Raw genomic sequence first — 57,671 nt, 5'->3', positions numbered from 1 at the left:
GGTGCAGGAGGACGTGTGCCAGTGCGTGGTGGTGCAACGGCTCAACGAGAATCGCGACGTCAGCCATCCCACCTGGTATTCCGCGCCCGGCAGCGACACCGAGTCGCTGCTGGTCGGCCGGACCAGCGCCCTCGACCGGACCACTGCCACCCTCCAGGACATCCGGCCCGACGGGGTGGACCCGCGGGACCTGGGTGTGTCGGTGCTGCGCGAGGACCCGGGGGCACTCGACGACTCCATGCTGCTCTGGGAGCCGGTGGACGGTGATCCGTGGTTCGAGCGGCAGGCGTACTCGCCGGACGGGCGACAGATCGCGGTCACCCGGTTCGAGACGGTCGACGGCGTACGGACCGAACGGTTGTGGATCGTGGACGCCGACGGGGGTCGGCCCCGGCTGCTGCCGATCGCCGGGCGGGGCAGCGGCGACCGGGAGACCGACCCGGCGTGGTCGCCCGACGGCACCCGGCTGGCCCTGGTCCGCAACTCGCCGGGCGACGGGCCGGGAGGGCGCACCCCGTCCCGGATCGAGGTGGTCGACGCCGTCGACGGGGAGCTCCTACTGGACCTGCCGGTCCCGGCCCCGCTGGCCGGACTCGACGACACCCAGCCGGCCTGGTCGCCCGACGGCACCCAGCTCGCCTTCACCCGGGGCACCTACCGGGGTGAGGTGTCGACCCACATCTGGACCGCCAACGCCGGCAACGGCCTGGAGCAGACCGACCTGACCGAGACGATCTGCGGCATCGGCTGCCCGGTCGTCGACGACAGCGCCGCGTTCTCCCCGGACGGCACCCAACTGGCCTTCAACCGGGAGGCCGACGGCGTGGTCCTGCTCGACCTCGACGACGGCGACTGCCGCCTGCTGCTGCCCGCCGGTGGCGGGTCGTGCGCCCTGCCGGTGCCCGATCGCGAGGACGCCCCGCACCAGCCCCGCGACGTGGCCTGGTCGCCGGACGGCCAGCGGCTCGCCTTCTCGGCCCGCCGCGCCGAGGGCAACAACTCGCCCGAGGCACTGTGGAGCTACGACCTCGCCGCCGGCACCGTCGGCCCGCTGACCGGGCACCTGCCCGGACGGCAGAAGGAGCCGAGCTGGCAGCGCCGCGTGGACGTCGCCACCAGCGTGTCGGCGCCCGCGCCCACCACCACGGTCGGCGGGCGGACCTCGCTGCGGTTCGCCGTCACCGACCAGGGGCCGACCGCCGCCGACGACGTCCAGGGCACCCTCCGCGTACCGGCCGGGCTGTCGGTGACCGGCCTCGACACGTCGGCCGGTGAATGCGTGCTCGCCACCCTGCGCTGCGCGCTGGGCCGCCTGGAGGTGGGACGTACCGTCGAGGTCCGGGTCGACCTGGTGGGCGACGCTGCCGGCAGCTTCGAGGTGGGCTGGTCGGTCGAGACCAGCCCGACCGACGCGGACCCGTCGGACAACGCCACGGTGACTACCGTCCGGGTCGTACCCGCACCGCCGGACAGCCCGGCCGACCCGACGATCACCGTCTCGGTCGACCCGCAGCCGGGCTACGTCGGCGGCGTCGTCACCGTCCGATACACGGTGCGCAACGCGGGCGGGACCACCGCGACCGGCCTGCGGGTCCGCGCCGGCCTGCCCGACGGGGTACCGGCCGGCGGGCTCCTGCCCGACTGCCGCGACGACGGCTGCCCGGTGCCGGACCTCGCCCCCGGCGCCGCCGCCACGGTGGGCGGCACGCTCGCCCCCGGCGCGGCCCTCGACACGACCGTCCGGGGCACCGTCTCCACCACCGGCGGCAACGCCGACCCGGACAACGACACCGCCACCGCGCGGTTGCGGGTGCTCCAGCCGCGTATCGAGGCGGTGCCGGGGATCGGACCGCCCGGCTTCGTCGCCACGATCCGGGGCTTCGACTTCCCACCTCGCCAACCGGTGCGCCTGGCCTGGGACGTCGGCATCACCGCGACCGCCGCACCGGTACGTCCGGCCGCCGACGGCACCTTCACCGGCCAGGTGCTGGTGCTGCCGAAGGACCGGCTGGGCGAACGCCGGGCGGTGGCCACCGGCACCGGGTTCCGCCCGGTGAACACCCCGTTCCTGGTGGTGCTGCCGGCCCAGCAACCGCCCGGACTGCTGCGCCGCAGTTGGTGACGACGATGGGAGCGGGCGCGTGATACACGAGATCGACGAGGCCCTGCGCGGGCTGGTCGCCACCGAGGCGCTGACGGGTACCGGGGTGGAGGTGTCGTTCGACGCACCCACCCGGGACTGGGCGACCCGCCGCAACGCACCGACGGTGAACCTGTTCCTCTACGACATCCGCGAGGACCGGTCCCGGTACTTCCAGGGGCGGGTCGCCGAGCGGGACGACACCGGCCAGACGGTGGCCTGGCACGACTCCCCGCACTTCTTCGCGCTCTCCTATCTGGTCACCGCGTGGACCAACCGACCCACCGACGAGCACCGCCTGCTCGCCACCCTGTTGGCCGGTCTGATCCGCTACGACGAGGTGCCGACCGAGCGGCTGACCGGATCGCTGGCCGCGCTCGGCCTGGCCGTACCGCTGTCGGTCGCCGCGCCGCCCGGCGAGGGACGTGCCCTGGCCGACGTCTGGACCGCGCTCGGGGGCGAGCTCAAACCATCGCTGGACCTGGTGGTCACCGCCCCGGTCTCGACCCGCCGGTCGCCGGCCGCCCCGCCGGTGCGGGAGCGGACCGTCCAGGTCGGCGACGTCGCCGGGGCGCGGGTGAGTCGGCGTACGCACACGATGGCGAACCCCCGCCGGGACGGCGACGGTCGGTTCCCCGGGCCGGGCGGTCTGCGGTGAGCGAGGCGGACGACACGGCGTACCTGTCGGAGCGGCTCGGGCTGCTCGCCGCGCGGGTAGGCCGCGCGGTGACCGAGCGCCGCCGGGACGACCCCGACCCGGACGACGCCTTCCGTGGGCTGTACGTGTCGGCCGACCACGCCGAACGCCTGGCTGTCGCCCCTACCCGAGCTGCCGCAACCGTCGGGGTGCCGAGTAAGGAGGGGTCCCCTGCTATACACGAGGCGTTAGCAGGGGACCCCTCCTTACATCCCGACGGACACGAGCCGCGACTGCTCCGGTTGGCCCGCCGGTTCGGACTCAGCGCGCTGGACGTGGACTTCCTGCTGGTCGCGTTGCTGCCCGACGTCGAGGCCCGGTACGAGAAGCTCTACGGCTACCTCAACGACGACGTCAGCCGGCGTCGCGCCACCATCGGGTTGGCCCTGGAGCTGTGCGGGTTGCCCGCCTCGGCGGTCGCCGGCCGGTCCCGGTTCGCCGCCTCCGCACCCCTGGTCGGCGGCGGGCTGCTGCTGGTCGAGCAGCCGGACCAGCCGTACCTGTCCCGGTCGCTGCGGGTGCCCGACCGGGTGGCCGGGTACCTGCTCGGCGACGACACCGTCGACGCCCGGCTCACCGAGCTGGCCTGGCCCGTCGGGGACGACACGGCCCCGCCGCCGGACACCGCGTACCGCCTCGGCGCGGCGGTACGCGCCGGAGTGCGCCGGGCCTACCTGCGGGAACAGCCCGGCGCCGTCGCCGACGACCTGGGGGTCGCGGCGCTGCTCTCGGCCGGTTGGGCGGTGCTCCGGCTCGACCTGGACGCGTTGGCCGCCGAGCCGGCCCCGGCCGACGTGCTGGCCGTGGTGGTGCGGGAGGCTCGGCTGCGCGGTGCCGGCCTGGTCGCCGGTCCGGTCCAGGCACTCGACCCGATCGGCGTGCCGGCACATGCCCGGCTGCTGCGTCGGGTCACCGACCAGCCGGTGCCGGTGCTGCTCACCGGGACGGTCGAGTGGGATCCGCACTGGAGTCGGCAGGCGCCGCTGCTGGTCACCGCCACGCCGCTGGACGAGCAGGGCCGGGCCCGGCTGTGGCGCACGGCGGGCGCGGCGCGGGCCTCCGACCGGCCCGAGGGCTGGACCGACGGCGTGGACCCGGCGCGGGAGCTGGCGGCGTACCTGCTCGGCCCGGACCAGATCCGGCGGGCCGCGCAGGCCGCCGACCAACTCGCGCTCTTCGCGGGCGCGGACCGGGTGGACGCCAACCACCTGCGCGCGGGGGTACGCGGACAGAACGCCGGTGGCCTGGCCCGGCTGTCCCGGCGGATCGAACCCGGCGTCGGCTGGGCTGATCTGGTGCTCCCCGACCAGGTGCACGACCAGTTGCGGGAGCTGGCCCTGCGGGTGCGGTACCGGGACCGGGTACTCGGCCGGTGGCGGATGCGTCCCGGTGGCGGGCGGGGGCGCGGGGTGCTGGCGCTGTTCGCCGGTGACTCGGGCACCGGCAAGACCATGTCGGCGGAGGTGGTCGCCGCCGACCTCGGTCTGGACCTGTACGTCGTGGACCTGTCCACGGTGGTGGACAAGTACGTCGGTCAGACGGAGAAGAACCTGGAACGGATCTTCACCGAGGCGGCTGGTGTCAACGGGCTGCTGCTGTTCGACGAGGCGGACGCCATCTTCGGCAAGCGGTCGGAGGTCAAGGACGCCCGCGACCGGTACGCCAACCTGGAGAGCGCCTACCTGCTGCAACGGATGGAGTCCTTCGACGGCGTCGCGGTGCTCACCACGAACCTGCGCGCCAACCTGGACGAGGCGTTCACCCGGCGGCTCGACCTGATCGTCGACTTCGCCATGCCGGACGTGGCGCAGCGGCGGGCGCTCTGGGACCGCTGCCTCGGCACCGAACTGCCCCGCGACCCCGACCTGGACCTGGACTTCTGCGCCCGCAGCTTCGAGCTGGCCGGCGGCAGCATCCGGGCCTGCGTGGTGACCGCCGCCTACCTGGCGGCGCAGGCCGGCCGGCCGGTACGGATGGCGGACCTGGTCGGTGCGGTGCAGCGGGAGTACCGCAAGCTCGGCCGGCTGCTGCTGGAGAGCGAGTTCGGCGTGCACCAACCACGCGGGGATCCCGCGCGGGTCCACTGACGAGAGGGCAGCGATGCGAGCACACGATCCAGCCGGCCGCGACGTCTCGGCCCGCCCCGTCACGCCGGCCCGACCGGAGACCACCGGTGCCGAGCAGGCCCGATCGGAGACGGGTGCGGTGCCCGTCGGGGCAACCGGAGTCGGGCCGACCGGTGCGGCGGCCACCATCCTGGACCTGCAACACCGGGCCGGCAACGCCGCCGCCACCCGGGCGGTGCAGCGGATGCGCTGCGCCGACCCGGACCACGGCCACGAGTCCGAACCGATCCAACGGTCGGCGGTGAACGAGGTGCTGCGTTCCTCAGGCAGCCCGCTGGCCGGGCCGGTACGGCAGGACATGGAGGCTCGGCTGGGCGCCGACTTCTCCGACGTACGCCTGCACACCGGCGCGCTCGCCGAGCGTTCGACGGCGGAGGTGGACGCCCGCGCCTTCACGTCGGGATCGCACGTGGTGATCGGCCGGGGCGGGAGCGACCGGCACACCCTGGCCCACGAACTCACCCACGTCATCCAGCAGCGCTCCGGTCCGGTCGCCGGCACCGACAACGGTCACGGCCAGCGGGTCTCCGACCCGGGCGACGCCTTCGAGCGGGCGGCGGAGGCGAACGCCAATCGCGTGATGGGAGCCCCGTCACGCGAGCAACCCCTGGCAGCAGCGCGAGCCGGTGAACGACGCCACCCGCAGAATCCCGCACGGCCCCACGTCGGCGGTGGATCCATCGCCGGGAAGGAGCAGCCGGCCGTGCAGCGGATGACGAATGACGAGTATGCGGCCAAAGTCAAGGAGAAGTCGAACCAGGAGCACATTTCCTGGTCTGACGACGAATGGCGCTCCCGCTTCACGCGGTGGCTCATCGACGAGCGCGGCTTGTCGACAGAGAATATGCAAGAACATGTCCAGAAAGTGACTCCCGAGGCACTGGACACCCTGCTCGACGATTTCGGGTCGAAGGCCCTGGAGTTCCAAAAGGCGGAATCCAGCCACGCGGACAAGATGATCGAACTCGAAGGAGAGCTGAAGTGGGACGGGGCCAGCTTCCCGGAGGAGGCGATCAAGAAGTTGAGGCTACCGCGCGCGATGAGCAGAAGAAAGGACTTCGCCCGATTCCTGCGCGGCGAATTACCGAACCCGCAGAAGATGAACTGCTGGGAAGCGGTTCTATTTGCCGCACATCAGCAGAACCTCGTCGACGCAGGCTACATCAATGACGCCATCTATCGCGACGACGCCGAGGCCGCCCCTGTCTTTGCGCAGAAAATCCTGAACTCACCCGCCGGGAGGCTGGTGGCAGAAGACGGCGAACTCGCGGTCAACATCGATCTAGGAATGAAAATTCCCAAGGGGTATGTGGTCATCTTCGGGGCCGCCGCACACGTGGCACTCTCGACCGGCAACACCCGAAAGAACAAGGAGAATGCAGCCCAAACCCGATATGGGGATGATGGACACGAGATCTATGAGCTGGACAAGGGAACGAAGGGGGTCGAGGCGACCACTATCGAAGACGTGCTCACCAACAGCGCGTACTCGAAGTCGCTGACCTGGGGACCGCTGCCGAGTCTAGATAAGCAATCCGGGCAACCCGCCCCGGATGAGGGGCAGTAGGGGCATCGGCAGTCGCCCGGCGCGCAGATGAGGAATGAACATCCACATGCGCGGTGTGGGCCGATAGTGGCGGGCCGTCGATGGTGGCCCCGAGTGGTGTCTCTCGGTGGATGACCGAAGCTGGCTTCACCTCGGGGCGGGTCCGATCCGGTCCGGGGCGTCGGGCTCGGGCGCGGCGGCGGCTGGCTCGTCGGCGACGAGCTGTGCGTAGTCGTCGCCGGTGCCGACCAGCGCGGAGAAGATCTCCCGCAGCCTGCTCTCGTCCCGGTCCGCCCGGCCGATCTGCTCGGTCAACTTGGCGTCCTCCGCCTTGAGCTTGCTCAGCCAGTCGCCGCCGAGCGTGACCCGCATGGTGTCCAGCTTGCCCACCCCGATCTTGTCCTGCTTGAGCCCGCCGACGCTGGACGCCGGGTTGGCGGTCGCCTCGGTGGACTTGGCGGTGTGGCGGTATCCGACCGGATTCCTCGGGGCGTTCGGATCCGGCTTGGACAGCCCGACCGCGTGCAGCAACGTATCCGCCACCGATTCGGGGGCGGTGGTCTCCAGGCCGATCTGGAGCCAGCCGATGTCGCTGCTGGTGGGCGGTTTGTAGACGAGCAGGATGTGGCCGTGCACGCCGTTGGGGAGCACCACGTCACCGTTGAAGTCACGGCTGCCGATCCCGCCGGCCGCGATGTCCGCGCCACGCTCGTCACGACGGGGGTACTTGAAGAGTTTGCCGGCCGTCGCCTTCACAGCGCCGACCTCGCGCAGCGTCTCCTCGCTGCCGCCGGTCATGTCGTGCGTGCTGAACGCCCGCTTCGGCAGGTTCCGCATCCCCAACCACTCCGGCAGCGACCTGCCACCGATCGGTTCCGCCGTCTCCTCCCGGGGGATCTCCACCCGGACGTTGACCCGTCCGCCGTGCGCGAGGGCCCGCGCCACGGCGCCGGTGTGGCGGCGCCACTGCCGGTCCGCCGAGTTCTTGCCCTCGGCCCCGGCCACCTCCAGACCCTGCTGGATGATCACGAACAGCCGCCGGAGCAGCGTGTTGGCCTGCTGGTTCTTTCGGTTGAACTCATCGATCTGCTGCGCGCTGAGTCCCTCGGTGTTCTCCTGGCCGGCCTGGAGATCCTGGGCGGCGAGGGTGGCGGCGAACGTGTCGCGCACGTCGCTGGTCAGTTCCGCCTCCAGTTCCTCGCGCAGCGGGTCGCCCTCGGGTGCGGAGCGCATCATGATGCCCCGGGCCAGCACGTACGCGGGGGTGTCGCGGATCCCTGCGGTATCCGCCCGCTGCTCCCAGGCCAGGGTCGCGACGAACAGCCGTCTCCCCGGCGGCAGTTGCAGCCAGTCGTAGTACTTGCTGGCGTCCAGGTACGCCTGTGCCTCCTCGCGCGACCCGGTCTCGCTGTCCGGACCCGCCTCCCGCTCGGCGGCGCTGAGCAGCGGTCCCCGGGACAGCCGCGCGGTGTAGTCCGGTGCCGCCTGCTCGGTCGAGGCCGACTGGGCACCGCCGGGTGCCCGCTGCACCGGCAGGGCGGGTGCGCTGCCGTGGTCACCGGAGATCGCCGCGGCGACGGCCGCGTTCCCGGCGGCGTGTTGAAGCGCCATGATCGGATGTTCCGGCCGGGCACCGGACGTGGTGCCACCGCGACGGACCGACCCTGCTGTATCGCGCTCGCCCTGGTCCTGGCGCCACTCTCCGGCCCGCATCGTGCTCCTTCCGGCCCGCTGGATCTTCCTGCCGTCCGGCAAGTCTGCGCGGCCGGGTGGGCAGTCGACGGTGACCGCGAGGGCACATTTCCGGGTAAGGCACGCGGGGCGGATCGGGAAGTGCCGGCGACGCGGGCGGGCATCGGCGGCGCACCGCTCAGGCCAGCCGCAGGGTCCGCTTGAGGAAGGTGACCGCCTGGTTGATGGCCGCCTCGGCCGCCTCGGTGCCGCGCAGCGCGTCGAGCATCACGAAGTCGTGGACGATCCCCTGGTAGCGGGTCGCCGAGACCTGCACACCGGCCGACCGCAGCAGGTGGGCGTACGCCTCACCCTCGTCCCGCAGCACGTCGGCCTCGGCGGTGATGACCAGCGCGGGTGGCAGTCCGGCGAGGGTTTCCGGGGCCGCCCGCAGCGGTGAGGCCGCCACCTCGGCCCGCACCGCCTCGTCCGGCGCGTACTGGTCCCAGAACCAGCGCATGGTGTCCCGGCGCAGGTGGAAGCCCTCGGCGAACATCCGGTACGACGCGGTGTCGAAGCGGGCGTCGGTGACCGGATAGAAGAGCACCTGACCGACCGGTCTCGGCGTACCGCGCCGCTTCGCCAGCAGCGTCACCGCCGTCGCGAGCGTGCCGCCCACCGAGTCACCGGCCACCGCGATCCGCTCCCCGTCCAGGTCGGCCGCGCCCGCACCAGTGAGCCAGCGCAGCACCGCGTGGCACTCCTCGACCGCCACCGGATAGCACGCCTCGGGCGCGAGGCTGTAGTACGGGAAGACCACCGCGGCCCCGGTGCCGACGGCCAACTCCCGGACCAGCCGGTCGTGGGTGCGGCAGTTCCCGAGGACCCAGCCGGTCCCGTGCAGATAGAGGATCACCGGCAACCGGCCGATGGCACCGGCCGGCCGGACCACCCGGACCACGATCTCGCCGCCGGGCCCGCCGGGCACCACCCGCTCGTCCAGGTCGGCGTCGGGCCTGGCCAGGTTCCCGGACTGGAGGTCGTCCAGGACCCGCCGGCTCCGCTCCGGCCCCAGCTCGTGCGGGTACGGCGGGCGCGCGGTCGCCTCGGCGAACTGTCGGGCGGCGGGTTCCAGCACGATCCCGGCGGGAACGTCTCGCCTGAGGATGGGCATCGACCACTCCCGGGATCCGGGCCGCGAACGCGGCGGAGACTCCGAGGTGTCCCCCGGGTACGCGGAGCCTCTCCGGCCTCCGTCCGGAAAGACATCCGCCATCTGACGGCACTCCCGGTGGACTGCCCCTTCGGGTAGCGGCCGCTTCCCCGCCGCCCGCCCGTCGAGTCATGGTTGCCGGCACCGGGCGTGACCAGACTTCTCCTCACGGATCGCCGTCGTGCCCGAGGGAGCGTGTCATGCCGTCGTACCTGTCACCCGGGGTGTACGTGGAGGAGGTGCCGAGCGGTTCACGCCCGATCGAGGGTGTGGGCACCGCCGTCGCCGCCTTCGTGGGCTTCGCCGCCAGGGGGCCGTTGCACACCGCGACCCTGGTGACCAACTGGAGCCAGTTCGTCCAGACGTTCGGGGAGGCGCTCGACGACGCCTACCTCGCGCACGCGGTGTACGGCTACTTCGCCAACGGCGGCGGCATCTGTTACGTGGTGCGGGTCGGTGCGTCGGAGACTGCGACCGAGGCGACCGGGACGACCAGGGCGGGCCGCACGGTCACCGGGCCGTCGGTGGCGCTCGGCACCTACACCGTCACCGCCCTGCCCGGCTCCGGTGACGGCGGTGAGCTCACCGTCGAGGTGGCCGACGTCGAGGGCGAGTCCGTGCCGGAGGACCGCTTCCGGCTGGTGGTCCGGCAGGGCGGCACGGAACGGGAGGCGTTCGACGTCTCCGCGAAGCGCAACACCAAGGCGTACGTCGTCAACCAGGTGCGGGAACGGTCGAAGCTGATCGCGGTCGAGGAGGCGGCACCGGCCGGCTCGCTGGCGCGGCCCTCGAAGCAGTCGGTGAGCGTACCGCCGGTGCCGACCGAGGACGCCGGGCTGCCCGCCCGGATCTCCGCCGACGACTACGTCGGTGACGCGGACGCGAGGACCGGCTTCGGTGGGCTGGAGGCGGTCGACGAGATCACCATGGTCGCGGTGCCCGACCTGATGAGCGCTTACCAGCAGGGCCGGATCAGCCTGGAGGACGTCAAGGCGGTCCAACTGGCGGTCATCTCGCACTGCGAGCAGATGGGCGACCGGATGGCGCTGCTCGACCCGCCGCCGGAGCTGACCGCCCGGCAGGTGTTGACCTGGCGACAGGAGGAGGCCGGGTACGACTCCCGGTTCGCCGCCCTCTACTACCCCTGGATCAAGGTGTTCGACCCGGCCAGCGGGCAGCACCGGTTCCTGCCGCCGAGCGGGCACGTGGCCGGCCTGTGGTCGCGTACGGACGCGGAGCGCGGGGTCCACAAGGCACCCGCGAACGACGTGCTCCGGGGCGTGATCGAGGTGCAGAACTCGGTGACGAAGGGCGAACAGGACCTGCTCAACCCGATCGGGGTGAACTGCATCCGCACCTTCCCCGGTCGCGGGATCCGGGTGTGGGGCGCCCGGACCCTCTCCTCGGACCCCGCCTGGCGCTACATCAACGTGCGCCGGCTGTTCAACTACATCGAGGAGTCGATCCTGCTCGGCACCCAGTGGGCGGTCTTCGAGCCCAACGACGAGCGGCTCTGGGGGACGATCCGGCGCAACATCGCCGCGTTCCTCACCGAGGAGTGGCGCAGCGGGGCGCTGTTCGGCAGCACGGCCGCCGAGGCGTTCTATGTCAAGTGCGACCGGGAGACCAACCCGCCGGAGTCGGTCAACCTCGGCCGGGTGGTCTGCGAGGTCGGCGTCTCCCCGGTACGCCCCGCCGAGTTCGTCGTCTTCCGGATGTCGCAGTACTCCGACAGCACCAGCCTCGTCTCCGAGTGACCCGACGCGTACGCACCACAGACCTGTGACGGCTAGGAAAGGACGGTAGCCAGCGATGGCGGAGACGGGCGATACCTTCGTTACCCACCGGTTCCAGGTGGAACTCGGCAAGGCACGGGTCGAATCGGTCCAGGAGGTCAGCGGCCTCACCGTGGAACTCGACGCGATCGAGGTCACCCAGGTCACCCCGACCGGGGAGTACATCATCCGCAAGATCCCGGGGGCCCGGAAGGGCGGCGAGGTGACCATCACCCGCGGCCTGGACAAGAGCAGCGCCTTCACCGAATGGATCAAGGACACGTACGAGAAGGGCGCGATCAACACGGCCCGGCAGAACATCAGCGTCATCGTGGTGGACGCGGAGAACTCGGAGCAGCGCCGGTGGGACCTGACCAACGCCTGGGTGAGCCGGTGGGAGGGCCCCAGCCTGCGGGCCGGTGACACCTCCCCGGCCACCGAGAAGATCACGATCGTCTTCGAGGAGATCACCAGTTCGTGAGGCGCACCGCCACGTACCGCGTGAAGGGAGGTAGCGGCGTCCACTCCCGGCCCTGCCCGGGCCGGGTCGGCACGCCGTGAGGTCGATGAGACGACGGACCGTTTCGTACACCGCCCCGGAGGAGCCGCTCGACGGCTCGGACTCCGACTCCGGGGCCGCCCCGGCCGGCCGGGCCACACCACCGCCCGAGCCGCCGAGGCTCCAGACCGAGTTCTCCTTCGAACTCCCTCGCGGGTACGTCGACGAGGCCGGCACCGTGCACCGGCACGGCACCATGCGGCTGGCGACCGCCCGCGACGAACTCGGCCCGCTCGTCGACCTGCGGGTCAAGGACAACCCCGCCTACCTGTCGGTCGTGCTGCTCAGCATGGTCGTCACCCGGCTGGGCACGATCACCGACGTACGGGCCGAACACGTGGAACGCCTGTTCGCCTCGGATCTGACCTTCCTGCAGGACTTCTATCGCCGCATCAACGCCGAGGGGCACACCCGCGCGGCGGTCACCTGCCCGCACTGCACCTCGGACTTCGAGGTGGACCTGGCCGGTGGTCGCCCGGGGGAATCGTGACGTACGCGACCGACCGGCTCTACGAGGAGGTCGCGTACGTCGCCTACCACTTCCACTGGTCCCGCGACGAGATCCTCGACCTGCGTCACGACGAACGACGGCGCTTCGTCGCGGAGATCGCCGCCATCAACACCCGCGTCAACGAGGGGCGGTGATCCACGATGGGCGTACGCGACCTGCTCCGACGGTGGCGCGGACCGGTCCCCTCCGACGCGGTCGACCCGACCCCGGTCGCCGACCCGGCGCCCACCCCGGTCGTCGACGGCCGGGGCTGGCGCAGCGTACCGCCGATGGATCGTCTGCTCGCCGGCGTCGAGGTGCCGATCAGCGACCCGGTCGGGTTCCGGCACCGGCTGGCCACCTGGCAGGACCCCACCGCCCGACGCCCGCTGCACCACCTGGTCAGCCCCGACGCGCCCAGCGGGCTGGCCCACGACCTGCTCCGCCCGGTGCCCCCGGCGAAGCCGGCCCGCGCCACCGGCACCGCCCTGCCCGGACAGCGTCCCGCCGCCTCCGCCCTGCCGGTGCAGCGCCGGGCCACCGCCGCCTCCCCGGCCGAGCCGGGCCCACCGGCCCCGGCGCTCCCGACGGTCCTCCGTGCGCCGTCGGGGTCCCCCGCCGGACCACCGGCCGGAGCTGACGGTCCGCCGGCCGACGGCCCGGCCCGGACACCGGCCACCGCCGTGGCGTCCCGACCGGTCCGCCCCGCCCCGGCCCGCCGAGCCGGTACGCCGTTGACGCTCGCCCCGGTCGCCGCGCCGCCGCGCCGAGTGCCCGCCCGGCAACCCGGCCCCAGCGACCTTCCCCGGACGCCCGTCACCGCTGCCCGGTCCGGCTCGGACCCCACGGGTTCTGCCGCACCGGCCCCCGGCACCGCCGTCCGCACGGCAGCGCCGACCAGCCCTGCGTCGGTGCCCAGCACGTCGAGTGGCCGGGACCGGGCATCCACCACGCCGGCCCGCCACGACCCGCTGCCCGCAGTACAGACCGGAAGCGCCCCGGTACGGACCGGAAGCGCCCCGGTGCCGACCACACCAGCCCGCCGCGACCCGCCGACCACCGCGCCGACCGGCAGCGCCTCGATGTCCGCCGGACCGACCGGCAGCGCCTCGGTGCCGGTCACGCCGGCCGGCAGCTCCCCGGCACCCACCGCGCCGCCCCGCCGCGACCCGTCGCCTGCCGCGCCGACCGGGACGACCGGATCGGTCCCGGTGGCGCGGGCTCCCCGCGTCGGCGGCACTCCCCCGCGACTCGGTCTCGGCGAGCCCATCGTGATGCCGGCGCCGGACCCGGACGCGCCACCGGCAGTGCTGTCCGCCCGCCGTCCGGCCCCGGACCAGCCACTGCCCCGGTCGGCAGGTCGAGGCTCGGGTGCCGCGCCGTCCGATGTGGGCGACGGCACCCCGGCACCGGTGCAGCGGTCCAGTGTCGTCGGTGGAGGCTCGCCGGGCGGCGCTGCTGCGGCCCCGCCTGGAGGCGGCGGGACCTCGCCCGCGCACCGGTCCGGCGGCCCCGCCGGACCCGGTCCGCAGTCCCCGGCCGCCGCACCGGCCGACCGGGCCGTCACCGGCCGACCGGAGAGCGGTCCGCTGGTACGGCCATCCGGTGCTGGCGCGTCGAGGTCGGAAGCCGGAGCGGGGCCGTCCGGCCCGGGTCGGTCACCGCTCCGGGAGGTGCCGGCGGGTCGGAGCGGTCCGCCGGTACCTCCCCCCAGCTTGCCGGTGGGCCTCGGAGCCCCGCTCGCCCCGGACGCGGCCCTGCCACGGATCGTGGCCCGCCCGGTGGCCACCCCCGGCCCGGTGCCGCCCCGGCAGACCACCGGCGGCCCCTCGCCCCACTCCGGCGGCACCGCCCACCGACCCGCGCCGCCGCCGGTCTCCCCCGCCGCCGGTGCCCTCCCGTCGGCGAGTACCGCCCGGGTCCGCCCGCACGGCACGTCACCGGCAGCCCCGATGCCCACGGACGCCCCGACACGTGGCACACCTCCGGCGCCCATGGACCGTCCCGGCCGACCCGGGACCAGCAGCACACTCCAGACGGCCTCGGCCCGCCCCGGAAGCCCGGCCCCCACGGCCGGGACCGGCAGCACGTCCCCGGGCCGAGCGGGAAGCCCGACCTCGACGCCCCGCGCCGGTGCCGGTGGCGCGCCCCCGGCGCCCGCGACCCGGACCGCAGGCCCGACCTCGGCGCCGCTGGCCGGCACCGCGCCCCTGGCCCGGGCCGCAGGCCCCGCCCCGGCATCCCCGCCCCGGACCGGCAGCATGCCTCCGGTGCCCCCGACGTCGAACGGCGGCACACCGTCGGATGCCGCCCGGTCCGGCCTCCCGCAGCGGGCGACGCGCCCGGTGCCGTACCCCGCCGAGCCCACCACCCCGGCGGCGGCCGAGCGACCCCACCCGGGGGCGACGCCCGTCGTGGCACGGACGCCCGTCGGCCGTGCCCACTCCCCGGCGGCCGCGCCTACGACGACGGCCGGTGCCGGTCCGGCTCCGACGCGGCCCGGCACGGCGGCCGGAGCGTCCGGACCCGCCGGCCCGGCCCACCGACCGGCGGGTCGCGCCCCGCTCCTCGGCGAACGACCCCTGACGCCGGTCCTGCAACGGTCCGGCGGACTCGGCGCGCCACCCCGACGCGGCACGGACCCCGGGACCCCGGCCGGTTCCCGCGCCCCTGCCGTTTCGGCGGCGGTGCCGGTCCGCTGGGTCCGGTCCTCGGGCGGCGCACCGGAGACCACGACCAACCGAACTCCGGCAAGCACCAGGAAGGCCCACACGATGGCGGGACCAGAAGCACCTGTCGCCGGTTCCGGCGCCCGGACCACCCCGGCCACCGGGCCTCATCCGGCCCGGTCACCGGCCCGGCCGGTCGCCGGACCGATCCGCCCGGCGGCCACCGTCCCCGCGTCGGTGCCACCGCTGGCCGGCCCGGTTCCGCGCCCGGCGGTCGTGACCCGCGCGGCGAGCACGCCCACCGGCACACCACAGATCCAGCGCACACCGCGCGGCCACACCGTTCGCCCCGCGCCGACGCCGCCGCGCTCCACCACGGTGGTCCAGCGGACGGGACCGGAGGCGGCCGGAGCCTCGACCGCCACCCGTGCCCCGACGACCGGCGGATCCGACCGGGCCACCGCCGGGTCGACCGGCGCGCAGGCGGTACGCGACGGTGGGCGCGAGGACCGCGACAGCGCCGAACGGTTCCACCACCTCGACCGGCGGGCCCTGGACGAACTCGCCCACCGCCTCGTCGAACCGATCTCCCGACTGCTGCGGACCGAACTCCGGCGGGGACGCGAACGCTCCGGCCGGTGGCTGGACGGTGGACGGTGAGCGACATCGATCCCGGCACCAGCGTCCACTTCCGGCTCCGCATCGACGGCATCGACCTCGGCGACTGGAACTCCTGCGAGGGGCTCGGCTGCGAGGTCGAGGTGGAGCAGCACCAGGAGGGCGGCAACAACGGGTTCGTCTGGCAACTGCCGTCGCGGGTGCGCTACACCAACGTCACACTCACCCGACCGTTGATCCCGGACACCGCCAAGGTGGCCCGGATGCTCGCCAAGCTGCCGCAGGGCGTCACCCGGGGCACCGCCCAGATCGCGGCGCTACAGCCCAACCGGGCCCTGCTGGTCCAGTGGGGACTGGCCGACGTCGTCCTGGTCCGCTGGACCGGACCGTCCTTCGACCCGGCCCGCTCGGAGACCGCGACGGAGAGCATCGAACTCGCCTACCACGGCTTCCTGGAGGTGGGCTGACATGCCGACCGGCAAGGTCTCCGCGTTCCTCCAGCGCTACAACCCGCCGCTGGGCGGCGGCAACCGTCCCGGCGGGTCGCTCGGCGGCCCGATCACCTTCATGTTCAACCCGAACGAGTTGACGCTGACCAAGTCGGCCTCCTGGATCCCGCACGTGGTCCGTGGCGCCGAGCAGGTCGGTATCCCGGAGTTCACCGGCTCGGAGCCGCGCAACCTCGCGCTGACGGTCTTCCTCGACGTCACCGACACGCACAGCCGCACCGTGCAGCAGCGCGTGGAGAGCCTGCTGTCCTGCTGTACGCCGACCACGGCCAGCATCGCGGCGAAGGCACCCTCGCCACCGTGGGTGAAGTTCACCTGGGGCCAGTTCCAGACCGTCTCGTTCTACTCGTACGTCAGTCAGGTCACCGCGACGTACACGCTGTTCGACAGCTCCGGCACCCCGTTGCGGGCGACCTGCGCGGTGAACCTGACCGAGATCAACGGCAGCAAGCCCGCCCAGAACCCCACCTCGGGCACCCGCTCGGCGCGTCGGGTGCACCGGGTGGTGGACGGCGACTCGTTGCCGCTGCTGGCCCACCGCGAGTACGGCGACCCGACCCTCTGGCGGGTGATCGCCGAGGCGAACGACCTCGACGACCCGAGCCGACTGCCGCCCGGCACCGAGCTGCTGTTGCCCGCCCCCGACGAGGTCCCGACCGCCCTGTCCCGGGTGCCCGTCGGGTCCGGTGCCGACGCGGAAGGTAGGTAGCCCACGTGCCCACCGGAACCCTGACCAACCTGCTCAAGGTCGGCCTGCCCACCGACGAGATCCCCGCCCCCTGGCCGGAGGAGTTGACGTACGGCTGCGTCGAGGACGGCGTCAACATGCCGGCGGTGGCGACCCTGCGGTACCGCGATCCCGGCTCGCTGATGGTGGAGAAGGTCGGCATCACGATCGGCCAGAAGCTGACCGTAGCGGTCCGACCCGGCGACCGCAACGGCGAGACCGCGCTGTTCACCGGCGAGGTGATCACCGTCGAGACGGAGTTCGACGGCACCGGCACGTACACCACGATCCGGGCCCTGGACCTGTCGCACCGACTCCGGCGGGGCCGACGGGTGGCCCGCTATCTCAACCGGAAGGCGTCCGACATCGCCGGGGAACTGGCCCGGTTCGCCGGTCTGCCGATCGGCCGGATCGATCCCACCACCGTGGTCTACGAGGTGGTGGCGCAGCCCAACGTCAGCGACTGGGAGTTCCTCCGGATGCTGGCCGCCGACAACGACGCCGAGGTGGCGATGGTCGACGGACGGTTCGTGTTCCGCCGGCCGGTCCGCGCCGCCTCCGCCCCGGGCACGCAGACGCCCGCCGAACGCAGCGACTTCGTGGCGGAGGTCAACGGCAACGTCCTCTCCATGCACGCCACCGTCACCTCGGCCGGCCAGTTCACCGACGTCGAGGTACGCGGCTGGGACCGCCGGACCCGCCAGCCGGTGATCGGCCGTACCCGGGTGCGCGACAGCGACGAGGTGAGCCTGCCGGTGACCGCCGGGGAGTTGGCGGCGCGGTTCGGCGACGCCGAGATGCTGGTCGCCGACGTGCCGTACGAGACGGCGGCCGAGGTCGACACCGTCTCCCGGTCGCTGGCCGCCCAGGTGGCGAGCGGCTTCGCCGAACTCGAGGTGGCGCTCCGGGGGAACCCGCTGCTGCGCACCGGCGTGCCGTTCACCCTCAGCGGCGTCGGGAAGCCGTTCGTCGGCAAGTACACCGTGACCGCCAGCCGGCACCTCTTCGGGCCGGCGCGGTTCTACGAGACCTGGCTGACGGTCAGCGGTGCCCAGGACCGGTCGTTGAGCGGCCTCACCGGCGGCAACCCGACGGCGCTGCGGTCGCGGATGCCGGGGCTGGCCGTCGGCGTGGTCACCGACGCCAACGCCGTCCGGGACCGCAACCATCCGGAACGCCGGGACCGGGGCTGGGTCAAGCTCCGCTTCCCCTGGCTGGACGACGAGTACGAGACCGACTGGGTCCGGACGGTGCAACTGGGCGGTACCGGCGGCGGCGGGGTCTGCTGCCCCGAGGTCGGTGACGAGGTGCTGGTCGGCTTCGAACAGGGGCTGCTCGACCGGCCGTACGTGATCGGCGGGCTCTACAACGGCGTCGACCAGCCGTCGCCGCACGACGGTCCACTCGTCGACCCGACCAGCGGGGCGGTGAACCGGCTCTCGTTCGCCTCCCGCAACGGCCGGGCGACCGGCGGCGGGACCACCGGCAACTGGATCGAGCTGCTGGACGGGCCGACCGTCGCCGCCGCGGCGCAGGGGGTTCGGCTGCGCACCCAGAAGGGCACCGACAACCTGCTGGTGCACCTGGACCGGGCCGGGACCTCGGTGGTGGTCCGCAGCGACGGCAGCGTGGTGATCGAGGCCAAGACCGACCTCACCGTCCGCGGCACCGGGGGCGTCTCGGTCGAGTCGCGCGGGCCGGTCTCGGTCACCGGTCAGGGCGTGTCGGTGGACGCCGGGGCCGGCGAGCTGAAGCTCACCGGTCGCAGCGTATCGATCTCCGGCCAGATCGTCCGGATCAACTGAGGAGGGAAACGCGATGCCAGCAGCAGCCCGTATCGGGGACAGGATCGGCCACGGCGTACCCACCGGCAGCGTCGGCCCGCCCGCCGCAGGTCTGCCCGGGGGTGCCCCGGCGACACCCGGTCCGCTGCTCGGCGTGGCCAGCGTGCTCATCGGTGGCCGACCGGCGGCGGTGGTCGGCACCGTGTGCACCTGCCCGGTCCCGCCACCACACCTGGTCCTCGGCCCGGGCAACGTGGTGGTGCCCAGCCCGCCACGGGCGGGCGGGCAGGTGCTGATCGGCGGCTTCCCGGCCGCCCGGGTGGGCGACCGGACCACCTGCTCGGCGACGATCCTGACCGGCGCCCTGAACGTCTCGATCGGAGGCTGAGCGACGTGGCGGAGCAGTTCATCGGCGCCGGGTGGGCGTTCCCGCTGCGGTTCGACGCCGGTGGCGGCATCGCGCTGGTCAACCGGGAGCGGGAGATCGTCGAGGCGATCCGGCTCATCCTCGGCACCGCACCCGGCGAGCGACCCATGCGCCCCGAGTTCGGCTGCGCGATCCACGACTTCGTCTTCGCGCCCGCCGACGAGAACACCGCCGGGCAGGTCGCCTTCGAGGTCCGCGCCGCACTCGACCGCTGGGAGCCCCGGATCGAGGTCACCGACGTCCTCGTGGGCTTCGACGAGGTGACCGCCGGCACCCTCTACATCGACCTGCGGTACGTGCTGCGCGGGACGAACGACCCCCGCAACCTGGTCTTCCCGTTCTATGTGATCCCGTCGCACGACGCGGTCGAGGTGGAGGCGACGTACTGATGGTCCTGCCCGCGCCCCACCTCGACGACCGGCGCTTCCAGCACCTCGTGGACGACGCCAAACGCTTCATCCAGCAGCGCTGCCCGGAGTGGACCGATCACAACGTCTCCGATCCGGGCGTCACGCTGGTCGAGGCGTTCGCGCAGATGACCGACGAGCTGCTGTACCGGTTGAACCGGGTGCCGGAGAAGAACTACCTGGCCTTCCTCGACCTGATCGGCGTACGCCTCTTCCCGCCGACCGCCGCGCGGGCCGCGCTCACGTTCTGGCTGGCCGCCCCACAGGCCGAGACGGTGCAGCTGCGGGCCGGAACCGAGGCCGGCACGGTCCGCACCGAGACGGAGGAGGCCATCGTCTTCGCCACCGGCACCGACCTGGCGATCGTGCCGTGCGAGCTGGCCCACCTGCGCGTGCATCCCGCCGACGGTCCGGCCGCCGACCGCACCGACCAGGTGCTCGACGGCCGGGACGTGGCCTGCTTCGGCACCCCGCCGACGGTCGGCGACGCGGTGCTGTTCGGCCTGGACGCGGCGGTCCCGTCCTGCGTGGTGGTGCTGCGGCTGGAGAGCCGGGTGGAGGGCATCGGCGTCGACCCCCGGCAGCCGCCCGTGAGCTGGGAGGCCTGGGACGGCGCGCGCTGGACGGAGTGCGAGGTGGACAGCGACTCCACCGGCGGACTCAACCGGCCCGGTGACGTGGTGCTGCACGTACCGGCCGGACACACCACCTCCACCGTCGGCGGTCAGCGGGCCGGCTGGCTGCGGTGCCGACTGGTCGCCGCCGAGCCCGGCCAGCCGTTCTACTCGGCGTCCCCGACGATCCGGGCCGCCACCGCCTTCACCATCGGCGGCACCGTCGAGGCGGTGCACGCCGAGACGGTGGTGGGCGAGTTCCTCGGCGAGTCCGAGGGCGTGCCGGGCCTGCGTCTGCGGGTGGCCCGCCCGCCGGTGCTCCCCGACGACGAGCCGTTCGTGGTCGAGGTCTCCGACGGCGCCGGCTGGCAGGAGTGGACCGAGGTGGACGCGTTCGGCGCCACCGGTCCCGACGACCGGTGCGTGACCGTGGACCGGACCACCGGCGAGGTGGAGTTCGGGCCGGCGGTCCGCGAACCCGACGGAACGCTACGCCGCTACGGCGCGGTGCCGCCCAACGGCGCCCGGCTGCGGGTCCGGCGCTACCGCACCGGCGGTGGGCGGCGCGGGAACGTGGCCCGGGGCACGATATCGATGCTGCGCAGCTCGGTGCCGTACGTCAGCCGGGTGGAGAACCGGGAGGCCGCCCTCGGCGGGGTGGACGGCGAGTCGGTGCAGAGCGCCCGTCAGCGGGGCCCGGTGCAGTTGCGGGCACAGGACCGGGCGGTCACCGCCCGGGACTACGAACTCATCGCCGGGCAGGCCGTGCCGGCGGCGGCCCGGATCCGCTGCCTGTCCGCCGGGGACGGTGCCGACCCCGGCGGCGTACGCCTGCTGGTGGTTCCGGAAGCGGTCGCGGACGAAGGGGAGCAACTCCGCTTCGAGCAGCTGATCCCGCCCGACGACATGCTCGCCACCATCGCCGCGCACCTGGACGCGCGGCGACCCATCGGCGTACGTCTGAGCGTGGAACCCCCCTTCTACCAGGGCGTCACCGTGGCGGTCCGGCTGATCGCCCGGCCCGGCACGGCGACCGGTCGGATCCGCACGGCGGTGCTCGACGCGCTCTACGGCTATCTCAACCCGCTGCGCGGCGGGCCGGACGGGACGGGCTGGCCGTTCGGCCGGCCGGTGCAGGCCGGCGAACTGTTCGGGGTGCTCCAGCCGCTGCCCGGCGTCGCGTTGCTGGAGGAGGTGCTGCTCTTCCCCGCCGACCCGCTGACCGGCCGGCGCGGCACGGCCACGTCCCGGGTCGACCTCGACCCGCACGCGCTGGCCTTCTCCTACGAACACCAGGTCCGGGTGGAGGAACGCTAGGTCCGCCCAGGACCGGAGAGGGATGTCCCATGCGCGGCACGGTGGCGGGTCTCGGCACACCGCATCCGTTCGGCCGGCGACTGCCGGCGATCTATCAGACGGACGAGGTCACCGGCCGGCTGCTCGCCGCCTTCGACGAGGTGCTGGCTCCGGTGCACTCGACGCTGGACAGCCTCGCCGCCTATCTGGACCCCCGGCTTGCCCCGGCCGACTTCGTCGACTGGCTCGCCGGCTGGGTGGCGGCCGAGACGGCACCGGGCTGGACGCTGGCGCAACGCCGTGAGGCGGTCGCCGGTGCGGTGGCGCGACACCGGGTGCGGGGTACCGCACAGGGCCTGGCGGAGCAGGTGCAGATGGTCTTCGGGGTCTGGCCGGAGATCACCGAGAACGGCGGCACGACCTGGTCGTCGAGATCGGGCGGGCCGCTTCCGGGAACGGCGGTGCCCGCCCTGACCGTGACGGTACGGGTACCCGAGCCGGACCGGGTCCCGTTGGAGGCGCTGCGGGCCCTGGTGGAGGCGAACCGACCGGCGCACGTGCCCTGCACGGTCCGGGTCGTCGCCGACGGGCAGCAGGCGGAAGGGGACGACAATGGAGCGCTGTGAGCGGTGCGTACCGGCCGAACCCGGCAGCGCGTTCTGCGGGGTCTGCGGATCGTTCCTCGACTGGGAGCAGTCCGCGGACGCTCCCGCTCCCGTCCGGCCGTCGACCACGCCCCGTTCCAGCGCACCCCCGACCGCTGACCGATCCGACGACTTCACACCGTGGGCCGACGCTCCGGTGGCGGCCGTCGAGAAAAGCCCGGCGACCCCCGCCACCAGGCAGGCACCGGCGACCTCAACCGTCGAGCAGGCACCGGCTACCCCGGCCGCCGAACAGGCTGCGCCGACCTCGGCCGCCGGGCGGGACTCGGGGCCTCCGGCCACCGCGCCGGAGCCGGCGGAGGTGGTGGAGGCGGTCCAGCCGGCCCGCCCGTCGACCCGCCGGCCCGTCGTCCGACAACGCCCACGGTCGACCGAGGCCGGTGCCGGTGACGTCGTCTGCCCGGTGTGCGGAACCGGCAACCCACCGGACCGCAGGTTCTGCCGCCGGTGCGGGAGCCCTCTCGGCGCCCGAACCGGTCCGTCCGGGCGGGAATCGTGGTGGCGTCGCCTGCGTCGAGCCGTGGTCCGGGCACTGAACTGGCTGTTCCGGCCCCGTTCCGGCGTCGCTGGTCTGGTGCGCCGGATCGCCGCGCTGCTGCTCGTCGTCGCCCTGCTCGCCGGTCTCGCGTACGGCGTGGCGCGGTTCGGTTCCCAGGCCGGCGACGCCGTACGGGACCGGCTCGCCGACCCGCAGCCGATCAGCCCGGTGTCGGTCGAGGCGTCCAGTCAGGCGGGCGACCACCCGGCGGAGGCGGTCGTCGACGGGATCAGCAACAGCTACTGGGCCCCGACCGCCGAGGGCGCCGGTGGCGGGGAGTACGTGGAACTCACCTTCGCCGCCCCGTTCCGGCTGCTCGACCTGATCGTGCACTCCGGCGTGTCGGCGCAGCGCGACGTGTTCCTGCGGCAGGCCCGCCCGGCGGTGCTGGAACTGACGCTCTGGACCAGCGCCGGCACCTCGGAGAGCCGGACGCTCCAGCTCGCCGACCAGGCCGGTCCGCAGACCTTCCACCAGGTCGTCGACGACGTGGTGCGGGTACGCCTCACGGTCCGGGAGAGCTACGGCAGCGCCGCCGACCGTCGTACCGCCATCGCCGAGGTGGAGTTCTTCCGCCGCCCCTGAGCGTGCCGCGTCGCCCCGCACGGCACCCCGACGCCCGCGCGGGCGCTCAGGCCGCGCGGGCCGACTCGGGCACCCCGAGTGTGCGCAGCACCCGGTCGTACGCGCAGCGTGTCCGCGCCGCCGCCGCCGTGTCGCCGGAACGCTGATGTGCCTCGGCCAGCACCCGCCAGGCGTCGTCCCGGAACCCGTCGATCTCCAGTCCGCGTCGGGCCGCCGCAGCCGCCCCGGCGAGATCGCCCGCCTCCAGTTCGAACGCGGCGAGCGTCGCCGCCGCCTCCGCCGCCAGTGTCCGGTAGCGGTCGCGGTCGGCCACCACCCACTCCGCCGGCCCGTCCTCCGGCAGCAGGTCACCGGCGTACTGGGCGAGGGCCTCCCGCAGGGCCGCCGTCGCGACGCCCCGCTGCCCCGCGCCCACGTTGCGACGCCACGCCGCCACCGCGTTCTCGAACGAGCGCACGTCGCAGCGGGCGCTGCGCGGCAGGTCCAGCAGGTACGACTCGCCGTCCCTGCGCACGAACCGGGACTCGCCGCGCCGCACGCCCGGTTCGAGGAACGCCCGCAACGTGGAGACACCGACGTGCAGATTGCGGATGCCGGACCCGACCGGCAGTTCCGGCCAGAGCGCCGTCAGGATGGTCTCCCGGTGTACCGGCCGACCACCGTGGGCGGCCAGGAAACGCAGCAGGGCGCGGACCCTCGGCCGGACCGTCGTCCATTCCAACCGCCGCCCCGGCATCTCCAGATGGAACCCGCCGAAGCAGCGGACCACGAGTGGCGCGCCCGCGTCCGGCGGCTGCGCAGCGGTCGGCGGCTCCGGTTCCTCGACCGCCGGTCCCCGGAGTGGCTGCTGGCTCGAATACCTCATCTTCCGGAACTCCTCCGTCCCCCATCGGTCGCCGTGCCCTCCACCGATGCTGCGCCGATCACCGCGCGCAGACATCAGTCAGTTGACGCATACCGATTCCGGTGACGGCCGAGGGTCAGGGCTCGACGCCGGACACCGCCTCGCGGCGCAGCGCCTCGCGGGCGATCTCGACCCGGCTCCGGACGCCGAGCTTTCCGAGGACGTGGGAGATGTGGGTCTGCACGGTACGCCGCGACAGGTACATCTCCCGGGCGATGTCCGGTGTGGACCGTCCCTCCGCCACCAGCGCGGTCACCCGCGCCTCGGTCGGGGTGAGCGCCTCCCAGCCGACCTGCGCGCGGGCCGGCCGGGGCCCCCGGACGCCCCGGCGCACCCCGAGCCGCCGGAGTCGCCGCTCGGCCCGGCGCACGTCCCAGACCGCGCCGAGACCGTCGTACCCGTCGACCGCCTCGCCCAACAGCGTCCTCGCCTCGGCCGACGAGCCGCGTCGGGCCAGCACCGCCGCCAGGTCCTCAAGCGTGCCGGTCAGCTCCACCGGCGACCCGACCGACCGGTAGTACGTGACCGCCTCGCGCAGCGGTGCCGGATCGTCGTCGAGCAGCCCCTGACAGCGGCGCAGGGCCGCCGCGGCCCGCCCCGGCCGGGTCTCCGCCGCGGTCTCGGCCCGGCACGACTCCACCGCCGCCCGGGCCGCCGCCGCGTCGTCGGTCGCCACCGCGAGCCGCACCAGCCCCGGCGTCCACTGGTGGAGCAGGGTCATCTCACCGGGCCCACGCACCAGGACCACCGACAGCTCCGCCAGCGCCCGGGCCGGATCCCCCTCCTGCTCGGCGGCGAGCGACCGCGCGGCGAGCAGGAAATCGCGATTCTCCCGGTCGGCGACGGTACGCACGGGAAGCTCCAGACCGGCGCGCAGGTGCTCGGTCGCGGCGGCGCTGTTCCCGCGACGCCCGGCGATCATCGCGGCGACACCGTGCCACAGCAGCGCCGGCCCGCGCTCCCGGAGCCCGGAGTACGTGATCGTCGTGCTGTCCCGCCCGAGGACGTCGAGTTCGGCGAGCGCGTCGTCCCAGCGACCGAGCCAGTACAACAGCACCGCGGCGGTGAGCGTCGAGACGCCCTGCCCCGGCCCGGCGGCCCGCTGACTCAGGTCGCGGGCCCGCCACAGGGTCTCCTGCGCCGCCGGCCACCGGTCCAGGTTCTGCAGGCTGAAGATCCGGCCGTCGAAGGCGAAGGTCCGCAGGTCGGCGTGCTCGGGCGCGTCGCCCAGCACGGCCAGCGCCCGGTCGGCGTAGTCGAGGGCGGCCTCGTGGTCGCGGCGGACCGAGTGGGTCAGCCACAGGTCGGTCAACGCGTACGCGACGGCGAAGGCGTCCCCGGCCTCCTCCCCCACCCGCAACGCTTCCCGCGCGGTGCTGTCCGCGGTGTCCAGGTCGCCGTTGCTCGCCCGGTTGACCATCGACAGCGAGGCCAGCAGGCGGGCCCGCCACACCGCCGGTACGCCCGGACGGCGCAGCGCCGTACCGAGGACCTCCAACGCCTCTTCGTTGCGGCCCTGGCCGAACAGCGTGCGGGCCAGGATCGAGGACATCTCGGCCTGTTGTCCCGGCTCGGTCGGCAGCGTCAACGCGGACCGGGCCCGGACGGCGGCCTCGGAGTGGCGCCCGGCGTCGAGCAGCACCCGGGCCAGTTCCACCGAGAGCGCGGCCTGGTCGGCACGGTCGAGCGGGCTCACCGACAACTCGCGTTGCAGCAGCTCCGCCGCGATGTCCGGGGCGCGGGCCGCCAACGCCGGTGCCGCCTCGACGACCCAGGTCCGGGTCCACTCGTCACCGGTGTGACCGGCCGCCAACAGTTGCTGGGCCACCCGCAGCGGTTCGGCGCCGGCACCGGCCAACGTCCTCGCCGCCTCGCAGTGCAGCGCCGCACGCAGCGCGGCCGGCATGCTGTCATAGAGCGCCTGACGGATCAGCGGGTGCCGGAAGGCGAGCTGGTCGCCGACACCGACGACGATCCCGGCGGTGACCGCGTTCTGCAGCCCTTCGGCCAGGTCCGACGCGGTCCGGCGGAGCACCGCGGCAAGGTCGGTGACGGCGAACTCCCCGCCGAGCAGCGACGCGGTCCGCAACATCTGGGCGGTGGCCGCCGACACCACGCTGAGCCGGTCGGTCAGCGCCGCCGCGAAGGAGGCGGGCACCCGGTCCAGCGCGTCGTCGGAGAGTTCGCCACCGCTCGGCACCGCACCGGCGCTCTGCTCGCGGGCCAGGGCGTCGAGCAGTTCCCGCAGATAGAGCGGATTACCCATGGCCCGCCCGAGCAGACGGTCGAGTCCCGGCCCCGGTGGCGTGCCGAGGACGCCGGTGGTCATCGTGCGGACGTCGTCCGGACTGAGCGCGCCGAGTGAGAGCAGGGTGCCGCCCCGACGCAGGGTGGCGGCCCGCAACGTCTGGACGTCCTGCCGGGTCGGCACCGGACGGGTCGCGCTGACCAACAGCAGTGGAAGTTCCTCGACGGCGAGAGCAAGCCGGTGCCACAGCATCAACGACGCCTCGTCGGCCCATTGCAGGTCGTCGAGGACCAGCACCGTGGGCGCGTCCGTGCACAACTCGTCGACCAGCGACACGAGCATTTCGGTGGCCGTACAGGCGATGTCGTCCACGGCGAAAAGCCCTGGCCGCCGGTCCCGCAGGAACTCGGCGATCCGTGCTCGACGAGGGTCCGGCGAGCGTAGCCGAACCTGGAGACAGTCCAGCATCACCCGCAGCGGAAAGCGGTGGGACAACTGGTCCGCGGTCCCCCACAGCACCTCACGGTCGCCGCCCCCATCACCGGTGAGACCGGCCGCGACCAGGGAAGACTTCCCGATTCCCGCCTCACCCTCGACCCACAGCACCGCGCCACGGCCCTGGCCGGCGGCCTCGGCGGCGGCGTGCAGCACGGACAGTTCCTTTTCCCGTCCGGCCCAGACAGTTGGCAGATCAACTGGAAACATGGCGAATGCACCCGAACAGAATGGATCGCGAAGCGACGCGCATCGGTGCATATTAGCCGACCGCCACGGGCCGACATGACCATGAATTGAGCGCCGAGAATGTAACCGGCATTTCCTGGCATCGCTTTTCCCACCACAACCGCATCTGCGCTGCGTGTCGCCCCGACGGGCGCGACACCCCACCGTCCCGCGCCCCACCGTCCCCGCGCCTCGGATGCCTCCGAGGCGCAGGGGCATCCAGGGCGCGGCCACGGGAGGTGACGGGCCGGCCGGTCACCACCGACCGCCCTCTCAGGGTGCCCTCCGACACGACCGAGGCAGCAACTTCATGGATGTTGCTGCCTCGCGTGCCCCTTGAGGCAGCAACATCCATGAAGTTGTGTCGCCGGGGCGGAGTCCGGGGCAGACCAGCAGCGCGATGTCCGGACTCGGCATCGCGCGCATATCGTGCATCGCCTCGTCGTCGCCACGGGCGGCCAGCCGAAAGCACGACGATGGAGTGAGGCCCAGGCGACGAGGACCGTCAGCAGCACTGGGGGACGGTGCGCGAGAAGCATGTGCGCCGGTCGCCGAACACGAATCGGCCCGCCATCAGGATCTGATAGCGGGCCGCTCGATCTGCGATCGATGGTGGGCGATACTGGGTTTGAACCAGTGACCTCTTCCGTGTCAAGGAAGCGCGCTCCCACTGCGCCAATCGCCCGTGCTGTTGTTACACCGAGGTGGGGACGGGATTTGAACCCGCGTACACGGCTTTGCAGGCCGTTGCCTCGCCTCTCGGCCACCCCACCGAGGTTGCCCCCGTCACGCGTGGCGGCAGCTCCGAGCGGACGACGGGATTCGAACCCGCGACCCTCACCTTGGCAAGGTGATGCGCTACCAGCTGCGCTACGTCCGCACGTCTCCGGTTTTCCGGTGACGGATGAGAACTTTAGCCGAGCGGTGGAACGCTTGCCAAATCGGGCCCGACTCGGCGCGTCCGGTTCCGCCGCGCGTGACAGACCCCACCCCGTAAGCTTCCTAGGAGCCTGTGCTGGATACTCCTGATCGCGGCCGACGATGAAGGGCGACCGAAGGGAAGGACCGCAGCTCGGGAGACGACCCGGGACGGAAGACACGAGTGTCCGGGTTCCGACTGTCGCAAGCCGGATCACCAGGGGTTTGGTGACACGCCGTGTCCGCCTCGATGGGCTACGGTGACGGGCGTGACGAGACGTGCGGCCGAGATCCGCCTGGATGCCCTGCTGCGCACCGCTTGTGACGTGATCGTGCAGCGTGGGCTCGCGAACACCCGAACGGCGGACGTGGCGCAGGCCGCCGGGGTGAGCCAGGCCCTGGTCTTCTACCACTTCGCCACCAAGGAACGGCTGCTCGCGCAGGCCTTCGCGTACGCGGTCGAGCAGGATCTGGCCCGGCTGGACACGGTGACCCGGTCGAGTGCCCCGCCGCTGACCAAGCTCCGCCGCATCCTCCGGCTCTACACCCCCGCCGGTCGGCCCACCTCCTGGTCCATGTGGATCGACGGGTGGTCGGAGTCGCTGCGTACCCCGGAGTTGGAGAAGGTCTCCCGCAAGCTGGACCTGCGCTGGCGCCAGGACCTCGCCACGGTCATCTCCGACGGGGTCCACGAGGGCGTCTTCGAGTGCACCGACCCGGCCGGTGCGGCCTGGCGGATCAGCGCGGTCATGGACGGCCTGGCGGTCCAGCTCGCGGTGCACGACCGGGTGATCTCCCGGCGGCAGTTCGCCGAGTGGGTCCGCCTGGTGACCGCCCGGGAACTGGGCCTCGACCCCGCGCAGCTCGACTGAGCCCACCGCGCCGGCACTCGACACCGCGCCGAGCACGTCGGCACCTGGCGAACCGCCACCGGAGCCGGCCGGCGACGACGACAATGACGCCATGGACCTGCTCGAGGTGTACCGGCGCAGCCTGGTGGAGTTCACCGACCGGGTGGAACAGGTCGGCGGCGGGCAGTGGTCGGCGGTGACCCCGTGCCCGGGGTGGGACGTCCACACCCTGGTCAACCACGTCGTCGGGGAACAGCGTTGGAGCGTCGCGCTACTCGCCGGCCGGACCATCGCGCAGGTCGGCGACCGCTACGACGGCGACCAGCTCGGTGACGACCCGGTCGTGGCGGCGCGCGACGCGGCGGCACAGGCCGAGTTGGCCGCCGCCTCGCCCGGCGCGCTGGACCGCACCGTGCACCTCTCGGCCGGCGACACGCCCGCCGAGGAGTACCTGCATCAACTGCTCGCCGAGCATCTCGTGCACGGGTGGGACCTGGCCGTGGCGATCGGTGCCGACCCGAGGATGGACGCCGACGCGGTCGCCGAGTGCGCCCGCTGGTTCAGTCGCGCCGTCGGCGGCTACCGGAGCAACGGGCTGGTGCACGACCGGGTCGACGTTCCGCCGCAGGCCGACGAGCAGGACCGGCTGATCGCCGCGTTCGGCCGCGATCCCGGCTGGGCCCCGTAACGACCCGTCCGGCCGCCGACACACCAGGGCGAGCACGTACGGCGGCCGGCGCGGGATCACCCGCGCCGGCCGCACCCCCGGTGTGTGAAGTACGCGAGCGGTCAGCCCAGCCGACCACCGTCACGGGGTACCGTCCGCCACCGCTGGCGTGGCCCGGGTTGCCGCTCCCAGCGGTCCGCGGCGCTCACCGAGACGCCGTCGGCGGGTACCGGCTCCGGATCCTTGGTCAACTGCCGCAGCCGCATCAGCAGCCCGACGCCGAGGAACAGCAGCAGCCCACCGAGCAGGAAGGCGACCTCGGTCAGGCCGAGCCCGGCCCCGGTCTGCGAGACGTTGCCGGCGGCTCCGGCGTCCGGCGCGGCGGCACCGCCACCGGCGGCACCGGCATCGACCCTCTCCCCCGGCCCCTCCTCCGGCGGGTCCTCCGTCGGCTGCGGCTCCAGTTCCCGGGGCGACTCCGTCGGCGTCACCTCGGTCGGGGTGGGCGCCACCGAGGGGCGGGCCGACCCTCGGCCGACCACGTCGCGGTTCGCCGTCTGGCGGGACAGCAACTGCAGGTTCTGGTCGTACGCCTCGACGGTGAGCTGGACCTGCCCCGGGTCGGCGTCACGGGCGAACGCGACCCGGTACTGGGCGGTCACCGTACGCCCCGGGCAGAGGGTGCCCGGGTCGAGCTGCCGGTCGGTCAACCGCGCCGCGTTGCCCTCGGTCCGCACCTGCACCGGGAACGAACCGTTCTCCTCGATCCGGTCGATCCGCACCTGGTCCAGCCGTACGCCCTGCACACCGACCACCATCGACCAACGCACCTTGATGCAGCCGCCCTGATCGGAGCGGGACACCACGGCAGAGACCGTCTCCACCCGCCCTCCGGCGGTGAACCGGTCCGGCAGGCCGCTGAGTTCGGTGGCGAACGCCGCCTGTGCCGGCGCGGACATGGCCAGGTGCACACCGGTGACACAGGCCAGTACCACCCCGATCCGTAGCGTGTTCCGCCACAGCCTTCTCACGATCTGTCCTCCTGTTGGTCGCCTCCATCGGCAACGCTATGAGGGCCGGGCGCCAGCCGGTAGACGGGCGTGTTCGCACGTGGTGTGAAGCAAGATGCCCCTTTTCACGTACGGTATTGAACCGGTCACCCGGCACCCGCGACACGCCGAACGGGGTCACGATGGACAATCACCGGGTGTCCGCTCTCTCCGCCGCCTTCGTCCAGTTGCACGCCCGGCTCGGCCCCGTCGCCTTCGTACCCGAGGTGCGGCTGCACCAGGCGGACGAGCCGATCGGCCTGTGGGAGCTGACCGAGGGTGAGTTCCGCAGCGACCGGCCGCCGCCGTTCTGGGCCTTCGCCTGGGCGGGCGGCCAGGGCCTCGCCCGGTACGTCACCGACCACCCGGACCTCGTCGCCGGCCGGCGGGTCCTCGACCTGGCCTCCGGCTCCGGCCTGGTGGCGATCGCCGCCGCCAGGGCCGGTGCCGCCGCCGTGCGCGCGGTGGAGGTCGACGAGCTGGCCGTCGCGGCGGTCGCGCTCAACGCCGAGGCCAACGGCGTACGCGTCGACGCCGAACTCGGCGACGTCCTCGATCGGGACGCCGGGGACGCCGAGGTGGTGCTCGCCGGAGACGTGTTCTACAGCGAGGCGATGGCCAACCGGGTCCTGCGGTTCCTGCTGCGCGCCGCCCGCTCCGGGGCCACCGTGCTGGTCGGCGATCCCGGACGCGCCTTCCTGCCCAGGGACCGCTTCGACGAGTTGGCCGCCTACGACGTGCCGGTCAGCGAGGCGCTGGAGAGCGTACGGGTGAAGCGCACCACGGTGTGGCGGCTGCGCGCGGGACGGCCGTCGGCGGCCCGCTAGCGTGACGCGGTGCTGTTCCGCGCCTGGGAGCAGGCCCCGGAGGCGACCGGAAGCGCCGGGGCCGACGCCGCCATGGCCGGGGCCGCCGGGAGCAGAGCCGGGGCCGACGTGGCCGGTGTCGGGGCCGACGTGGCCGGTGTCGACACGGCCCGGGTCGTGGACCACGTGGGCGGCGAACACCTGCTGGTGACCCGGCACGCGCTGGTGCGGCAGGTGCTGACCGACCCGGTGACGTACCGCCCGGACAACGCCCTGGACGCGGTGACCCCGATCCCGGTAGCCGCGCTGCGCGTCCTCGCCGCACACCGGTTCCGGTTGCCGCCGACGCTGGCCAACAACGGCGGCGCCGACCACCCGGAGATCCGTGCGCTGGTCGCCGAGGCGCTGCACCCGAACCGGGTGGCCGACCAGCGGGACTGGTTGGCCGCGCTGGTCCGTCGACGGGTGACCGGCCTGGACGCCGCGCTGAACGACGGCGTACCCGTCGACCTGCACGCCGGGCTCGCCGCCGACCTGCCGCTGCTGGTGCTGGCCCGGCTGGTCGAGTTGCCCGACGCGCCGGTGGCGGCGGTGAAGGAGTTCGCCCGCGCCGCGCTGGAGCTGTTCTGGGCACCGCTGGACGCCGACCGGCAGCAGGCCCTGGCCGTCGAGGTGGGTCGCTTCCACCGGGTGCTGCGCGAGTTCGCGGCCACCGGCGGCGGGCTCGCCGGGTCGCTGCGGGCCGCCGGGCACCCGCCCGACGTGGTGGTCGGCGCACTGTTCTTCCTGCTGGTCGCCGGCCAGGAGACCACCTCGCAGTTCCTCACCCTGCTGATGCACCGGCTGATCGGGGAACCGACCGTGCTCGCCGGGCTGCGCGACGGCTCGGTGGCGGTCGCCGACGTGGTCGAGGAGGGGCTGCGGCTGGAGCCGCCGATCGTCACCTGGCGGCGGGTCGCCGCCGTGGACACCACGCTGGGCCCGACGGCGGTGGCGGCGGGCACCAGCATCGTGCTCTGGCTGGGCCGCGCCGGACGCGACCCGGCGGTGGTGGAGTCACCGGACGGGTTCCGGCCGGGGCAACGCGGGTCACGCCGACACCTGGCCTTCGGCGCGGGCGTGCACCGCTGCATCGGCGACCAGCTCGCCCGGATGGAGGCCGCGACCGTGGTGACGGAGGCGGCCCCGCTGCTGGCCCGGGTCCGCGTGCTGCGCGCACCCCGTTACCCGGACAACCTCACCTTCCGGATGCCGGACGCCCTGGTCGTGACGCGTGACCCGCTCAGGTGATCTCGTCGGCCTCAGTTGATCTCGTCGGCCCAGGCCCGCCAGTCGTCGAGCACGCCGTACAACGCCGGGGTCAGCCAGCCCGGCGCGGATCGCCGGAACACGCCCGGGTCCATCGCCCCGGCCCCGGCCGGCAACGCACCGAGCAGGTTCGGCAGCAGGTCGCTGACGTTGGCCCAGTGCACCAGCTCCGGGTCGGCCGGCCAGGCGCCGATCACCACGCCCGCCGGCACCGCACGCCGGTCCAGCGCCTCCAGGGTGAGCGCGGTGTGGTTGAGCGTGCCCAGCCCGGCGCGGGCCACCACCACCGCCGGGGCACCCAACGACACCGCCAGGTCGGCCACCGTCCACGCCTCACCCGAGGGCCGCAGCCCCATCGGGACGAGCAGCCCACCGGCGCCCTCGATCAGCACCAGGTCGTGCTTCTCCGCCTCCTCGCGGATCGCGTCGACCGCGTTGTACAACTCCAGCGGCGGCAGGTCCGCCACCCGGGCGGCGGCCAGCGGGGCGAGCGGATCGGGGTAGGCGGCCAGGGTGCGGGCGGTCATCGGGGCGGAGAGCCGGGTGACCGCCTCGACGTCACCGGGCTCCCCGGTGGCCGTACCCGTCTGGCCGGGTTTGACCACCGCCACCCGCAGCCCGGCCGCCTGCGCGGCGGCCGTGATCGCCGCGGTCACCACCGTCTTGCCGACCTCGGTGTCGGTCCCGGTGACCAGCACCGGTCCGCGCCACTGATCCGTCATGGCGCACATTCCACGATGACCTCCAGGGCCCGCTCGAAGTCCGCCCGGGACGGCCCGGCACCGATGGTGAGCCGCAGCCGGGATCGGCTGTCCGGGGTGGAGGGCGGCCGGAAGCAGCCCACCGCCACCCCCCGGTCCCGGCAGGCGGCGGCCCAGTCGCTCGCCGCCTCCGGGCCGGGCGCGGTGACCGAGACGACGGCCGCGTCCGGGGCGGAGACCTCCAGGCCGGCGGCGCGCAGGCGGTCCACCGCGAGCGTGGCGCGGGCGGCCAGGTCGGCGCGGAGGGCGTCGCCGTCGCGAGCCAGCCCGACGGCGGCGTGCACCCCGGCGGCCACGGCCGGCGGCAGGGCGGTGTCGTAGATGAAGGTCCGCGCGGTCTCCACCAGGTGCCGGACGAACTCGGCCGGACCGGCCACCACCCCGCCGGCGCCGCCGAGCGCCTTGGACAGGGTGGCGGTGACCACCACGTCCGGCTCGCCGGTCAGCCCGGCGGCCGCCACCCCACCGGCCCCGGCCGGGCCGACGACCCCGAGCGCGTGCGCGTCGTCGACCAGCAGCAGCGCCCCGTGCGCGCGGGCGGTCGCGTGCAGCCGGGCCAGTGGCGCCAGGTCACCGTCGACGGAGAAGACCGACTCGGTGACCACCACCGCCGGCCGGCCGGGTGCTGCGGCCAGGGCCGCCGCGACCGCGTCGACGTCGGCGTGCGGGGTCACCACGGTCTCCGCGCCGGAGATCCGGCACCCGTCGATCAGGCTGGCGTGGTTGTGCGCGTCGGAGACCAGCAGCGTGCGGGGGCGCACCAGCGCCCGGACCGCGCCGAGGTTCGCCAGGTATCCGGAGGAGAAGACCAGCGCCCGCTCGGTGCCGATCCAGTCGGCGAGGGCGTCCTCCAGCGCGTGGTGGGCGTCGGTGGAGCCGCGCACCAGTCGTGACCCGGTCGCACCGAGCCCGTACGCGGAGAGCGCCTTCGCCGCCGCGGCGACCACCTCGGGGTGCGCGGACAGGCCCAGGTAGTCGTTGCCGGCCAGGTCCACCACGGCGTCGTCGGCGGTACGCGGACGCAGCCGACGGGTCAACCCCGCCTTCGCCCGCAGGTCGGCGCGGCGTGCCAGGGCCGCCAGCCAGTCCGCCACCACCACGCCCCTCCCCCGCCGGTTTCCACCGTCAGGCGTCGTCGCCCGGTCGCACGTCGTCGCCCCGGGCGCTTCCGCCGGGCGAAGTTACCACCCGTGCGGGCCGCCCCGGCGTGGCGCGGTACGGCTCGCCGGAGGCCACCGGGGCGGGACCGCGCGCGTTTCCGCCCGTCGGACGGCCTTGTAGGGTACGTGCCATGCCAGAGATCCTCGACCAGGCCCGTACCCAGGTGCTGGAGGGTGGCGTCGGCCTGGACCAGGCCGGTGTCCTCGCGGTGCTCAACCTGCCCGACGAGCACCTGACCGCCACGCTCCAGCTCGCCCACGACGTGCGGATGCGCTGGTGCGGCCCGGAGGTCGAGGTCGAGGGCATCGTCTCGCTGAAGACCGGCGGCTGCCCCGAGGACTGCCACTTCTGCTCGCAGTCCGGCCTGTTCACCTCGCCGGTGCGGTCGGTCTGGCTGGACATCCCGTCGCTGGTCGAGGCCGCCAAGCAGACCGCTGCGACCGGGGCCACCGAGTTCTGCATCGTGGCCGCCGTCCGCGGTCCCGACGCCCGGCTGATGACGCAGATGCGCGAGGGCGTCGCCGCGATCAAGGCCGAGGTCGACATCCAGGTCGCCGCCTCGCTCGGCATGCTCAGCCAGGAGCAGGTCGACGAACTGGTCGACATGGGTGTGCACCGGTACAACCACAACCTGGAGACCTGCCGGTCGTACTTCCCGAACGTGGTCACCACGCACTCCTGGGAGGAGCGCTGGGAGACGCTGCGGATGGTGCGCGAATCCGGCATGGAGGTCTGCTGCGGCGGCATCCTCGGGCTCGGCGAGACCGTCGAGCAGCGGGCCGAGTTCGCCGCCCAGCTCGCCGAGCTGGACCCGCACGAGGTGCCGCTGAACTTCCTCAACCCCCGTCCGGGCACCCCGCTCGGCGACCGCCCGGTGGTCGAGGGCAAGGACGCGCTGCGGGCCATCGCCGCGTTCCGGCTGGCCATGCCGCGCACCATCCTGCGGTACGCGGGCGGCCGGGAGATCACCCTCGGTGACCTGGGCACCCGCGACGGTCTGCTCGGCGGCATCAACGCGGTGATCGTCGGCAACTACCTGACCACCCTCGGTCGACCGGCCACCGACGACCTCAAGCTGCTCGACGACCTCAAGATGCCGGTCAAGGCGCTGTCGGCGACGCTCTGATGCCGATGGGCGAGCTGGTCGGGACGTGGTGCGACCGCTGCGGCGAGGCCGTGGCGGTCGGCGACCACCAGGGCTGCGCGGCGGCCCGCACCCTGGAACCGCCCCGCTACTGCGCCGGATGCCGACGCCGGATGAAGGTGCAGGTGCTGCCGGTCGGTTGGGCCGCGACCTGTGTCGAACACGGCGAACAGCGAGGCTGAGACGTGACGCTGCGCGGACAGGTGGTGACCCTGCGGCCGGCGAACGCCGCCGACGTGCCCACGCTCGCCGCCATCCGCGCCGAGCCCGAGGTGCGTCGCTGGTGGCGCGGTGACGACGACCTGACCGCCACCGTCGAGGCCGACCTCGCCGACGACGACCTGGAGGTGTACGTCGTCGAGCACGACGACCGGGTGGTCGGCGCGATCCAGTGGTACGCCGAGGACGACCCCGACTACCGCCACGCCGGGCTGGACATCTTCCTCGACCCGTCGGTACGCGGCCAGGGCCTCGCCGGGGACGCCATCCGCACCCTGGTCAGGCACCTGATCGACGCCCACGGCCACCACCGCTTCACCATCGACCCGGCGGCGGCCAACACCGCAGCGATCCGCGCGTACGCGAAGGTCGGCTTCCGCACCGTCGGCATCCTGCGTCGCTACGAACGCGGCGCCGACGGCCGCTGGCACGACGGCCTCCTGATGGACCTGCTCGCCGACGAACTCCGCTGAGCTTCCCCGGGCCGCGATGCTCGCGCGCTCTCGATGGGTGCGGCGGGTGCGATGTAAGGAAGGGTCCCCTGCTAACGCCTCGTGTATAGCAGGGGACCCTTCCTAACATCCCAGCCGTCGCAGCGCCGGAAATCCGGTGGCGCCCCGCCGATCGGGTGCCCAGAGTCGGACGATGCCCGTTCCCGAGGATCGTGCCGACGCCCTGGAGTGGTTGGCCTTCGCGCAGGCCGGAGTCCTCACCACCGCTCAGGCGCGGACCGTGGTGACCGAGGGCGCGCTGCGGGGGCTCGTCCGCTCCGGCCGGTGGCGTTCGGTCAGTCGTGGCATCCTGCTGACCGGCTGACCGGCAACGGTCGGCTCACCCGGGCCCAGCAACTCTGGGTGGCCGTCCTCGCCTGCGGACGGGGCGCGGTCCTCGCCGGCCCCACCGCAGCCGCCGAGGCCGGCGTACGCGGCCTGCGACCCGAGCCGTTGCACGTCCTCGTACCGTCGACCCGCCGAGTCGGGCGTACCACCCTGCGCCGGCTGCCGCTCGACATGGCCGCCGTGGTGCTGCACCGGACGTCGCTGCTGCCCGCCGGCCACCTCCAGGTCGGCCGGCCGCCCCGGACCACCACGGCACGTGCCCTGGTGGACGCGGCGGGCTGGGCGCCCTCGACCCGGGCGGCGCAGGAGATCCTGGCAGCCGGGTGCCAGCAGCGGAGGGTACTGCCCGAGGAGGTGGCCGCCGTCCTCGACGCCCTGCCCCGGGCACCTCGACGCAGTCTCATCCGGCAGACCGTCGACGACATCGCCGGAGGTGCCCAGGCGCTCAGCGAGATCGACTTCGTGCGGCTCTGCCGCCGCGCCGGGCTGCCCGCACCGGACCTGCAAGAGCGACGAACCGACACCACCGGGCGTACGCGCTGGCTCGACGCGTATTGGCGCGAGTGGCGGATCCACGTCGAGATCGACGGCGCACACCACATGGACGTACGCCAGTGGGCGGCGGACATGCAGCGGCAGAACGACGTGTGGACGACGGGTGATCGCATCCTGCGCTTTCCCGCCTGGCTGGTACGCGCCCACCCCGACCAGGTCGCCGACACGGTCCGCCGCGCCCTCGTCGCCGCCGGCTGGCGACCCGAGTCGTGAATCTTGGAAACTTACCGTTCGACGCTGACGGTAACTGTCCAAGATTGACAGTCGCTCCATGCGGTGAGCGCCGCGATGCCGCATCCCGCCGACAGCGAGGGCGCCGGGCCTGATCGGCCGTGACGGCGAGGGCGCCGGGCCTGATCGGTCGTGACGGCGAGAACGGCCGCCGGAGGGACACCGGCGGCCGTTCTCGGGTGGTTGGTCATCGGGTCTCGCCCCGACCAGCCGGAGGAGATGGCACAAGCTTGCCTGCGGATGGGGCCCACCGATCTCAGGCGAACGGTCCGACCTGGGCGGACGGGCGGGTCCCGTGTCCGGACGTGGGGGTGGAATCAGGGTCCCCGCACGGCGTGTCGGTGTAACGCGATTCGGCCCGCCGACGCTGCCCCCACCGGGCCCGATTCGCCTGCACCCCGGCCCCTGCCGCCTGCACCCGACCCAACGCTCGCGCCGTTCCGGACCGGTCGTCCGTGAACGCTCGCTCCTGTCGCGCCGCGCTCGGCCTTCCCAAACCGGTGAGCGCCAGATTACATTGCTACTCATCCATGGGAGCGCTCCCGGTCCTGCTGGAGCCACTCTGCCACCACCGCCGGCAGCCGTCCACCCCGACGTGTCCGCGTCGACGCTGCCTGCCCCGCACCGACAGGAGCAGCCGCATGCACCACATCAGACGGCCGGGCCGCGCTCGCGGCGACGATCCCGGCCGACGCGGCCACTGGTCGCGTCGTCTCCGCAGCGCCGGTACGGTCCTCGCCGCCGGACTGACGCTGGCGATCGGCGTACCGGCGGCCGGCGTCGCCGCCCCGACCAACGCCACCCCGACGAACGCCACCCCAGCCAACGCCGCACCGAACAGCACCGCAACCAACAACGCCCCAACCAGCAACGCCGCATCGAGCAGTGCAGCCGCCGCGCCGGCGTTCAACTACGCGGAGGCGTTGCAGAAGTCGCTGCTGTTCTACGAGGCGCAGCAGTCCGGGAAGCTGCCGGACTGGAACCGGGTCTCCTGGCGTGACGACTCGGCGTTGCGGGACGGCACGGACGTGGGGCTCGACCTCGCCGGTGGCTGGTACGACGCCGGTGACCACGTGAAGTTCGGCTTCCCGATGGCGTTCAGCACCACGATGCTGGCGTGGGGCGCGGTCGAGTACCGGGCCGGGTACGTGGCGTCGGGCCAGCTCACCCACCTGTTGAACAATCTGCGGTTCGTCAACGACTACTTCGTCAAGGCGCACCCCTCGCCGAACGTGCTGTACGGGCAGGTCGGCAAGGGCGACGACGACCACAAGTGGTGGGGTCCGGCCGAGGTGATGCCGATGGCGCGGCCCGCGTACAAGATCGATGCGAGCTGCGGCGGCGCGGACCTGGCGGGTGAGACGGCGGCGGCGATGGCCGCGTCGTCCATGGTGTTCCGGCCCACCGACGCCGCGTACGCCGACAAGCTGCTCACCCACGCGCGGCAGCTCTACACGTTCGCCGACACGGTGCGTAAGAGCTACCACGAGTGCATCACCGACGCGACCAGCTTCTACCGGTCGTGGAGCGGCTACCAGGACGAACTGGTGTGGGGTGCGATCTGGCTGTACCGGGCCACCGGCGACGCCACCTACCTGACCAAGGCGGAGAGCGAGTACGACAAGCTCGGCACCGAGCCGCAGACCACCACCCGTTCCTACAAGTGGACGGTGGCCTGGGACAACAAGCAGTTCGGCGCGTACGTGCTGCTGGCCAACCTGACCGGGAAGCAGCGCTACGTCGACGACGCCAACCGGTGGTTGGACTTCTGGACCGTCGGCGTGAACGGGGAACGGGTGCGCTACTCCCCCGGCGGGATGGCGGTGCTCGACTCCTGGGGTGCGCTGCGGTACGCGGCCAACACCGCGTTCGCCGCGCTGGTCTACAGCGACAAGACCACCGACGCGACCCGCAAGGCCCGCTACCACGACTTCGCCGTCCGGCAGATCAACTACGCGCTCGGCGACAACCCGCGCAACTCCAGCTACGTGATCGGCTTCGGCACCAATCCGCCGAAGAACCCGCACCACCGCACCGCACACGGCTCCTGGTGGGACAGCATGACCGTACCCACCGAGACCCGGCACACCCTCTTCGGCGCGCTGGTCGGCGGGCCGTCGTCGCCGAACGACGCCTACACCGACAACCGGTCGGACTACGTGATGAACGAGGTCGCCACCGACTACAACGCCGGTTTCACCTCCGCGCTGGCTCGGCTCTCCCAGGAGTACGGGGGTACGCCGCTGGCCGGTTTCCCGGGTGTCGAGCGGCCCGACATCGACGAGCTGACCGTGGAGACCACGGTGATGCAGAACGAGACCCGGGCCACCGGCCTCAAGGTGATGATCTACAACAAGTCGGCGTTCCCGGCGCGGGCGTTGACCGACGCGAAGTTCCGCTACTACTTCCGCCCCGACGGCACCGGCGCGGTGCAGGTGACCCCCGGCTACACCCAGGGTTGCCCGGCACCGAGCACCGCCAAGCAGGCCGGCGGTGACCTCTGGTACGTGGAGGTCGACTGCACCGGACAGACCATCGCGCCGGCCGGTCAGTCGCAGCACCGGATGGAGGTGCAGTTCAAGGTCGGGGTGCCCGAGGGCGGCACCTGGAACACCGGCAACGACCCGTCGTTCCAGGCCACCGCCGGGCCGAACCGCAACGTGCCGTTGTACGCGGGCGGGGTCCGGGTGTGGGGCGTCGAGCCCACCGGTGACACCGACCCGCCGCCGCCGGACCCGGACGACACCGTCGCGCCGACCGCTCCCGGCGCGGTGACCGTCTCCGGGATCACCGCGACCGGAGCCACCCTGACCTGGGGTGCCGCCACCGACAACGTGGGCGTCACCGGGTACCGGATCTACCGGGACGACGTGCTGGTCACCACCGTCACCGGCACCACGTACGCGGCGACCGGGCTGACCGCGCAGACCACGTACCGCTTCCACGTGGTGGCCGTGGACGCGGGCGGCAACGTCTCGCCGCCCACCGCGAAGGTCTCGGTGACCACCTCGGCGCCGCTGCCGACGACGCCCTGCCGGGTCACCTACGGTACCAACGACTGGGGCACCGGCTTCACCGCGAACATCACCATCGCGAACACCGGCACCTCGACCATCAACGGCTGGACCCTGGCGTTCACCTTCCCGAACAGCGGCCAGCGGGTCGGTCAGGGTTGGGGGGCGACCTTCCAGCAGACCGGGGCGTCGGTGACCGGGACCAGCCTGTCCTACAACGGCACGCTCGCGCCGGGCGCGTCCACGAGCATCGGTTTCAACGGTACGCACACCGGCAGCAACCCCCGGCCGACTGCCTTCACGGTCAACGGGGCGACCTGCACCGTCGCCTGATCCCGGGGCGGTGTGGCCGGGCCGACGTGCTCGGCCACACCGCCTCTCCAGCACGCGCAGACACCCCGATCGGTTCACCCTCAGTGCAGATTGTGTGAACATCCATAAGATCCACCCGTACGCCGACCGCTCCCGTACCCATCGGCACCCCTGTCGACCTGGGAAAAGGAGCTGAACAATGAGCGGACGACACCGTCGGACACGCCGGACACGCCTGCTGGCCCTGGTGGCGGTCGGGGTGGTGGCCCTCGCCGGGCTGGCGATCGCCCCGATGACCTTCGCCGCCGAGGCACCCCGCAACACCTGCCCCGACCTGGAGGTCATCGGCGCACGCGGCACCACCGAACGCCCCGGCCTCGGCATCGTGCTGACGCCACTGGCCCGGCAGATCACCCGGGACCTGCCCCAGACCGTCCGCACCACCCCGCTGGACTACCCCGCCTCCGGCAACTATGTCGCCAGGGCGTCGCCGAGGTGCAGCGGGTGATGACCGCGACCGCCGCGCAGTGCCCCGGTACCCGCTTCGTCCTGATGGGCTACTCCCAGGGCGCCGACGTGATGGGCGACGCGCTGGCCGGCACCGGCAGTCGTGCCGGTCTCTCCGCCGACCTGGCCGCGCGCGTCTCCTCCGTACTCCTCTTCGGCGACCCCTCCTTCACCGCCGGTGAACCCTTCAACGTCACCGACGGTCGACGCTCCGGCATCTTCCCCCGGGGCGCGGGCCGGCTGAACGGCTTCGCCGACCGCATCCAGTCGTACTGCAACGCCAACGACCGCTTCTGCCAGGGCGGATTCAGCTTCGCCGCACACGTCAACTACCAGGGCTTCCACCCCCAGGCCACCCGCTTCGCCGCCACCCGCGCCACCGCCGACGTACCCCGCTGACCTCGCGGCTGGTTCCAAGTGCGGCGCGCCGCTGCGGCACACCGCCGACGGACCGGCGCGCCCGTGCTACGGCGACGCCCGTGCTACGGCGACGCCCGTGCTGCGGCGACGGCCGTGCTGCGGCGACGGCCGTGCTGCGGCGACGGCAATCTTGGACAGTTTCCGTTAGCTCCTAACGGAAACTGTCCAAGATAGACATCCGCACCGCACGGCCGTGGCGGTGTGGTCGGGTGTGCGGGGACGGGGAGAGCACGAGTCGCCGCATCCCGGCGGGCATCACGAACAACTGCCGCTTCTCGACCGCGTCTCCGTACCGGTCGAGCTGGGAACACCGGATCCAGGTCCAGCCGTACGGCGGATGCCAGTCGGCCTGCCTTACGCCGGGGAGCTCCGGAGGTCATGGGACCGCAACTCGACCACCTGATCTCCATGGCGGAACGGCCGAACGTCATGGTGCACATCATTCCGCGGACGGCTGGTCTGCATCCGGGCCAGGCCGGCCCCTTCGTGATCGCTACAACGGCGGACGGAGACAACGTCGGCTATCTGGACGATCAGGCCCAGGGACGGATCACCAATGACGTTGCTCCACTCTGGGCTGTCTGGGATACCGTGAGATCAGTGGCGCTTCCGCGTGACCAATCCATCGAGTTTCTGAGAGCGCGGGCATGGCTGACCTGACCGGCGCCCACTGGCGCACAAGTACTCGGAGCAGCTCCAACGGCGGGAACTGCGTGGAAGTCAGCGACAATCTGCCGCGCATCGTCGGCATCCGGGATTCCAAGGACCCGAGCGGCTCAGCCTTGACGTTCGCGCCGACCGCATGGCGGGCGTTCGTCGCCCAGCCCCCAAACGGGCCTGACCTACCTCACCGGACACCTGAGAGCGCTCACCCCACCGGGGCCGGGCGCTCTCACCGTCAACAGCAGCCGCCCGGCACAGCCCTCCAGCCTGACTCCCCGTCGATCATGGAGTTGCGGCAAGGACAAACAGGTGCAATCTAGCGGAGAATGCTCACCACAACTCCATGATCGACGCAGCCCACCGCGCCACGCGACCCACCGCGCCACACTCGGGCCCACCGCGCCACACGCGGCACTACGCGCGACACGGCAGAGCGCATGGGCGTGAGAGAGCAAAAGGGCGGTGGGCGGGGCTCCCGCATCGGGAGTCCCGCCCACCTCACCGTCCTCCGCACCGGAGGTCGGTCGTCTGTGCTGTCAGCCGGCGCGTTCCGTCGCCGCCGACACCTCGGCCCCGAGGGGCACGGTCATGGTGAGCAGGGAGCCGTCGCGTTCGGCGATCGTGGGTCGGGCCAGCCGACGCAGGGTACGCAGCATGGGCGTGTTGTCCGCCTGGATGTGCAGCACCATTGCCGCGTACCCGGCGGACTCGGCCTGCCGGGTCAACCGGCGCAGCAGGGTCGAGCCGAGGCCGCGCCGCTGCCAGTCGTCCCGGACCAGCAGGGCCAGTTCGGCCTCGTCGCCCTCGGCGAGCAGGTTCGCCATCGCGACGACCGACTCCGCCGCCCCGTCGGAGCCGGTCGTCACGGCGATCAGGGTCTGCCCGCGCGCCGGCTCCAGGAGCTGACGCAGGCGGGACGGGGTGGGCAGGCAGGCCCCGCCCAGGTAGCGGCGTTGACGGGTGTCCGCCGAGCACGCCTCGTGCAGTTCGGTCACGGCCGCCAGGTCGTCGGCGGCGGCCGGGCGTACGGTCAGTTCGGCGCCGTCCGGCAGGACCACGGTGACCTGCTCGGCGGTGCGGCGGGCCGCAGTGGCGCCCAACTCCAGCAGGGCCTGGGCGCGGGCGTACTCGGCGGGGGTGAAGCTCGGCGCGACCCGGCGCAGCAGGTACGAGCCGCCGTTCGGGTCGGCCAGCAGCATCGTCGCCTCGTCGACCCCGGCGCGCGTCACGGCGAGTGCCGGACGCCAGGTCACCTCGTCCGCGCCGAGCAGGGCGCGGAGCACCTCGCCGGTCGCGTCCGGGTCGTGGACCAGCCGGGTGGCCAACCCGAGTACGCGGGTCGGCTGGTCCGCCAGGCCGCGCGCCTCGCTGCGCGCCACCCAGCAGTCCCGTCCCCGGCCCCGTTCCACAGCGGCGATCAGACCCGCCTCGTCGAGGGTGTCCGGCGCGTCCACGAGGAAGTCGTCGACGGCGCCACGTTCGGTGGTGTGCACCTGCACGGTGAGGATGTTGACTCCACGCAGCGCGAGGCTCGCCGTGAGCACCGACAGGTAGCCCGGCCGGTCGTCCACGGTGGCCCGGATCCGCCACAGCGTCATGGTCGCCTCCTTTCACCTGTCACCCTGGCCTGCGGCTGTTGCGGGCCGGTTGCCCGACCGTGTCCGGCTGCCACGGGCTCTGCGGTCTGCGTCACACCAGGTCGCGGCCGGTCAGGGGTTGGCGGTGACGGCCGGGGAGCCGACCAGGTCGAGCCGGTCACCGAGGATCACCGCGCTGGCCCGGACCAGTTGGGCGAGCCGGTCGACCTCGGTGCTGTGGAAGGCGGCCGGGGTCAACGTCTCGTTGTGCTCGCGGGAGACCACCAGGACCAGCCCGGCGCGACCGAACGGCGCGACCGCGAAGTGGCTGCCGTCGGGCATGGTCATCGACCGGGCGCGCAGCGGGGTCACCTCCGGCAGCCGGGGCGGCACCGGCGTACGCCAGCTCGCGTGCCCGACCGTCGCCCCGCCGCCTCCGGTGCGGGAGGCCCAGTCGACGGGTACGACGGCGGCCACGGACCACTCGGCGGCGAGCAGTCCGGGTACCGCGTCGACCAGGGTGGCCAGCCCGTCGGCCGGGTTGGCGGCGACCTGGGCCAGCAGCTCGGCGTCCTGCCCGGTGGTGGTGGGCGCGCCGATCGCCCGCCACACCCCGTCGACGCGTACGCCCGGGATCGCGGCCAGGCCGGCCAGCAACCGTTCCACCCGGGCGGCGCCCGGCCAGACCACGGTGAAGTCGTCGACCGCCCGTCCGCCGAGCCGTTCCAGGACGACCACCTGGACGATGTCCGCGCCCGAGACACCGAGGGTGCGGGCCACCTGGCCGAGCGTGCCCGGACGGTCCGGCAGGGTGACCCGTACGCGCAGCAACATCTGAACCCTCCGCTCGGCGGGCCGGCACAATGCCGGCAGGCTGACCCAGAGCCTGGCAGTTGACCATTTCGTCCCTGTTGCTGCGGCATGTCCCCTGGGCAAAACCTGACCTTGACAACCCGTCGGGGCTGCCATCAACTGTCCGAATGACCGATCCGGCTGCCCGTTCCCCCGCCGGTCTGGACCTGGACCGCCTCGATGCGTACCTCGCGACGCATCGACCCGAGTCGACCGGAGCGCCGCTGCGCGCCGACCTGATCGCCGGTGGGCGGTCGAACCTCACCTACCTGGTCCGGGCCGGCGATCGTGACCTGGTGCTCCGGCGGCCACCGCTCGGACACGTGCTGGCCACCGCGCACGACATGACCCGCGAGTTCCGGGTGATCTCGGCGTTGGCCGCCACCGACGTGCCGGTCCCCCGCGCCCTGCTGCTCTGCGCCGACCCGGACGTGCTCGGCGCGCCGTTCTATCTGATGGAGCGCGTTCCCGGCGAGGTGTACCGGAGTCGCGAACAGACCGACCGGCTCGGCGCGGGGCAGCGACACGACCTGGCGATGGCGATGATGGACACCCTCGCCACGCTGCACACCGTCGACCCGGCGGCGGTCGGCCTGGCCGACTTCGGCCGCCCCGACGGCTACCTGGCCCGGCAGGTACGCCGCTGGGCCGGGCAGCTCGACCGGTCCCGCAGCCGACCGCTGCCCGACATCGACGAGCTGCGCGACCGGCTCGCCGCCACGGTCCCCGACAGCACCGGTACGGCCGGGATCGTGCACGGCGACTACCGGCTGGACAACCTGCTCGCCGCAGTCGACCCGGCGACCGGGTCGATGAGCGTGACCGCCGTGCTGGACTGGGAGATGGCCACGCTCGGCGACCCGCTGGCCGATCTCGGGCTGCTGCTGACGTACTGGGACGTCCTGGGCGGCGGCGTCGCCGCCGTCGACAACCCGGTCGCCGACGGGCTCGGCCCGCGCGCCGGGTTCCCGACCGGTGCGGAGCTGATCGACCGGTACGCCGCCCGCAGCGACGTCGACGTCGGCCCGCTCGACTGGCACGTGGCACTGGGCTGTTTCAAACTCGCGGTGATCTGCGAGGGCATCCACTACCGGCACACCCTCGGGCAGACGCTCGGCGAGGGTTTCGACACCATCGGCGGCATGGTCGCGCCGCTGGTCGCCCACGGACTGGCCACGCTCAGGGAGGCATGATGCACTTCGGGTACGACGACCGCACCGAGCAGTTGCGCGGAGAGCTGACCGAGTTCCTGGCCGACCACGTCCACCCGGCCGAGGCCGTGTACGCCGCCGAGGTGGCCGCCGCCGGTGACCCGTGGGCCCGACCGCCGGTGCTGGCGCGGTTGAAGGACGAGGCCCGTCGGCGTGGCCTGTGGAACCTCTTCCTCCCCGATCCGCGCCACGGTGCCGGGCTGACCAACCTCCAGTACGCGCCGCTGGCCGAGTTGACCGGCCGCAGCCCACACCTGGCCCCGGAGGCGCTCAACTGCGCCGCGCCGGACACCGGCAACATGGAGCTGCTGGCCGAGTTCGGCTCCCCCGCCCAACAGGAACGGTGGCTCGGCCCGCTGCTGGCCGGCGAGATCCGCTCGGCGTTCTGCATGACCGAACCCGACGTCGCCTCCTCCGACGCGACGAACATCGCCACCGCCATCCGCCGCGACGGCGACCACTACGTGATCGACGGCCGCAAATGGTGGTCGTCCGGGGCGATGGACCCGGCCTGCGAGATCTTCATCGTGATGGGCAAGACCGACCCGGACGCCGACCGGCACCGGCAGCAGAGCATGATCCTGGTCCCCCGGGACACCCCCGGGGTCACGGTCCGCCGGGGGATGACCGTCTTCGGCTTCAGCGACGCCCCGCACGGCGGCCACGCCGAGATCGACTTCGACGGCGTACGGGTGCCGGCGGAGAACCTCGTCGGCGCCGAGGGCACCGGGTTCGCCATCGCCCAGGCGCGGCTCGGCCCCGGCCGCATCCACCACTGCATGCGCCTGATCGGCATGGCCGAACGGGCCCTGGAACTGCTCTGCCGCCGAGCCGCCGACCGGGTCGCGTTCGGCCGCCCCCTCGCCGAGCAGGGCGTGGTGCGGGAGTGGATCGCCGAGTCCCGGGTCCGCATCGAGCAGGCCCGCCTGCTGGTACTCAAGACCGCCTGGCTGATGGACACCGTCGGCAACAAGGGCGCACACACCGAGATCCAGGCGATCAAGATCGCCACGCCGGCGATGGCCGAGTGGGTGATCGACAAGGCGATCCAGACGTACGGCGCGGCCGGCGTCAGCCAGGACACCCCCCTGGCCGCACTCTGGACCCACGCCCGTACGCTCCGCCTCGCCGACGGCCCCGACGAGGTGCACCGCGCCAGCCTCGCCAAACGCGAACTACGCCGCTGGACCCGCCCCGCCTGACGGCACCCGCCACGAACGGCGTGCGTTCCTGGCTCGGGGCTGCCGTCCGACCAGAACGAGAACTCCCACCATGGCCAGGGCAAATACGCCGATCGAGGTGACCTCGACCGCGAGCACCCATGGCCGAGGTTCGATGAGGTCGTTGAGCAGTCCATAGAGTTCGGCGGTGGAGGCGATGGCGAGAAGAGTCGCTGACGTGGTCAGGATGGTGTTCAGGCGCCGACGCCGGTGAGATTCGGCAGCGGCCAGCCGGTCGTCGAAGGCGCGGAACAGCCCCGAGGCGGCCTGGTACAGATCCTCAGCCTCCTGAATCCGACTCAACAAGGAACGTTCGTACGCGGCAAGACCAGCCGCCTCGTACAGGCGGTCGAAATAGGAACGCCTGATCAGGTCACGCAAGAGGGTGGGGGAATTGATTCCGTTGAGTTTGGCCCGGACGTCACTCGTGACCAGTCTGAGGTCGGCATACCGTTGTTCGAGTGACAAGATGGTGTGCTGCAGTGCGTTTCTCTCCTGGACCGTCGACATCGGCGCCTCCTGAAGAAGCCGTCGGGCCGTGTCGAGCTGGTCCCGCGCCTGCCGGATGTATTCGGTGATCTCCGCAGTCCAGCCGAGCAGTACGCCAGGAAGCGTGGCGATGAACTCGGCCTGAGCGCTGTAGCTCAGAGCCATCCAGTCCGGCGTCTCTGGCGCGGAAACCACTGTGGTGTTCGCCGTACGCAGGACGATGTCACCGTCGTATCCGTAGTCGCCGAGGATGTCGGTGGCATCCGGCGATGGGCGATAACGCACCCACTCCTCCAGTGTCACGGCATCCCGGCCAACGGGGCTGACGAATAGGCTGCTGCCCACGACAGCGGCATCACTGATCTCGGATCCGCAGGCATGTCGGGCTGTTCCGTCGGCCTGAATGACCTGGAGAGAATGAACCACCAACAACGAGTGACTCAGTGCCACCGCCGTGCCTACAGTGCGCTGGACGACATCGTCGAAGGACTGCTCCACCGATGGGTCGTCATTCAGCCCGTTGAGGAATTCCGTGATCACCTCTTGGGCATACTCGGAGAGTCTGCTCCACGCCTCCGTGTGGTCCGAGGTCGCCAAGCGCACCTTCTCGCTGGCTCCCATCACGACCGATGGACGACGAAGCGCCTGGTTGACGAGGTGCACGTCCGCATCGACCAGAGCGCCCTCAAGGCGGAGGCTGTGATTCCCGAGGCTGCTGATCCTCAGCGTGGCGGTGAGGGTCGTCTGTGTCTTCGCGGCGTCCGTCATCGTGATCAACACCGGAGGCAGCGACACGTCCAGCACCCGATAGTCGGACTCCGCCCCCCAGTCGTCGCCGACCGCGTGATCCACGACCGCACTGATCGGTCGCCCGTGCACACGCACCGCTCGCTCTTCACAACGACTCCTGATCGCGCTGATCGGATCGGCACCGTACCCGGTCGACGCGCTCGATCCGTCCCGACCAGGCGTCAGCCACATCCGGTCCAGCACAGCGCTGGGAATCGCAAACGGATAGATGTAGACGACCGTGGCATCCTCGACGAAGAGGAAGTCACGGTTCACCCACTCGCGCATGATCCGCAGGTTGGCCGCGAGTGCGGCAAGGTCGCCGGAGAGCCAGGCCTTCGCCGGGTGCCGACGCCTGGTCTGCTCTACCTTTTCGAGGAAGCCGGCCAACTCCTCGGCCAGAACCTCCCGGCGCTCGTGGACGCCCTGATCGCCGGCTCTCCTCCCGGCCAGAAGGAATTGACGCGTTGCCTGGGCACAAAAGACGAGGGCTTGATAGTAGTCCCGCGTCTCGTTGGCGTGCTCGGACAACCAGTCGGTCAATTCACCGCCGTCCAGAATCGACCGGATCCGGCAGATCTGATCGTCCATCGCTGCCACAATGCGACCCGCCTGCTTCTCCACCTCGTCCATGCAGGAGGAATTGACAGCCCTGCTGACTGCCATCCCCTGCGACACGAGCCAGATGTTCTCCAGCATGATCGAGGTATGTTCGGTGATCGCTGTGGAAGGTGGACCGGACCCGGCACCTCGAACCTGTTCCGGAGATTCCGGAAAACCCGTGCGCAACACCTCGGTGATCGTCCGCAGCACTCCACCCTGATCGGCATAGAGATCCCACATCTCGTTGATTCGGGCGTAGAGGTACGAGACGAGCAACAAAAGGAGATCAGGTCGACCGGCAACGTGTCCGACCTGAGCGCGGAGGACGGCCCGCACGATCTCCGAATCGGGGGCCCGGCCAGTGAACAGAGCATCGAGATCAGCCAGGGCATGCGCGTGCCCCGTCCGCGACAGCAAGTCCTGGATAGGGCGTACGTTGTGGTGTGTGAATGCCTCCGTCAAGGCATCGGCTACCGCTGCAGGAGATGGGGTGTCGGTCGGCATCGAATGAAGCGTCGCCACGTTGGAAGCCTCCAGCGCACACTCTGTCCGGGCCTGTCAGAGTAGGTGAGGCTGTCGACCGGCCGCAGCGGCCGACTGATCTGCAATAGCGATACTCAGGGTCAGGCGGTGGCGCGCTCGACGAGTTGGGTGTCCAGGACGATGTGCGGCTCGGGGATCTCGTCGCCACGGATGCGGGCCACCAGCAGGCGGGCCATCTGCCGGCCCATCTCGTCGACGGGCTGGAACACCGAGGTGAGCGGCGGGTTGGCCTGCCGGGCGATGGGCGCGTCGTCGAAGCCGATCACGGCCACGTCCTCCGGTACGCGGCGGCCGGTGTCGCGCAGCGTCCGCATGGCGCCGAAGGCCATCAGGTCGGCGGCGACGAAGACCGCGTCCAGGTCGGGGCAGCGGTCCAGCAGTTGCCGCATCGCGGTCGACCCGCTCTCCTCGCTGAAGTCGCCGTACCCGATCAGGTCGGGGTTGACGCCGAAGCCGGCGGTGCGGACGGCGTCCCGGTAGCCGGCGAGCCGGGCCAGGCCGGCGCCCATGTCCTGCGGGCCGGCGATGGTGGCGATCCGGCGTCGTCCCCGGGCGGCGAGGTACTCCACGGCCTGCCGCGCGCCACCGGCGTTGTCCACGTCGACGAAGGAGGCGGGCTGGGCCTCGGGGTGCAGCATCCGAGCCGGTCGTCCGCCCAGCACGGTGGGCAGGCCCCGCTCCTCCAGGAGGGTGGGCAGCGGGTCGGAGTCGTGCAGCGACAGCAGCAACACCCCGTCCACGTGCTGGTTGGTGAGGTGGTGCTCGACCCGTTCCCGCTCCAACGGCGACTGGGCCATCGCCAGCCAGAGCTGCAACGGCGTCTCCAGCAGGACCGAGCTGATCCCGCGCACGATGCCGGCGAAGAACGGCTCGGCGAAGATGCGCTCACCGGACTCGCTGACCACCAGGGCCACCGAGTCGGTGCGTTGGGTCACCAGGGCGCGGGCCGCCCGGTTCGGCACGTACCCCAGTTCGGCGATGGCCTGCTGCACGGCGGCGCGGGCCTCGGGACTCACCTGGGGGGAGCCGTTGACCACGCGGGAGACCGTCCCGCGGCCGACTCCGGCGCGGGCGGCGACCGCGTCGAGGGTCGGGCGCCCGAGCGACCGGGTGCGCTGCGTTGTCATCGTCTGCTCCTCCGACATGGGCGGACCCGGCACCTGGTTCAGCGTCGGTGCCGGGCCACCCGTTACTGGCTGGCCGTCGCCTTATTGTGCGGCCAGACCGTTGCGTCGGATCACCTCCGCGTACCACCTGGCGCTGGACTTGGGGATGCGGGTCTGGCTGTCGTAGTCGACGTAGATCATCCCGAACCGCTTGGTATAGCCCCAGGCCCATTCGAAATTATCCAACAGCGACCAGGCGAAGTATCCCCGTAGGGGCACGCCAGCGCTGATCGCCTCGTGCGAGGCGCGCAGGTGGGCGTCGAAGTACGCCAGCCGGTCGGCGTCGTCGACCTGGCCGTCGATCACCGCGTCGACGAACGCCGAGCCGTTCTCGGTGACGTAGAGCGGCAGGTCGGTGTACTCCTCGTGCACCCGGCGCAGGGTCTCGACCAGGCCGGGAGCATCGATCTCCCAGTTCATGTCGGTGACCGGGTAACCCCGGGTGACGAACCGGACGTTCTCGCTGCCCGGCCAGGTCGACGGGGCCCGCCAGTACTCCTCCGGGTCCTCCCCGGGCACCGGCGCGGCCACCACGTGCCGGCTGTAGTAGTTGATGCCGACCACGTCCAGCGGGCTGGAGATGATCTCCAGGTCACCGTCGTGGACGTGCCCGAAGTCGGTCACCTTCGCCAGGTCCGCGACCAGGTCCTCCGGGTACGACCCGCGCAGGATCGGGTCCAGGAAGAACCGGTTGGCCAGCCCGTCGATGCGCCGGGCCGCGTCCAGGTCCCCGGGCGTGTTGCTGGCCGGGGTCACCGGGTACAGGTTGACGGTCACGCCGAGCTCGGCGCTCGGGATGGCCGCGCGCAGCGCCTGGACGGCGAGCCCGTGGCCGAGCATCAGGTGGTGCCCGGCGCGGACCGCGTCCGCACCGTTCTGGCGGCCAGGCGCGTGCACGCCCGAGCCGTAGCCGAGGAACGCCGAGCACCACGGCTCGTTGAGCGTCGTCCAGTACTTCACCCGGTCGCCCAACGCACCCGCCATGAGCTGCGCGTAGTCGGCGAACCGGGCGGCCGTGTCGCGGGCCGGCCAGCCACCGGCGTCCTCCAGCTCCTGGGGCAGGTCCCAGTGATAGAGGGTGAGCCACGGCTCGATGCCGTTGGCCAGCAGCTCGTCGACCAGCCGCTGATAGAAGTCCAACCCCTCGGCGTTTGCCGGGCCCGTGCCGCCCGGCTGCACCCGCGGCCACGACACCGAGAACCGGTACGACTTCAACCCCAGCTCGGCCATCAGGCGAACGTCGTCGCCGAGCCGGTGGTAGTGGTCGCAGGCGACGTCGCCGGTGTGCCCGGCGACCGTCCGGCCCTCGGTGTGGCTGAAGGTGTCCCAGATCGACGGGGTACGGCCACCCGCGCTCGCCGCGCCCTCGATCTGGTAGGCGGCGGTGGCCGCGCCCCAGAGGAAGTCGGACGGGAAGGTCAACGGCGCGCGTTCGTCGAGGACACCCACCGCGGGTGGGATGGCGGGGTTGCTCACGACTTGACAGCACCTTCCATGATGCCGCCGATGATCTGGCGGCCGAACAGGATGAAGACCAGGACCAGTGGCAGGGTGCCGACCGCCGTGGCGGCGAAGACCTGGGAGTAGTCGGTGTAGTAGGCGTACGAGAGGAAGGAGAGCGAGACCTGGAGGGTCGGGTTCTCCGGGGTGAGGATCGCGTACGGCCAGAGGAAGGAGTTCCACGTCTCCATGAAGGTCAACAGGCCGAGGACGGCCGCGGCCGGACGCAGCGCGGGCAGCACGATGTTCCAGTAGATCCGGAACGTGCTGGCACCGTCGACCCGACCGGCCTCGATCAGCTCGTCGGAGATCGCCTGGCTGGCGTACTGCCGCATCATGAACACGCCGAACGCGCTGACCAGGAACGGCACGGTGACGGCATACAGGGTGCCGAACCACCTGAGCTCCTGCATCATGCCCCAGAGCGGGATGATGCCGAGCTGGGTCGGGATCATCATGGTGATGACGATCATCAGCAGCAGGATGTTGCGGCCCCGGAAACGCAGCTTCGCGAAGGCGAAGCCGGCCAGCGAGCCGGTGAGGACCACCGACAGGGTGACCACCGAGGAGACGATGATCGAGTTCATCAGACCGGTGAGGAAGTTGGCCGCGTCGTTGTCGAGGACGCGCCCGAAGTTGTCACCGAAGGCCCCGCCCGGGGTGAGCGGCGGTGGTACGTCGTTGATCGAGTCCAGGGTTCGGGTCCCGATCACGATCATGTAGTAGAACGGGTAGATCGACAGCAGCGCCGCCATGACGAGCGCGATGTAGGTCAGCGGGCTGGTGCGCCACAGGCGCCGGGAAGCCGAGGTCACAGCTCTCTCCTCACTTGGCCGAACGGCGGACGAGTAGGAAGTTGAGCAGCGACATCAACGCGATGATCAGGAAGATCGCCCAGGCGACGGCGGCGCCGTAGCCAGCGGTGTTGAGGTTCTCAATGCCCTTCTCGTACATGTACATCGCCAGGGTCTGGAACTCCCGCTGGTTACCGCCGAGGATGCTGCCGTTGGCGAAGAGCAGCGGCTCGGTGAAGAGCTGCATGCCGCCGATCGTGGAGAGGATGATCACGAAGATCAGGGTGGGGCGGACCATGGGGATGGTGATCTGCCAGAACTGCCGCCACGGGCCGGCGCCGTCGATCGAGGCCGCCTCGTAGAGGTCCTTCGGGATGGCCTGCATCCCGGCGAGCAGGATCAGGGTGTTGTAACCGACCCAGCGCCAGTTGACCATGGTCGCGATCGCGGTCCAGGAGCTCCACCGCTGGCCGTCCCAGTCGATGTTGTCGACGCCGACGAAGCTGAGCACCCAGTTGATGAGGCCGAACTCCCGCTGGAACAGCATGCCGAAGACGATCGCGACGGCGGCCACCGAGACCACGTTCGGGATGAAGATCGCCAGCCGGAAGAAGGTCTTGGCGCGCAGCAGGGTGCTGTTGAGCAGGTTCGCCAGGAAGAGCGCGAGCAGCAACTGCGGGATGGTCGACAGCGCGAAGATGCCGAACGTGTTGTAGAGCGCGTTCCAGAAGTAGTCGTCCTTGATCAGGGCGGCGTAGTTGTCGAGCCCGATGAACGTCTGGTCGCCGATCATGTCCCAGTCGTGCAGGGACATCCAGGCGGTACGCAGCATCGGGTACAACCCGAAGATGCCGAAGATCAGGAAGAACGGCGCGATGTAGAGGTACGGGGAGTACTTCAGATCCAGGCGGTTGAGCAGGAACCCGCGCCGACGCGGGGGCTCGGAGCCCGGTGGTGTGACGTTCGACGGGGGGGCCGTCGTGGCCGAGAGGCTCATGATTTTCCTTTCCCGGCGAGAGCCCTTCCGAGGGGGGCCCGCGCGCAGGGTGCAACCCAGACGGGGACCGACCGGTGGCGCCCGGGGTAGTCCCCGGACGCCACCGGTTGGAAATCACTGTCAGAAGGCGCCCTGGATGGCGGCGTCCTTCACAAACTGCTCCCAGGCCTTGTCCTTGTTGGCCTGCCCGTTCTCGAACGACCGCAGGGCCGGCTCGAGCGCGTTCTCCTTGACCGCCTGGTGCTTCGGGCCGAGGTGGACCGGCTCGATCTTGGCGACGCTCTCACCGAAGATCTTGCCGGTCGGCGCGCCGCTGAAGTACTCGTTGGTGTAGCTGAGGAACGCCTCGTTCTTCAGCGCCTCCAGGTTGGTCGGCAGCGGGCCCTTGAGCTTGAAGGCATCGACCTGGCTGGTGGCGTTGGTCAGGAACTCGGCGAGCTTCGCCGCCTCCTTCTGGTGCGCGCTCTGCTCCGGCACGGCCAGCCACGAGCCGCCCCAGTTGCCGCCGCCGCCCGGCACGGCCGCCACGTCCCACTTGCCCTTGTTGGCCTCACCGGAGTTGTCCGCGACGATGCCCAGCATCCAGGACGGGCAGAAGGTCGCCGCGAAGGTGCCCTGCTTGAAGCCGCCCGACCACTCCGGCGACCAGGTCGCCGCCTTGGCGGAGATGTCCGACATCGAGGTCGCGGTGTCCCACGCGGCCTTCACCGCGGGGCTCTTGTCCGCGATGATGTTGTTCTCCTTGTCGTAGAACAGGTCGCTGCCCTGCTGGAACAGCACACCGTTCGAGACCGCGGTGATCGAGTCGATGAACGCCTTGCCGGTCGCGTCCTTGTACTTCTTACCGGCCTGGTGGAAGCCGTTCCAGTCCGGCCAGAGCGCCGAGACCTGGTCACGCTCGGTGGGCAGGCCGGCCGCCTGGAACAGGTCCTTGCGGTAGCAGACCGCGAGGCTGCCGACGTCGGTCGGCAGGCCGATCAGGCGCCCGTCGGGAGCCTTGCCCAGCTCCCACTTCCAGGGCAGGTACTCCGTGGAGTGGTCGTCGACGAGCGGGGTGAGGTCGACCCAGTTGCGCGGGTTGGCCTTGAACTCGTTGAGGATGCCCTCCTCCAGCGCGGTGACGTCCGCCGCGCCCTTGCCGGTGGCCAGGTACCGGACCAGCTTCGGCCGGTACTCGCCGAGCTGCGCGGTCTTCCGCAGCTCGATCTTGATGCCGCTCTGCTGCTCGTACTGCTTGACGAGCTCGTCGTAGCCCATCTCGCCGAAGGTGTCGACGACCAGCTTGGCGGGCTTGCCGCCCTCGCCGGTGTTGCTGTCGTCGCTACCGCAGGCTGCGAGACCGCCGACAGCGGTGACCGCCGCCAGCGCGCCTGCCGCCAGGCGGGTACGCCGCGTGGTGAGGCTCATCCTGACCCCTCTTTCAGTGGTGAGGCTGGTTTATGTGTGGTGGGGGGTGCCGCAGCGCCATCCGGTCCCGACCTGGTCAGTCGGGTTCGGGCGCTCGGGGCGGGACTGTGATCCACGCCATCTTGGGAACGCTCCCATGAGATTGCCGGGAGGTATCCGGAGTGTCAATAGCCCGCTGGGAGCGTTCCCAGATCGTTACCGCGAAAATGTTTACCCCGCGCTCCGATACGGACCGCGGGGCAGCTCAACGTGATCGCTGAGTAACGAATCAGCAGAGTCGGCGCAGCAGCGTGCTGACCCTACCCGGGTCGAACGCCTCCGGGTCGAATCCCGGACCCACCCATTCCCGCATCACCCGGTGCTCCGGGTGGTCGGCGTCGCTCCACGCGGCGAGCAGCAGCAGGTACCCCTGCGGACCGCCGACGCCCTCCGGCGGCCCGGCGCGCTCACCGTCCAGGCAGGTCGGATAGCGCTCGTCCGGGTCGGCGGCGAAGGCGTCCTCCACCACCAGGTCGTGCTCCCACCAGTCGCCGAAGTCGTACGTGTAGTGGAATCGACTGCCCTTGCCCACCGCCGCGTCCAGCCGGACGTCCAACTCGTCGTGCACGCTCAGCTCGCCGTCGGGGTCGGGTTCGCCGTACTGCACCCCGTCGATCTCGAACGAGTGCAGGTGACAGTCGCGCCACCCCATCGCGTGCTGTACCACCCGGTGAACCCGGTCGAGCGTGTACCCACCGGGCACCAGGACCCGACGCCAGATCGTGGGACGCAGCCCGGACAGGGACATCCGCAGCGCGAAGATCTGACGTGACATGCTGCGTCATCCTTCCTCGACATAGGCTGCCAGCATGATCTGCCGAGCGTGCCGGACACGGCGGCACGACGAGTGTCCGGGCCGTAACTGGTGCGACTGCCAGCACCGTACCCCTCGCCCCACCCCTCCGGTCACCGGTCCGGCCGGCGAATGACCGTCGGACTTCCGATCCACGCGCTCTGGCCGGTCCCGTCACCCGGGCCGGTCGACGACGACGCGCTCACCGCGCTCTACCGGCGTGCCGACCGACCGCACCTGCGGATGAACTTCGTGACCAGTGTCGACGGCGCGGTCAGCCTCGACGACTACTCCGCCGGGCTCTCCGGCGAGCCCGACAAGCGGGTCTTCGGGCTGCTCCGGATGCTCTGCGACGCGCTGCTGGTGGCCGCCGGCACGCTGCGCCACGAGGGCTACCGGGCGATCCGGCTCGACGAGCGGCGTCGTGCCTGGCGGCGGGCGCACGGGCTGGCCGAGTACCCGACCCTGGTGGTGGTCTCCGGCAGTGGGCGGCTCGACCCGGCCCAGGCCGCCTTCGCCGACGCCCCGGTACGCCCCGTGGTGCTCACCCGGTCCGGCACCGTCCCGCCACCCGGGCTGTCCACCGTGGCCGACGTGGTGCGCTGCGGAGACGACCGGGTCGACCTCGTCGCCGGCCTCGCCGAGCTGCGGCGGCGCGGGCTCGACCAGGTGCTCTGCGAGGGCGGCCCGCACCTGTTCGGCGCGCTCACCGTGGACGACCTGGTCGACGAGGTCTGCCTGTCGGTCGCCCCGCTGCTCGCCGGTGCGGGCCCCGGCCGGATCACCGCCGGTGACCCGAGTCCGGCCCGTCACCTGCCGCTGCGACACGTCCTGCACGCCGCCGACGGCACCCTGCTGCTGCGCTACGCCCGAGGTTGACCCGACCGGCCGAGTTGCCCCAATCCGCCACGTAGTCGCCGGTCGGCTCACTACCGTGAATCGGGATCGGCAACTGCCGGGAGGCGGGGCGTTGGCACACGAGGTGGTCGAACTACGGGTGCACGGCGTCTCCGGCACCTCGGCCGAGTCACTGCTCGACCATCCCGTGGTGATCCGGGTGGCCGGTGACACCAACGCCGGCTTCTACCGCCCCCGGCCCGGGTTCGGGATCAGCGACCGGCCCGGCGGTCTGCACGTGGAGGCGTACCGCTGGGGTGCGCTCACCGCGGGCGGCGCGGTGCGTACCCTGTCGCTGCTGTTCCTGCTGCCGTTCATGCTGGTCAACCTGGCGGTGTGGGCCCGGCCGCCGACCGGCGGCAGCGGCGGCGCGATCGGCCCGGTCTGCCGGCTGCTCGCCGCCACCCTGACCGCCGCGTTCGTCCTGTCGATCGTCGG

Annotated in this window: 50 protein-coding genes, 3 tRNA genes and 1 pseudogene (2 of these 54 running past the window's edge); 35 read left to right on the top strand and 19 right to left on the bottom strand. The window is 72.2% G+C overall.

The window, feature by feature from the left end; genetic code table 11:
• The 4 genes in view from ACWDVW_RS04615 to ACWDVW_RS04600 are tightly spaced (at most 19 nt apart) and all read left to right on the top strand, a layout consistent with a single transcriptional unit that may run on beyond the window.
• Window positions 1-2,122 carry the 3' portion of a hypothetical protein gene (locus ACWDVW_RS04615; protein ID WP_449944759.1) on the top strand. 893 nt of this gene lie to the left of the window's left edge, so only the last 2,122 of its 3,015 coding nucleotides appear in the window; the start codon falls outside the window, past its left edge; the stop codon is at window positions 2,120-2,122.
• A gap of 19 nt (window positions 2,123-2,141) precedes the next feature.
• On the top strand, window positions 2,142-2,798 hold the full coding sequence (locus ACWDVW_RS04610) for a DUF4255 domain-containing protein (protein ID WP_449944757.1): 657 nt from the start codon (window positions 2,142-2,144) through the stop codon (window positions 2,796-2,798).
• Window positions 2,795-4,924 carry an ATP-binding protein gene (locus ACWDVW_RS04605; protein WP_449944754.1) on the top strand — a complete coding sequence of 710 codons (2,130 nt, stop codon included), beginning with the start codon at window positions 2,795-2,797 and terminating at the stop codon, window positions 4,922-4,924. The genes ACWDVW_RS04610 and ACWDVW_RS04605 overlap by 4 nt, the downstream gene beginning before the upstream one ends.
• Before the next feature lie 13 nt (window positions 4,925-4,937).
• On the top strand, window positions 4,938-6,530 hold the full coding sequence (locus tag ACWDVW_RS04600) for an eCIS core domain-containing protein (protein WP_449944752.1): 1,593 nt from the start codon (window positions 4,938-4,940) through the stop codon (window positions 6,528-6,530).
• A gap of 126 nt (window positions 6,531-6,656) precedes the next feature.
• Here ACWDVW_RS04600 and ACWDVW_RS04595 read toward each other — a convergent pair whose 3' ends face one another.
• Window positions 6,657-8,120, bottom strand: a complete 1,464-nt coding sequence (locus tag ACWDVW_RS04595; protein WP_449944749.1) for a hypothetical protein — start codon at window positions 8,118-8,120, stop codon at window positions 6,657-6,659.
• A gap of 259 nt (window positions 8,121-8,379) precedes the next feature.
• A complete protein-coding gene (locus tag ACWDVW_RS04590; RefSeq protein ID WP_449944747.1) occupies window positions 8,380-9,354 on the bottom strand; it encodes an alpha/beta hydrolase in 975 nt (324 codons plus the stop codon).
• Between the two features lie 239 nt (window positions 9,355-9,593).
• On the opposite strand from ACWDVW_RS04590, the gene ACWDVW_RS04585 reads away from it, so the two are divergent.
• The 13 genes from ACWDVW_RS04585 to ACWDVW_RS04525 all read left to right on the top strand — a co-directional run bounded on the left by ACWDVW_RS04585 (window position 9,594) and on the right by ACWDVW_RS04525 (window position 23,056).
• Window positions 9,594-11,150, top strand: coding sequence for a phage tail sheath family protein (locus ACWDVW_RS04585; protein WP_449944744.1), 1,557 nt, complete (start codon window positions 9,594-9,596; stop codon window positions 11,148-11,150).
• Between the two features lie 55 nt (window positions 11,151-11,205).
• The gene (locus ACWDVW_RS04580) at window positions 11,206-11,649 is read left to right on the top strand and encodes a phage tail protein (RefSeq protein ID WP_350695527.1); all 444 of its coding nucleotides are present in this window, start codon (window positions 11,206-11,208) and stop codon (window positions 11,647-11,649) included.
• Between the two features lie 85 nt (window positions 11,650-11,734).
• On the top strand, window positions 11,735-12,217 hold the full coding sequence (locus ACWDVW_RS04575) for a hypothetical protein (RefSeq protein WP_449944741.1): 483 nt from the start codon (window positions 11,735-11,737) through the stop codon (window positions 12,215-12,217).
• Window positions 12,214-12,372 carry a DUF6760 family protein gene (locus ACWDVW_RS04570; protein WP_350695530.1) on the top strand — a complete coding sequence of 53 codons (159 nt, stop codon included), beginning with the start codon at window positions 12,214-12,216 and terminating at the stop codon, window positions 12,370-12,372. The genes ACWDVW_RS04575 and ACWDVW_RS04570 overlap by 4 nt, the downstream gene beginning before the upstream one ends.
• A gap of 6 nt (window positions 12,373-12,378) precedes the next feature.
• On the top strand, window positions 12,379-15,546 hold the full coding sequence (locus ACWDVW_RS04565) for a hypothetical protein (protein WP_449944737.1): 3,168 nt from the start codon (window positions 12,379-12,381) through the stop codon (window positions 15,544-15,546).
• Window positions 15,543-15,971: a phage tail protein gene (locus ACWDVW_RS04560; protein WP_449944734.1), complete on the top strand. Its 429-nt coding sequence runs from the start codon at window positions 15,543-15,545 to the stop codon at window positions 15,969-15,971. The genes ACWDVW_RS04565 and ACWDVW_RS04560 overlap by 4 nt, the downstream gene beginning before the upstream one ends.
• 1 nt (window position 15,972) lies before the next feature.
• Window positions 15,973-16,722, top strand: coding sequence for a CIS tube protein (locus ACWDVW_RS04555; protein WP_449944731.1), 750 nt, complete (start codon window positions 15,973-15,975; stop codon window positions 16,720-16,722).
• 5 nt (window positions 16,723-16,727) lie between these two features.
• Window positions 16,728-18,545 (top strand): VgrG-related protein, encoded by a 1,818-nt coding sequence (locus ACWDVW_RS04550; RefSeq protein ID WP_449944728.1) that lies wholly within the window; start codon window positions 16,728-16,730, stop codon window positions 18,543-18,545.
• A gap of 13 nt (window positions 18,546-18,558) precedes the next feature.
• Entirely contained in the window at window positions 18,559-18,912 is a 354-nt protein-coding gene (locus ACWDVW_RS04545) for a PAAR domain-containing protein (RefSeq protein WP_449944726.1), read from the top strand.
• A gap of 5 nt (window positions 18,913-18,917) precedes the next feature.
• On the top strand, window positions 18,918-19,340 hold the full coding sequence (locus ACWDVW_RS04540; protein WP_396751961.1) for a GPW/gp25 family protein: 423 nt from the start codon (window positions 18,918-18,920) through the stop codon (window positions 19,338-19,340).
• Window positions 19,340-21,289: a putative baseplate assembly protein gene (locus tag ACWDVW_RS04535; protein WP_449944723.1), complete on the top strand. Its 1,950-nt coding sequence runs from the start codon at window positions 19,340-19,342 to the stop codon at window positions 21,287-21,289. Before ACWDVW_RS04540 ends, ACWDVW_RS04535 begins: the two co-directional genes overlap by 1 nt.
• A gap of 29 nt (window positions 21,290-21,318) precedes the next feature.
• The gene (locus ACWDVW_RS04530) at window positions 21,319-21,894 is read left to right on the top strand and encodes a phage tail protein (protein WP_449944721.1); all 576 of its coding nucleotides are present in this window, start codon (window positions 21,319-21,321) and stop codon (window positions 21,892-21,894) included.
• A complete protein-coding gene (locus tag ACWDVW_RS04525) occupies window positions 21,881-23,056 on the top strand; it encodes an NADase-type glycan-binding domain-containing protein (RefSeq protein ID WP_449944718.1) in 1,176 nt (391 codons plus the stop codon). Before ACWDVW_RS04530 ends, ACWDVW_RS04525 begins: the two co-directional genes overlap by 14 nt.
• Before the next feature lie 46 nt (window positions 23,057-23,102).
• On the opposite strand, the gene ACWDVW_RS04520 is transcribed toward ACWDVW_RS04525, so the two are convergent.
• From ACWDVW_RS04520 to ACWDVW_RS04500, 5 genes are all read right to left on the bottom strand, one after another.
• On the bottom strand, window positions 23,103-23,921 hold the full coding sequence (locus ACWDVW_RS04520) for an AfsR/SARP family transcriptional regulator (RefSeq protein WP_449944716.1): 819 nt from the start codon (window positions 23,919-23,921) through the stop codon (window positions 23,103-23,105).
• Window positions 23,922-24,036: 115 nt separating this feature from the next.
• Window positions 24,037-26,913, bottom strand: a complete 2,877-nt coding sequence (locus ACWDVW_RS04515; protein ID WP_449944714.1) for an ATP-binding protein — start codon at window positions 26,911-26,913, stop codon at window positions 24,037-24,039.
• A gap of 628 nt (window positions 26,914-27,541) precedes the next feature.
• Window positions 27,542-27,616 (bottom strand) — tRNA-Val (locus tag ACWDVW_RS04510).
• A 17-nt stretch (window positions 27,617-27,633) separates the two neighbouring features.
• Window positions 27,634-27,704 (bottom strand) — tRNA-Cys (locus ACWDVW_RS04505).
• A 34-nt stretch (window positions 27,705-27,738) separates the two neighbouring features.
• Window positions 27,739-27,811: transfer RNA gene (locus ACWDVW_RS04500), tRNA-Gly, on the bottom strand.
• A gap of 307 nt (window positions 27,812-28,118) precedes the next feature.
• Between ACWDVW_RS04500 and ACWDVW_RS04495 the strand changes: the two genes are divergently transcribed.
• Both ACWDVW_RS04495 and ACWDVW_RS04490 read left to right on the top strand, forming a co-directional pair.
• The gene (locus tag ACWDVW_RS04495) at window positions 28,119-28,721 is read left to right on the top strand and encodes a TetR/AcrR family transcriptional regulator (protein ID WP_396744842.1); all 603 of its coding nucleotides are present in this window, start codon (window positions 28,119-28,121) and stop codon (window positions 28,719-28,721) included.
• A gap of 91 nt (window positions 28,722-28,812) precedes the next feature.
• Entirely contained in the window at window positions 28,813-29,388 is a 576-nt protein-coding gene (locus ACWDVW_RS04490) for a TIGR03086 family metal-binding protein (protein ID WP_449944710.1), read from the top strand.
• 101 nt (window positions 29,389-29,489) lie between these two features.
• Here ACWDVW_RS04490 and ACWDVW_RS04485 read toward each other — a convergent pair whose 3' ends face one another.
• Entirely contained in the window at window positions 29,490-30,398 is a 909-nt protein-coding gene (locus tag ACWDVW_RS04485; RefSeq protein ID WP_449944707.1) for a hypothetical protein, read from the bottom strand.
• Between the two features lie 176 nt (window positions 30,399-30,574).
• Between ACWDVW_RS04485 and ACWDVW_RS04480 the strand changes: the two genes are divergently transcribed.
• Entirely contained in the window at window positions 30,575-31,243 is a 669-nt protein-coding gene (locus tag ACWDVW_RS04480; protein WP_449944704.1) for a class I SAM-dependent methyltransferase, read from the top strand.
• A gap of 9 nt (window positions 31,244-31,252) precedes the next feature.
• A complete protein-coding gene (locus tag ACWDVW_RS04475; RefSeq protein ID WP_449944702.1) occupies window positions 31,253-32,512 on the top strand; it encodes a cytochrome P450 in 1,260 nt (419 codons plus the stop codon).
• Between the two features lie 11 nt (window positions 32,513-32,523).
• Here the strand turns inward: ACWDVW_RS04475 and bioD are convergent, their stop codons facing one another.
• Window positions 32,524-33,261: a dethiobiotin synthase gene (bioD, locus tag ACWDVW_RS04470; protein WP_350695557.1), complete on the bottom strand. Its 738-nt coding sequence runs from the start codon at window positions 33,259-33,261 to the stop codon at window positions 32,524-32,526.
• Entirely contained in the window at window positions 33,249-34,385 is a 1,137-nt protein-coding gene (locus ACWDVW_RS04465) for an 8-amino-7-oxononanoate synthase (protein WP_449944881.1), read from the bottom strand. Before ACWDVW_RS04465 ends, bioD begins: the two co-directional genes overlap by 13 nt.
• 197 nt (window positions 34,386-34,582) lie before the next feature.
• On the opposite strand from ACWDVW_RS04465, the gene bioB reads away from it, so the two are divergent.
• The 10 genes and pseudogenes from bioB to ACWDVW_RS04415 all read left to right on the top strand — a co-directional run.
• Window positions 34,583-35,578 (top strand): biotin synthase BioB, encoded by a 996-nt coding sequence (gene bioB / locus ACWDVW_RS04460; RefSeq protein ID WP_449944698.1) that lies wholly within the window; start codon window positions 34,583-34,585, stop codon window positions 35,576-35,578.
• Window positions 35,578-35,778: a biotin synthase auxiliary protein BsaP gene (bsaP, locus tag ACWDVW_RS04455; RefSeq protein ID WP_449944696.1), complete on the top strand. Its 201-nt coding sequence runs from the start codon at window positions 35,578-35,580 to the stop codon at window positions 35,776-35,778. Before bioB ends, bsaP begins: the two co-directional genes overlap by 1 nt.
• Window positions 35,779-35,781: 3 nt before the next feature.
• Window positions 35,782-36,288, top strand: a complete 507-nt coding sequence (locus ACWDVW_RS04450) for a GNAT family N-acetyltransferase (protein ID WP_449944693.1) — start codon at window positions 35,782-35,784, stop codon at window positions 36,286-36,288.
• Window positions 36,289-36,460: 172 nt separating this feature from the next.
• Window positions 36,461-36,631: a hypothetical protein gene (locus ACWDVW_RS04445; RefSeq protein ID WP_449944690.1), complete on the top strand. Its 171-nt coding sequence runs from the start codon at window positions 36,461-36,463 to the stop codon at window positions 36,629-36,631.
• Complete coding sequence (locus ACWDVW_RS04440) at window positions 36,592-37,422, top strand: endonuclease domain-containing protein (RefSeq protein ID WP_449944687.1); 831 nt, start codon at window positions 36,592-36,594, stop codon at window positions 37,420-37,422. Before ACWDVW_RS04445 ends, ACWDVW_RS04440 begins: the two co-directional genes overlap by 40 nt.
• 659 nt (window positions 37,423-38,081) lie before the next feature.
• Window positions 38,082-40,787: a glycoside hydrolase family 9 protein gene (locus tag ACWDVW_RS04435; protein ID WP_449944684.1), complete on the top strand. Its 2,706-nt coding sequence runs from the start codon at window positions 38,082-38,084 to the stop codon at window positions 40,785-40,787.
• Between the two features lie 178 nt (window positions 40,788-40,965).
• Window positions 40,966-41,274 (top strand): hypothetical protein, encoded by a 309-nt coding sequence (locus ACWDVW_RS04430; RefSeq protein ID WP_449944681.1) that lies wholly within the window; start codon window positions 40,966-40,968, stop codon window positions 41,272-41,274.
• Window positions 41,274-41,672 carry a cutinase family protein gene (locus ACWDVW_RS04425; protein ID WP_449944878.1) on the top strand — a complete coding sequence of 133 codons (399 nt, stop codon included), beginning with the start codon at window positions 41,274-41,276 and terminating at the stop codon, window positions 41,670-41,672. The genes ACWDVW_RS04430 and ACWDVW_RS04425 overlap by 1 nt, the downstream gene beginning before the upstream one ends.
• Window positions 41,673-41,894: 222 nt before the next feature.
• Window positions 41,895-42,353: a DUF5753 domain-containing protein gene (locus ACWDVW_RS04420; RefSeq protein ID WP_449944679.1), complete on the top strand. Its 459-nt coding sequence runs from the start codon at window positions 41,895-41,897 to the stop codon at window positions 42,351-42,353.
• Window positions 42,341-42,523 (top strand): annotated as a pseudogene (locus ACWDVW_RS04415) (DUF397 domain-containing protein); the annotation flags it as partial. The gene ACWDVW_RS04420 and the pseudogene ACWDVW_RS04415, both read left to right, overlap by 13 nt.
• Window positions 42,524-42,892: 369 nt before the next feature.
• On the opposite strand, the gene ACWDVW_RS04410 reads toward ACWDVW_RS04415, so the two are convergent.
• The gene (locus ACWDVW_RS04410) at window positions 42,893-43,954 is read right to left on the bottom strand and encodes a GNAT family N-acetyltransferase (RefSeq protein ID WP_449944676.1); all 1,062 of its coding nucleotides are present in this window, start codon (window positions 43,952-43,954) and stop codon (window positions 42,893-42,895) included.
• A gap of 111 nt (window positions 43,955-44,065) precedes the next feature.
• Window positions 44,066-44,767 (bottom strand): amino acid-binding protein, encoded by a 702-nt coding sequence (locus ACWDVW_RS04405; RefSeq protein ID WP_396744882.1) that lies wholly within the window; start codon window positions 44,765-44,767, stop codon window positions 44,066-44,068.
• A 146-nt stretch (window positions 44,768-44,913) separates the two neighbouring features.
• Between ACWDVW_RS04405 and ACWDVW_RS04400 the strand changes: the two genes are divergently transcribed.
• Both ACWDVW_RS04400 and ACWDVW_RS04395 read left to right on the top strand, forming a co-directional pair.
• Window positions 44,914-45,978: a phosphotransferase family protein gene (locus ACWDVW_RS04400; protein WP_449944673.1), complete on the top strand. Its 1,065-nt coding sequence runs from the start codon at window positions 44,914-44,916 to the stop codon at window positions 45,976-45,978.
• Window positions 45,978-47,198: an acyl-CoA dehydrogenase family protein gene (locus ACWDVW_RS04395; RefSeq protein ID WP_449944670.1), complete on the top strand. Its 1,221-nt coding sequence runs from the start codon at window positions 45,978-45,980 to the stop codon at window positions 47,196-47,198. Before ACWDVW_RS04400 ends, ACWDVW_RS04395 begins: the two co-directional genes overlap by 1 nt.
• Here ACWDVW_RS04395 and ACWDVW_RS04390 read toward each other — a convergent pair.
• From ACWDVW_RS04390 to ACWDVW_RS04360, 7 genes are all read right to left on the bottom strand, one after another.
• Window positions 47,172-49,601 carry a hypothetical protein gene (locus ACWDVW_RS04390; RefSeq protein WP_176093101.1) on the bottom strand — a complete coding sequence of 810 codons (2,430 nt, stop codon included), beginning with the start codon at window positions 49,599-49,601 and terminating at the stop codon, window positions 47,172-47,174. The two genes, ACWDVW_RS04395 and ACWDVW_RS04390, sit on opposite strands and share 27 nt — an antisense overlap.
• Before the next feature lie 119 nt (window positions 49,602-49,720).
• The gene (locus tag ACWDVW_RS04385) at window positions 49,721-50,767 is read right to left on the bottom strand and encodes a LacI family DNA-binding transcriptional regulator (protein WP_449944666.1); all 1,047 of its coding nucleotides are present in this window, start codon (window positions 50,765-50,767) and stop codon (window positions 49,721-49,723) included.
• Between the two features lie 81 nt (window positions 50,768-50,848).
• Window positions 50,849-52,282 carry a GH1 family beta-glucosidase gene (locus ACWDVW_RS04380; RefSeq protein ID WP_449944664.1) on the bottom strand — a complete coding sequence of 478 codons (1,434 nt, stop codon included), beginning with the start codon at window positions 52,280-52,282 and terminating at the stop codon, window positions 50,849-50,851.
• On the bottom strand, window positions 52,279-53,121 hold the full coding sequence (locus tag ACWDVW_RS04375; protein ID WP_449944661.1) for a carbohydrate ABC transporter permease: 843 nt from the start codon (window positions 53,119-53,121) through the stop codon (window positions 52,279-52,281). Before ACWDVW_RS04375 ends, ACWDVW_RS04380 begins: the two co-directional genes overlap by 4 nt.
• A gap of 10 nt (window positions 53,122-53,131) precedes the next feature.
• Complete coding sequence (locus ACWDVW_RS04370) at window positions 53,132-54,097, bottom strand: carbohydrate ABC transporter permease (RefSeq protein WP_449944658.1); 966 nt, start codon at window positions 54,095-54,097, stop codon at window positions 53,132-53,134.
• Window positions 54,098-54,217: 120 nt separating this feature from the next.
• Window positions 54,218-55,504, bottom strand: coding sequence for an ABC transporter substrate-binding protein (locus tag ACWDVW_RS04365; RefSeq protein WP_449944655.1), 1,287 nt, complete (start codon window positions 55,502-55,504; stop codon window positions 54,218-54,220).
• 268 nt (window positions 55,505-55,772) lie between these two features.
• On the bottom strand, window positions 55,773-56,318 hold the full coding sequence (locus ACWDVW_RS04360; protein WP_449944652.1) for a plasmid pRiA4b ORF-3 family protein: 546 nt from the start codon (window positions 56,316-56,318) through the stop codon (window positions 55,773-55,775).
• Window positions 56,319-56,468: 150 nt separating this feature from the next.
• Here ACWDVW_RS04360 and ACWDVW_RS04355 point away from each other — a divergent pair, with 150 nt between their 5' ends.
• Window positions 56,469-57,215 (top strand): pyrimidine reductase family protein, encoded by a 747-nt coding sequence (locus ACWDVW_RS04355; RefSeq protein WP_449944649.1) that lies wholly within the window; start codon window positions 56,469-56,471, stop codon window positions 57,213-57,215.
• 55 nt (window positions 57,216-57,270) lie between these two features.
• Window positions 57,271-57,671, top strand: the 5' end (the start) of a protein-coding gene (locus ACWDVW_RS04350) for a hypothetical protein (RefSeq protein WP_449944647.1). 1,900 nt of this gene lie beyond the right edge of the window; 401 of the gene's 2,301 nt are visible here — the first part of the coding sequence; its start codon is at window positions 57,271-57,273; its stop codon lies off the right edge, out of view.

The sequence above is a fragment of the Micromonospora sp. NPDC003241 genome, assembly GCF_053589795.1.
Note: the sequence above shows the minus strand (reverse complement) of the source record. Positions and strands in the feature narration are given on the sequence as shown.

Coding starts and splice junctions, on each gene's coding strand:
- ACWDVW_RS04600 (WP_449944752.1), top strand. CDS start 4,938: ATGCGAGCACACGATCCAGCCGGCCGCGACGTCTCGGCCCGCCCCGTC.
- ACWDVW_RS04595 (WP_449944749.1), bottom strand. CDS start 8,120: ATGGCGCTTCAACACGCCGCCGGGAACGCGGCCGTCGCCGCGGCGATC.
- ACWDVW_RS04590 (WP_449944747.1), bottom strand. CDS start 9,354: ATGCCCATCCTCAGGCGAGACGTTCCCGCCGGGATCGTGCTGGAACCC.
- ACWDVW_RS04585 (WP_449944744.1), top strand. CDS start 9,594: ATGCCGTCGTACCTGTCACCCGGGGTGTACGTGGAGGAGGTGCCGAGC.
- ACWDVW_RS04580 (WP_350695527.1), top strand. CDS start 11,206: ATGGCGGAGACGGGCGATACCTTCGTTACCCACCGGTTCCAGGTGGAA.
- ACWDVW_RS04575 (WP_449944741.1), top strand. CDS start 11,735: ATGAGACGACGGACCGTTTCGTACACCGCCCCGGAGGAGCCGCTCGAC.
- ACWDVW_RS04565 (WP_449944737.1), top strand. CDS start 12,379: ATGGGCGTACGCGACCTGCTCCGACGGTGGCGCGGACCGGTCCCCTCC.
- ACWDVW_RS04555 (WP_449944731.1), top strand. CDS start 15,973: ATGCCGACCGGCAAGGTCTCCGCGTTCCTCCAGCGCTACAACCCGCCG.
- ACWDVW_RS04545 (WP_449944726.1), top strand. CDS start 18,559: ATGCCAGCAGCAGCCCGTATCGGGGACAGGATCGGCCACGGCGTACCC.
- ACWDVW_RS04535 (WP_449944723.1), top strand. CDS start 19,340: ATGGTCCTGCCCGCGCCCCACCTCGACGACCGGCGCTTCCAGCACCTC.
- ACWDVW_RS04530 (WP_449944721.1), top strand. CDS start 21,319: ATGCGCGGCACGGTGGCGGGTCTCGGCACACCGCATCCGTTCGGCCGG.
- ACWDVW_RS04525 (WP_449944718.1), top strand. CDS start 21,881: ATGGAGCGCTGTGAGCGGTGCGTACCGGCCGAACCCGGCAGCGCGTTC.
- ACWDVW_RS04520 (WP_449944716.1), bottom strand. CDS start 23,921: ATGAGGTATTCGAGCCAGCAGCCACTCCGGGGACCGGCGGTCGAGGAA.
- ACWDVW_RS04515 (WP_449944714.1), bottom strand. CDS start 26,913: ATGTTTCCAGTTGATCTGCCAACTGTCTGGGCCGGACGGGAAAAGGAA.
- ACWDVW_RS04490 (WP_449944710.1), top strand. CDS start 28,813: ATGGACCTGCTCGAGGTGTACCGGCGCAGCCTGGTGGAGTTCACCGAC.
- bioD (WP_350695557.1), bottom strand. CDS start 33,261: ATGTGCGCCATGACGGATCAGTGGCGCGGACCGGTGCTGGTCACCGGG.
- bioB (WP_449944698.1), top strand. CDS start 34,583: ATGCCAGAGATCCTCGACCAGGCCCGTACCCAGGTGCTGGAGGGTGGC.
- bsaP (WP_449944696.1), top strand. CDS start 35,578: ATGCCGATGGGCGAGCTGGTCGGGACGTGGTGCGACCGCTGCGGCGAG.
- ACWDVW_RS04445 (WP_449944690.1), top strand. CDS start 36,461: ATGCCCGTTCCCGAGGATCGTGCCGACGCCCTGGAGTGGTTGGCCTTC.
- ACWDVW_RS04435 (WP_449944684.1), top strand. CDS start 38,082: ATGCACCACATCAGACGGCCGGGCCGCGCTCGCGGCGACGATCCCGGC.
- ACWDVW_RS04430 (WP_449944681.1), top strand. CDS start 40,966: ATGAGCGGACGACACCGTCGGACACGCCGGACACGCCTGCTGGCCCTG.
- ACWDVW_RS04425 (WP_449944878.1), top strand. CDS start 41,274: ATGACCGCGACCGCCGCGCAGTGCCCCGGTACCCGCTTCGTCCTGATG.
- ACWDVW_RS04410 (WP_449944676.1), bottom strand. CDS start 43,954: ATGACGCTGTGGCGGATCCGGGCCACCGTGGACGACCGGCCGGGCTAC.
- ACWDVW_RS04405 (WP_396744882.1), bottom strand. CDS start 44,767: ATGTTGCTGCGCGTACGGGTCACCCTGCCGGACCGTCCGGGCACGCTC.
- ACWDVW_RS04400 (WP_449944673.1), top strand. CDS start 44,914: ATGACCGATCCGGCTGCCCGTTCCCCCGCCGGTCTGGACCTGGACCGC.
- ACWDVW_RS04395 (WP_449944670.1), top strand. CDS start 45,978: ATGCACTTCGGGTACGACGACCGCACCGAGCAGTTGCGCGGAGAGCTG.
- ACWDVW_RS04390 (WP_176093101.1), bottom strand. CDS start 49,601: ATGCCGACCGACACCCCATCTCCTGCAGCGGTAGCCGATGCCTTGACG.
- ACWDVW_RS04385 (WP_449944666.1), bottom strand. CDS start 50,767: ATGACAACGCAGCGCACCCGGTCGCTCGGGCGCCCGACCCTCGACGCG.
- ACWDVW_RS04370 (WP_449944658.1), bottom strand. CDS start 54,097: ATGAGCCTCTCGGCCACGACGGCCCCCCCGTCGAACGTCACACCACCG.
- ACWDVW_RS04365 (WP_449944655.1), bottom strand. CDS start 55,504: ATGAGCCTCACCACGCGGCGTACCCGCCTGGCGGCAGGCGCGCTGGCG.
- ACWDVW_RS04360 (WP_449944652.1), bottom strand. CDS start 56,318: ATGTCACGTCAGATCTTCGCGCTGCGGATGTCCCTGTCCGGGCTGCGT.
- ACWDVW_RS04355 (WP_449944649.1), top strand. CDS start 56,469: ATGACCGTCGGACTTCCGATCCACGCGCTCTGGCCGGTCCCGTCACCC.